The 55895-nt window shown below is 67.9% G+C and carries 56 protein-coding genes (1 of these 56 running past the window's edge); 21 read left to right on the top strand and 35 right to left on the bottom strand.

Annotated elements, in window-relative coordinates:
• The 4 genes from ACZ5IK_RS38915 to ACZ5IK_RS38900 form a co-directional block, all read right to left on the bottom strand.
• Nucleotides 1-445, bottom strand: partial view of a HAMP domain-containing protein gene (locus tag ACZ5IK_RS38915; protein WP_465492249.1) — the 5' portion only. The gene continues 4055 nt to the left of window position 1, outside the view; 445 of the gene's 4500 nt are visible here — the first part of the coding sequence; the start codon lies at nt 443-445; the stop codon falls past the left edge of the window.
• Nucleotides 446-491: 46 nt separating this feature from the next.
• Nucleotides 492-1571, bottom strand: a complete 1080-nt coding sequence (locus ACZ5IK_RS38910; RefSeq protein WP_465492248.1) for a PAS domain-containing sensor histidine kinase — start codon at nt 1569-1571, stop codon at nt 492-494.
• A gap of 32 nt (nt 1572-1603) precedes the next feature.
• A complete protein-coding gene (locus tag ACZ5IK_RS38905; protein ID WP_465492247.1) occupies nt 1604-2284 on the bottom strand; it encodes a response regulator in 681 nt (226 codons plus the stop codon).
• A gap of 80 nt (nt 2285-2364) precedes the next feature.
• Nucleotides 2365-3168, bottom strand: coding sequence for a universal stress protein (locus tag ACZ5IK_RS38900; protein WP_465492246.1), 804 nt, complete (start codon nt 3166-3168; stop codon nt 2365-2367).
• Nucleotides 3169-3481: 313 nt separating this feature from the next.
• On the opposite strand from ACZ5IK_RS38900, the gene ACZ5IK_RS38895 reads away from it, so the two are divergent.
• Nucleotides 3482-3757, top strand: a complete 276-nt coding sequence (locus ACZ5IK_RS38895) for a hypothetical protein (RefSeq protein WP_465492245.1) — start codon at nt 3482-3484, stop codon at nt 3755-3757.
• Nucleotides 3758-3776: 19 nt separating this feature from the next.
• Here ACZ5IK_RS38895 and pspAB read toward each other — a convergent pair whose 3' ends face one another.
• The 7 genes from pspAB to ACZ5IK_RS38860 form a co-directional block, all read right to left on the bottom strand.
• Nucleotides 3777-4334 (bottom strand): PspA-associated protein PspAB, encoded by a 558-nt coding sequence (gene pspAB, locus ACZ5IK_RS38890; protein ID WP_101607419.1) that lies wholly within the window; start codon nt 4332-4334, stop codon nt 3777-3779.
• 148 nt (nt 4335-4482) lie between these two features.
• Entirely contained in the window at nt 4483-5280 is a 798-nt protein-coding gene (locus ACZ5IK_RS38885; protein ID WP_465492244.1) for a GAF and ANTAR domain-containing protein, read from the bottom strand.
• A gap of 42 nt (nt 5281-5322) precedes the next feature.
• Nucleotides 5323-6183 carry a spermidine synthase gene (locus tag ACZ5IK_RS38880; protein WP_465492243.1) on the bottom strand — a complete coding sequence of 287 codons (861 nt, stop codon included), beginning with the start codon at nt 6181-6183 and terminating at the stop codon, nt 5323-5325.
• Complete coding sequence (gene speD / locus ACZ5IK_RS38875) at nt 6183-6554, bottom strand: adenosylmethionine decarboxylase (RefSeq protein WP_465492242.1); 372 nt, start codon at nt 6552-6554, stop codon at nt 6183-6185. Before speD ends, ACZ5IK_RS38880 begins: the two co-directional genes overlap by 1 nt.
• Complete coding sequence (locus ACZ5IK_RS38870; RefSeq protein ID WP_465492241.1) at nt 6544-7686, bottom strand: type III PLP-dependent enzyme; 1143 nt, start codon at nt 7684-7686, stop codon at nt 6544-6546. Before ACZ5IK_RS38870 ends, speD begins: the two co-directional genes overlap by 11 nt.
• 45 nt (nt 7687-7731) lie before the next feature.
• Nucleotides 7732-7920 (bottom strand): hypothetical protein, encoded by a 189-nt coding sequence (locus ACZ5IK_RS38865; protein WP_101607415.1) that lies wholly within the window; start codon nt 7918-7920, stop codon nt 7732-7734.
• 139 nt (nt 7921-8059) lie between these two features.
• Nucleotides 8060-9244 (bottom strand): MFS transporter, encoded by a 1185-nt coding sequence (locus tag ACZ5IK_RS38860; protein ID WP_465492240.1) that lies wholly within the window; start codon nt 9242-9244, stop codon nt 8060-8062.
• Nucleotides 9245-9337: 93 nt separating this feature from the next.
• Between ACZ5IK_RS38860 and ACZ5IK_RS38855 the strand changes: the two genes are divergently transcribed.
• Both ACZ5IK_RS38855 and ACZ5IK_RS38850 read left to right on the top strand, forming a co-directional pair.
• Nucleotides 9338-9841, top strand: coding sequence for an Lrp/AsnC family transcriptional regulator (locus ACZ5IK_RS38855; RefSeq protein ID WP_184891655.1), 504 nt, complete (start codon nt 9338-9340; stop codon nt 9839-9841).
• 151 nt (nt 9842-9992) lie between these two features.
• Nucleotides 9993-12377 (top strand): ATP-binding cassette domain-containing protein, encoded by a 2385-nt coding sequence (locus ACZ5IK_RS38850; protein WP_465492239.1) that lies wholly within the window; start codon nt 9993-9995, stop codon nt 12375-12377.
• A gap of 724 nt (nt 12378-13101) precedes the next feature.
• On the opposite strand, the gene ACZ5IK_RS38845 is transcribed toward ACZ5IK_RS38850, so the two are convergent.
• The gene (locus tag ACZ5IK_RS38845) at nt 13102-13770 is read right to left on the bottom strand and encodes a hypothetical protein (RefSeq protein ID WP_465492238.1); all 669 of its coding nucleotides are present in this window, start codon (nt 13768-13770) and stop codon (nt 13102-13104) included.
• Nucleotides 13771-13896: 126 nt separating this feature from the next.
• The gene (gene ligD / locus ACZ5IK_RS38840) at nt 13897-14832 is read right to left on the bottom strand and encodes a non-homologous end-joining DNA ligase (RefSeq protein WP_465492237.1); all 936 of its coding nucleotides are present in this window, start codon (nt 14830-14832) and stop codon (nt 13897-13899) included.
• A gap of 36 nt (nt 14833-14868) precedes the next feature.
• Here ligD and ACZ5IK_RS38835 point away from each other — a divergent pair, with 36 nt between their 5' ends.
• Entirely contained in the window at nt 14869-15531 is a 663-nt protein-coding gene (locus ACZ5IK_RS38835; RefSeq protein ID WP_465492236.1) for a TetR/AcrR family transcriptional regulator, read from the top strand.
• Between the two features lie 3 nt (nt 15532-15534).
• Here ACZ5IK_RS38835 and ACZ5IK_RS38830 read toward each other — a convergent pair whose 3' ends face one another.
• Both ACZ5IK_RS38830 and ACZ5IK_RS38825 read right to left on the bottom strand, forming a co-directional pair.
• The gene (locus ACZ5IK_RS38830) at nt 15535-15852 is read right to left on the bottom strand and encodes a sporulation protein (protein ID WP_465492235.1); all 318 of its coding nucleotides are present in this window, start codon (nt 15850-15852) and stop codon (nt 15535-15537) included.
• Nucleotides 15853-16419 (bottom strand): TetR/AcrR family transcriptional regulator, encoded by a 567-nt coding sequence (locus tag ACZ5IK_RS38825; RefSeq protein ID WP_465492234.1) that lies wholly within the window; start codon nt 16417-16419, stop codon nt 15853-15855.
• Between the two features lie 86 nt (nt 16420-16505).
• Between ACZ5IK_RS38825 and ACZ5IK_RS38820 the strand changes: the two genes are divergently transcribed.
• On the top strand, nt 16506-17666 hold the full coding sequence (locus ACZ5IK_RS38820) for an agmatine deiminase family protein (RefSeq protein WP_465492233.1): 1161 nt from the start codon (nt 16506-16508) through the stop codon (nt 17664-17666).
• Here ACZ5IK_RS38820 and ACZ5IK_RS38815 read toward each other — a convergent pair.
• Nucleotides 17654-18313 (bottom strand): GntR family transcriptional regulator, encoded by a 660-nt coding sequence (locus ACZ5IK_RS38815; RefSeq protein ID WP_410600892.1) that lies wholly within the window; start codon nt 18311-18313, stop codon nt 17654-17656. The two genes, ACZ5IK_RS38820 and ACZ5IK_RS38815, sit on opposite strands and share 13 nt — an antisense overlap.
• A 103-nt stretch (nt 18314-18416) precedes the next feature.
• Here ACZ5IK_RS38815 and ACZ5IK_RS38810 point away from each other — a divergent pair, with 103 nt between their 5' ends.
• Nucleotides 18417-19217, top strand: a complete 801-nt coding sequence (locus tag ACZ5IK_RS38810) for a carbon-nitrogen hydrolase family protein (protein WP_465492232.1) — start codon at nt 18417-18419, stop codon at nt 19215-19217.
• Between the two features lie 108 nt (nt 19218-19325).
• Here the strand turns inward: ACZ5IK_RS38810 and ACZ5IK_RS38805 are convergent, their stop codons facing one another.
• From ACZ5IK_RS38805 to ACZ5IK_RS38795, 3 genes are all read right to left on the bottom strand, one after another.
• On the bottom strand, nt 19326-20660 hold the full coding sequence (locus ACZ5IK_RS38805) for an alpha/beta hydrolase family protein (RefSeq protein WP_465492231.1): 1335 nt from the start codon (nt 20658-20660) through the stop codon (nt 19326-19328).
• Nucleotides 20657-22978 carry a penicillin acylase family protein gene (locus ACZ5IK_RS38800; protein ID WP_465492230.1) on the bottom strand — a complete coding sequence of 774 codons (2322 nt, stop codon included), beginning with the start codon at nt 22976-22978 and terminating at the stop codon, nt 20657-20659. The genes ACZ5IK_RS38805 and ACZ5IK_RS38800 overlap by 4 nt, the downstream gene beginning before the upstream one ends.
• Before the next feature lie 112 nt (nt 22979-23090).
• On the bottom strand, nt 23091-23654 hold the full coding sequence (locus ACZ5IK_RS38795) for an ArsR/SmtB family transcription factor (protein WP_465492229.1): 564 nt from the start codon (nt 23652-23654) through the stop codon (nt 23091-23093).
• 251 nt (nt 23655-23905) lie between these two features.
• On the opposite strand from ACZ5IK_RS38795, the gene ACZ5IK_RS38790 reads away from it, so the two are divergent.
• Together ACZ5IK_RS38790 and ACZ5IK_RS38785 are read left to right on the top strand one after the other, a co-directional pair.
• Nucleotides 23906-25099: a lytic transglycosylase domain-containing protein gene (locus tag ACZ5IK_RS38790; protein ID WP_465492228.1), complete on the top strand. Its 1194-nt coding sequence runs from the start codon at nt 23906-23908 to the stop codon at nt 25097-25099.
• Between the two features lie 129 nt (nt 25100-25228).
• Nucleotides 25229-25657, top strand: a complete 429-nt coding sequence (locus tag ACZ5IK_RS38785; protein WP_465492227.1) for a pyridoxamine 5'-phosphate oxidase family protein — start codon at nt 25229-25231, stop codon at nt 25655-25657.
• 50 nt (nt 25658-25707) lie between these two features.
• Here the strand turns inward: ACZ5IK_RS38785 and gcl are convergent, their stop codons facing one another.
• The 4 genes from gcl to ACZ5IK_RS38765 all read right to left on the bottom strand — a co-directional run bounded on the left by gcl (nt 25708) and on the right by ACZ5IK_RS38765 (nt 30918).
• Nucleotides 25708-27402, bottom strand: coding sequence for a glyoxylate carboligase (gene gcl, locus ACZ5IK_RS38780; protein ID WP_465492226.1), 1695 nt, complete (start codon nt 27400-27402; stop codon nt 25708-25710).
• Nucleotides 27403-27405: 3 nt separating this feature from the next.
• The gene (locus ACZ5IK_RS38775) at nt 27406-28293 is read right to left on the bottom strand and encodes an NAD(P)-dependent oxidoreductase (RefSeq protein ID WP_465492225.1); all 888 of its coding nucleotides are present in this window, start codon (nt 28291-28293) and stop codon (nt 27406-27408) included.
• Nucleotides 28290-29117, bottom strand: a complete 828-nt coding sequence (locus tag ACZ5IK_RS38770; protein WP_465492224.1) for a hydroxypyruvate isomerase family protein — start codon at nt 29115-29117, stop codon at nt 28290-28292. Before ACZ5IK_RS38770 ends, ACZ5IK_RS38775 begins: the two co-directional genes overlap by 4 nt.
• A gap of 1189 nt (nt 29118-30306) precedes the next feature.
• Nucleotides 30307-30918: a GNAT family N-acetyltransferase gene (locus tag ACZ5IK_RS38765; protein WP_465492223.1), complete on the bottom strand. Its 612-nt coding sequence runs from the start codon at nt 30916-30918 to the stop codon at nt 30307-30309.
• A 107-nt stretch (nt 30919-31025) separates the two neighbouring features.
• Here ACZ5IK_RS38765 and ACZ5IK_RS38760 point away from each other — a divergent pair, with 107 nt between their 5' ends.
• Together ACZ5IK_RS38760 and ACZ5IK_RS38755 are read left to right on the top strand one after the other, a co-directional pair.
• A complete protein-coding gene (locus ACZ5IK_RS38760; protein WP_465492222.1) occupies nt 31026-32180 on the top strand; it encodes an epoxide hydrolase family protein in 1155 nt (384 codons plus the stop codon).
• A gap of 45 nt (nt 32181-32225) precedes the next feature.
• Nucleotides 32226-33041, top strand: coding sequence for a MerR family transcriptional regulator (locus tag ACZ5IK_RS38755; protein WP_465492221.1), 816 nt, complete (start codon nt 32226-32228; stop codon nt 33039-33041).
• Between the two features lie 88 nt (nt 33042-33129).
• Here the strand turns inward: ACZ5IK_RS38755 and ACZ5IK_RS38750 are convergent, their stop codons facing one another.
• Entirely contained in the window at nt 33130-33927 is a 798-nt protein-coding gene (locus ACZ5IK_RS38750) for an alpha/beta fold hydrolase (protein ID WP_465492220.1), read from the bottom strand.
• Nucleotides 33928-33978: 51 nt separating this feature from the next.
• Between ACZ5IK_RS38750 and ACZ5IK_RS38745 the strand changes: the two genes are divergently transcribed.
• Both ACZ5IK_RS38745 and ACZ5IK_RS38740 read left to right on the top strand, forming a co-directional pair.
• The gene (locus ACZ5IK_RS38745; protein WP_465492219.1) at nt 33979-34545 is read left to right on the top strand and encodes a GNAT family N-acetyltransferase; all 567 of its coding nucleotides are present in this window, start codon (nt 33979-33981) and stop codon (nt 34543-34545) included.
• Complete coding sequence (locus ACZ5IK_RS38740; protein ID WP_465492218.1) at nt 34542-35168, top strand: LysE family translocator; 627 nt, start codon at nt 34542-34544, stop codon at nt 35166-35168. Before ACZ5IK_RS38745 ends, ACZ5IK_RS38740 begins: the two co-directional genes overlap by 4 nt.
• Nucleotides 35169-35191: 23 nt before the next feature.
• On the opposite strand, the gene ACZ5IK_RS38735 is transcribed toward ACZ5IK_RS38740, so the two are convergent.
• Nucleotides 35192-36253, bottom strand: coding sequence for a cobalamin-independent methionine synthase II family protein (locus ACZ5IK_RS38735; protein ID WP_465492217.1), 1062 nt, complete (start codon nt 36251-36253; stop codon nt 35192-35194).
• A gap of 258 nt (nt 36254-36511) precedes the next feature.
• Here ACZ5IK_RS38735 and ACZ5IK_RS38730 point away from each other — a divergent pair, with 258 nt between their 5' ends.
• The 5 genes from ACZ5IK_RS38730 to ACZ5IK_RS38710 all read left to right on the top strand — a co-directional run bounded on the left by ACZ5IK_RS38730 (nt 36512) and on the right by ACZ5IK_RS38710 (nt 40711).
• Entirely contained in the window at nt 36512-36778 is a 267-nt protein-coding gene (locus ACZ5IK_RS38730) for a DUF3040 domain-containing protein (protein ID WP_465492216.1), read from the top strand.
• A gap of 60 nt (nt 36779-36838) precedes the next feature.
• On the top strand, nt 36839-37264 hold the full coding sequence (locus tag ACZ5IK_RS38725; protein ID WP_465492215.1) for a YciI family protein: 426 nt from the start codon (nt 36839-36841) through the stop codon (nt 37262-37264).
• A 9-nt stretch (nt 37265-37273) separates the two neighbouring features.
• Nucleotides 37274-38326 carry a DNA polymerase IV gene (locus ACZ5IK_RS38720; RefSeq protein ID WP_465492214.1) on the top strand — a complete coding sequence of 351 codons (1053 nt, stop codon included), beginning with the start codon at nt 37274-37276 and terminating at the stop codon, nt 38324-38326.
• A gap of 252 nt (nt 38327-38578) precedes the next feature.
• Nucleotides 38579-40054 (top strand): adenosylhomocysteinase, encoded by a 1476-nt coding sequence (ahcY, locus tag ACZ5IK_RS38715; RefSeq protein ID WP_465492213.1) that lies wholly within the window; start codon nt 38579-38581, stop codon nt 40052-40054.
• Between the two features lie 501 nt (nt 40055-40555).
• Nucleotides 40556-40711, top strand: a complete 156-nt coding sequence (locus ACZ5IK_RS38710) for a DUF6131 family protein (RefSeq protein ID WP_167480014.1) — start codon at nt 40556-40558, stop codon at nt 40709-40711.
• Nucleotides 40712-40995: 284 nt separating this feature from the next.
• On the opposite strand, the gene ACZ5IK_RS38705 is transcribed toward ACZ5IK_RS38710, so the two are convergent.
• The 7 genes from ACZ5IK_RS38705 to ACZ5IK_RS38675 all read right to left on the bottom strand — a co-directional run bounded on the left by ACZ5IK_RS38705 (nt 40996) and on the right by ACZ5IK_RS38675 (nt 46236).
• Nucleotides 40996-41208 (bottom strand): hypothetical protein, encoded by a 213-nt coding sequence (locus tag ACZ5IK_RS38705; protein WP_465492212.1) that lies wholly within the window; start codon nt 41206-41208, stop codon nt 40996-40998.
• A gap of 150 nt (nt 41209-41358) precedes the next feature.
• Nucleotides 41359-42213: a non-homologous end joining protein Ku gene (ku, locus tag ACZ5IK_RS38700; RefSeq protein WP_101607387.1), complete on the bottom strand. Its 855-nt coding sequence runs from the start codon at nt 42211-42213 to the stop codon at nt 41359-41361.
• A gap of 118 nt (nt 42214-42331) precedes the next feature.
• Nucleotides 42332-43558, bottom strand: coding sequence for a styrene monooxygenase/indole monooxygenase family protein (locus ACZ5IK_RS38695; protein WP_465492211.1), 1227 nt, complete (start codon nt 43556-43558; stop codon nt 42332-42334).
• 25 nt (nt 43559-43583) lie between these two features.
• A complete protein-coding gene (locus ACZ5IK_RS38690) occupies nt 43584-44198 on the bottom strand; it encodes a GTP-binding protein (RefSeq protein ID WP_101607386.1) in 615 nt (204 codons plus the stop codon).
• The gene (locus tag ACZ5IK_RS38685; RefSeq protein ID WP_101607385.1) at nt 44173-44556 is read right to left on the bottom strand and encodes a DUF742 domain-containing protein; all 384 of its coding nucleotides are present in this window, start codon (nt 44554-44556) and stop codon (nt 44173-44175) included. Before ACZ5IK_RS38685 ends, ACZ5IK_RS38690 begins: the two co-directional genes overlap by 26 nt.
• A gap of 19 nt (nt 44557-44575) precedes the next feature.
• On the bottom strand, nt 44576-45010 hold the full coding sequence (locus ACZ5IK_RS38680) for a roadblock/LC7 domain-containing protein (protein WP_005159022.1): 435 nt from the start codon (nt 45008-45010) through the stop codon (nt 44576-44578).
• A complete protein-coding gene (locus tag ACZ5IK_RS38675; RefSeq protein WP_465492210.1) occupies nt 45007-46236 on the bottom strand; it encodes a sensor histidine kinase in 1230 nt (409 codons plus the stop codon). The genes ACZ5IK_RS38680 and ACZ5IK_RS38675 overlap by 4 nt, the downstream gene beginning before the upstream one ends.
• Nucleotides 46237-46509: 273 nt before the next feature.
• On the opposite strand from ACZ5IK_RS38675, the gene ACZ5IK_RS38670 reads away from it, so the two are divergent.
• The 4 genes from ACZ5IK_RS38670 (at nt 46510) to ACZ5IK_RS38655 (ending at nt 52521) form a co-directional block, all read left to right on the top strand.
• On the top strand, nt 46510-47157 hold the full coding sequence (locus ACZ5IK_RS38670) for a TetR/AcrR family transcriptional regulator (RefSeq protein ID WP_465492209.1): 648 nt from the start codon (nt 46510-46512) through the stop codon (nt 47155-47157).
• 30 nt (nt 47158-47187) lie between these two features.
• Complete coding sequence (locus ACZ5IK_RS38665) at nt 47188-48921, top strand: ABC transporter ATP-binding protein (RefSeq protein ID WP_465492208.1); 1734 nt, start codon at nt 47188-47190, stop codon at nt 48919-48921.
• Nucleotides 48921-50942 (top strand): ABC transporter ATP-binding protein, encoded by a 2022-nt coding sequence (locus ACZ5IK_RS38660; RefSeq protein ID WP_465492207.1) that lies wholly within the window; start codon nt 48921-48923, stop codon nt 50940-50942. Before ACZ5IK_RS38665 ends, ACZ5IK_RS38660 begins: the two co-directional genes overlap by 1 nt.
• 112 nt (nt 50943-51054) lie before the next feature.
• A complete protein-coding gene (locus tag ACZ5IK_RS38655; RefSeq protein WP_465492289.1) occupies nt 51055-52521 on the top strand; it encodes a DNA polymerase ligase N-terminal domain-containing protein in 1467 nt (488 codons plus the stop codon).
• Here ACZ5IK_RS38655 and ACZ5IK_RS38650 read toward each other — a convergent pair.
• From ACZ5IK_RS38650 to ACZ5IK_RS38640, 3 genes are all read right to left on the bottom strand, one after another.
• Nucleotides 52518-52826 (bottom strand): STAS domain-containing protein, encoded by a 309-nt coding sequence (locus ACZ5IK_RS38650; protein WP_465492206.1) that lies wholly within the window; start codon nt 52824-52826, stop codon nt 52518-52520. The two genes, ACZ5IK_RS38655 and ACZ5IK_RS38650, sit on opposite strands and share 4 nt — an antisense overlap.
• Before the next feature lie 119 nt (nt 52827-52945).
• On the bottom strand, nt 52946-54454 hold the full coding sequence (locus ACZ5IK_RS38645) for a CYTH and CHAD domain-containing protein (protein WP_465492205.1): 1509 nt from the start codon (nt 54452-54454) through the stop codon (nt 52946-52948).
• Nucleotides 54455-54524: 70 nt separating this feature from the next.
• Nucleotides 54525-55538, bottom strand: a complete 1014-nt coding sequence (locus ACZ5IK_RS38640) for a helix-turn-helix domain-containing protein (protein WP_465492204.1) — start codon at nt 55536-55538, stop codon at nt 54525-54527.
• Between the last annotated feature and the right edge of the window lie 357 nt (nt 55539-55895).

The following is a 55895-nucleotide window of genomic DNA, read 5'->3' as shown; positions in this document are numbered from 1 at the left end:
TCTTCAACTCCAGCATCTCGCCCTTGACGTCGACGGTGATCTTCTGCGAGAGATCACCCTTCGCCACCGCGGTCGCGACCTCGGCGATGTCACGGACCTGGCCGGTGAGATTGCCCGCCATCGCGTTCACCGAATCGGTGAGGTCCTTCCAGGTCCCCGAAACCGAGGGCACCGCCGCCTGGCCGCCGAGCTTGCCGTCGGTCCCCACCTCGCGGGCGACCCGGGTGACCTCGGAGGTGAACAACGCCAGCTGGTCGACCATCCCGTTGAAGACGACGGCCATCTCGTCCATCAGGACGTCGTCCTCTTGGGGCAGCCGCGTGCTGAAGTCGCCGTCACGAACGGCTTTCAACCCCTCCAGCAACCGTTGCAGGCCTTCGTCGTTGAGCGCCCCGCCCACGCGGACCGCGTCTCTCGATCCACGCTTGTTCCCCGGCTCCGGCATGGAGGTGCCTCCTTCTTTCGGGTTCCCCAGGTCCAGGGGGATACCGTCAGCTCCGCGCGGGCCCGGGAAGGGCCAGCGGAATCCAGCAGGCCACGGACGTACCTTCACCCGGCCTGCTGGAAACCCGGAACCATCCTTGCGCCGCTTCCGCGCGTTCACGCATCGATGCCATACCGATGTGCTCGCCTGACATCGCTTCGTGAGAACTCTCGCCGTCCCGCTTCATCCCGTCACCGTTGTCGGTGACCTTCGCCAGCAGACCGCCGTCCTTCCCCGTCAGTGACACCAGGACCGTGGTGGCGTTCGCGTGTTTCCGCACGTTCACCAGCGCTTCCTGGAGGATCCGGAAGGCGGTGACGACGAGGTCGGGCGGCGGTTTGGCGGTGAAGTCGTGCCGCAGCGTGCAGTCCAGCCCCCAGCCGGCGACGACCTCGTCGAGGTAGTCACGGACGGAGGCGACCAGGTCCTCGTCGTTCAGCGCGGGCGGCCGCAATTGGGCGACCAGGATCCGCAGCCGCCGGATCGCCCCTTGAATCGCGTCGTCGAGTTGCATCAAAGCGGAATCCCGCCGTTGCGCGGCGAGCATCTGCAGCCGCATGCTCACCGCGATCATCGACTGAATGGAATCGTCGTGAACATCCCACGCGATACGACGGCGTTCGGTTTCCTGTGCCCGTACCAAATGCGCGAACGCCTGCCTCCGGTCTGTCCTTTCTTCCTGTGATTTCCGGCGTTCGGTGAGGTCGCGGGTGACTTTGCCGAAACCGACGAGATCGCCATGGCCGTCCCTCAACGCGGTCAGCACGGTGTTGGCCCAGAACCGTTCACCGCCGCGGCGGACGCGCCAGCCCTCGTCCTCATGGCTGCCCACCTCGGCGGCGATCAGCAGCTCTGCGGCGGGTTTCCCGTCGGCGATGTCGTCCTCGGTGTAGAAAACGGAGTAATGACTGCCGAGGATCTCCTCCTCGGAATACCCCTTGATCCGTTCCGCCCCCGGATTCCAGCTGATCACCCGGCCGTCGACGTCCAGCATGTAAATGGCGTAGTCGACGACGCTGTGCACGAACAACTCGAAGAGCACAGCACTGCGATGATCGGGTGCCTGTTCCGATGGCAGCATGGCCATAGTGCAGCTTGGCACTCGGATACGCCCCGCCGCTACGGCCGTTCGAGGAGGCCATTCTTTCGCGCGTGCGCCACGGCTTCGAGTTTCGAATGGGTCCCGGTCTTGACCAGGATGCGTTGCACGTGATTCCGCACGGTATTGCGCGCGAGCCGCAACTCTTCGGCGATCCGGTCGGTTCCCGCCCCTTCGGCGATCAGGCCGAGCACCTGCCGCTCCCGCAGCGTCAGCACCGGGCCGAGCCTGCCGGAGCTGCCGGCCAGCATGGCCAGGGCGCCGCCGAGCAGTTCGGGGTCGATGATCACGTCACCCGCCGCGACGGTGCGGATCGCCGTGACCAGCTCGTCGAGGAGACCTGATTTCAGCAGAAGCCCGGCTCCGCCGACCTCGAGGATCCTGGCGGCGATGGCGCTGTTCGCGTCGCCGGTCAGCACGAGCACCCTGATCAACGGCGAAATCGCGCGGAACCTCGTGATCGCCTCGATCCCGTCGCCGTCCGGCAACCGCCGGTCGAGCAGGACGATGTCGGGCAGGTGCTCCTCCGCCGCGATCATGCCGTGCGCGAGGGAGTCCACCGAGGCCACCAGGTGGATCTCCGGGAATTCCTCGAAGGCCGCGCCGAGTGCTTCGGCCACCATTTTGTGGTCCTCGACGAGCAGCACCCTGATCGGGGCCGCGGCCGGGGGCATGGGCTGCGGGGAGGTCGGGTTAACCATTCACCTTCTCCGTCGATCGTGGTGTCGCCGGGACCATTGTCCGGCAGATTCACGGAAGTCAATCCTGCGCGCGGCCGCATTCACCCTCGTGCCGGTTCGCCGATCAGGGCGACCGGGCATCGCGCACGGCTCAGCAGCGCCTGTGCCGTGCTCCCGAGCCCGCCGCCGGACGATCCGATCACGATCAGCCCCGCGTGCGGGACGGCCCGGATGAGCGCGCGGGCCACGTTGCGGTCACGGACGACCGCGAGCCGGAGGCCGACGCCCGGGTACTTGTCGCGCCAGGCCGCCATCCGGTCCTCCAGCGCGCGTCCCTCCGCCGCTTCGACACTCGCCAGGTCGGCGCCCGCCTCGAGAACGCCGTCGTGCCAGGCGTGGACGACGACCAGATCGGTGTTCCGCGCCGAAGCGCTGTCGAGCGCGAAAGCGAGGGCGCGTTCGCTGTCGCCGGAAGGATCGACTCCGACGACCACTTCGCCCCGGCGGGGAGCGGTCAGCCCGCGGACGACGACCACCGGGCATCCCGCGTGCCCGGCCACCTCCGCGGCGACCGTGCCGATCGGCGACCCGCGCAACGCGCCGAAACCATGTGTTCCCAGCACCAGCAGCGACGCCGACCGTGACGCCGCGACCAGTTCGCCCGTGATCTCGCCGAGTTTCACCTCGTGTTCGGTGGGCACCGCCGGTTCGGCTTCTTTCGCGACACTCGCGGCGGTGAGGTTGTCCGCCACGCCGCAATCCCAGCGACCGCTGTCGATGTGGAGGAGCTTCAGCGCGCTGTCCCGTCTCGCCGCTTCCCCCGCGGCCCAGCGCACCGCCGCCCGTGACGACTGCGAGGAGTCCACGCCGACGACCACGGCGGCACGCCGCTGGATCCCGGCCATCACCGGCCTCCCGTCTCGCCGCCGTCACCGGCGGACGTCCGCCGACAGCCTGCCCTCCGGCGTGACACCGGCACAGAGCATGAAGTCCTTTTCCCAGACGGGGAGACGGGATCCGCCGGACATTGTCCCACCGTCCCCGGCAAGCCCGTCCTTTCGACGCCAACCCGTGACACGCCGTACCCGATCGGCGACTTAGTGGGGTCTTTGTGCCCTCGATGCCACTACCTTCGGCGGTGACCGGAGTGGCCCGCGATGCCGCATCGTCGAAGGTGACAAACCGCCGGATCGGCGTTCGGGAAAGGGTGACCGGGACGTGACAACGAGGATCTGCGAGACCCAACGCCGTCCCGGCGCCCATGCCGGTGCCCTCCGGGCGCTGGTCTCCGCCGAACTCGAGAGGCTGCCGCGGCTCGCGGCGAAACCCGAGAAACCGGCTCCCCTGCTCGACGACGTCCTGGCCGCCTTCCGGCAGCTCGACGCCGCCGCTCCGGCCACGCGGCCGCGGCGCCGGTACCACTTCCCGCGCTGGAATCCTCGGGACCGGCGTGTCCAGCGGTTGCGCGGCTGGCTCAGCGGCGCAACCGGCTGAGACCCGGGTGGGGCGCCCGTCAGACCGGGTGCCACCGGCCGATGTCGGCCTCCATCGGCACGATCCGGGTCAGCGACGAGCGGATCCTCAGTTCCGTCGCCCGGTCGCGGCCGCGGGTCCCACGGGGCACGTAGGGGTAGAAGGCCCCACGCTCCCGGCGGTAGACCATCGTCAGCCTCGGATGACGCATGTCCCGCAGCTCGGCGAAGTCGACCGTGGTGTGCAGCAACCAGGACACGAAACCGGCCTGTGCGAGCCTGTCGTTGACGTCGACGAGGTCGTCGAGGAGCCAGCCGAGATCGCCGTTGTCCCGCCAGCAGCGCACGATCGTCCGCCCGTGCGCGTCGTGGGTGACCACGTTGCGGCGGACGGAGTCACCGGCGAGACCGGCGATGATCTCCGCCTCCGTGCCGTCCCCCGGACGCTCGCCTGCGACGAAGCAGACCGTGCCCGATCCCGTCGGTGCGAGCCCATAACCGGTCCGCAGCGTCAAGGCCGCCGACCTCAAGTCCAGCAACGGAAGCAGGCTCGGCCGTACCGAGCGGCTCCTCCCCAGAAGGCTTCCCAGTAGTGCCATGACTTCACGCATCCTCTCATCTGCGTGAAGCCTTTCCGATCGCGCTCTCGCGCCCTAGGGCCGCACGGTCGCGCGTTCACCAGGACAAGTCCCCTGTTCAGGTGACCAACGGCCCTACCGGCACCTGCCGCCCGATTTTCGGCGGTCGTCACCGGTTTCGCGGCCGAAGAAGTTTTTCGCTGTCGACCGTGCCGTTCACGACCCCGTGCGCGACCTCCGACAGCTTCCGGTTCGAGCTGCGGGCGAAGGAACGCAACCGCTGAAACGCCGTGCTGACACCGATCCCGGCACGCTCGGCGAGCACACCCTTCGCCTGTTCGATGATGACCCGGCTGTCGAGCGCCCTCTGCAACTGCCCCGAAAGCGTCCGATAGTGACGCACTTCCCGTTGTTGGCGAAGGCAGAGGGTCGCGACATCGGCCAGCGCCTGTCCCAACCGGCGGTCTTCAGCGCTCAAGACCTCGGTTTCGGCACTGAGGAGGGTGACCGCACCGACGGTTTCCTCCATCATGCGCATCGGAAGCGCGGAAACCGCGGCGTAGCCCAATCCCACCATCCTCGCGACATAGGTGGGCCAGCGCGAAACCTCGGCGGACAAATCCTTCACGGCGACGTCGCTGCCGGTTTCGAACGACTCGAGCGCGGGGCCTTCCTCCGCCACCGCGGGATATCGCTCCAGTTTCAGCCCGGGGAGGAAGACTTCCATCGAATCGATCGGCAGCAGCCGCACACATTCGCCGGCCAACGTGTCCACGACCCGATCCGGTCCGAGATCTTCCGCCACACTCGCCGTCAGGCTCGCGAATGCCGCGCAGACCGCGGACTCCCTGTCCACCCCTGCGACGATGCCCTCGCGCCAGATATTCACTGTAGCGATTCTGGCCCCGCACCACGGCACCCGGCAACGACCAGATGGACGATCCTGCACGAGGTCGTCACGGGCCAAGGCGATCGGATGATCTCAACGAGATAACAATCGTTGCGGTTCTTATTTCCGTCGCAGGGAAAACGGCGGGACGGTGTTCGCCCGCAGCGCTTCTTCGTCCATAGTGGACTCCCCGATTCCCGCCTTGCCGATCTTCTCCGCGACGAAAGCGCCGGGATCGCCGAGGACGTCGGCCCTGCCGCTCAAGAACGCCCACTCGTGCTCGTCCGAACCGTAGTAGAGAACGGTCCCGAACGACTCGGTGAACCGGCGCCACGACGTGATCAGCGTCTGGTTGCGCCACAGCGTCGGACAGCCCCCTTGGCAGCCGACCACCCCGCCCTCGGTGAGCAAGACCGCACACCGGTTCAGGAAATCGGTGCCGTACAAGCGGTTGTGCTGCGCCGCCGGATCGTCGTTCTCGTCCGGCAGGTCGATCACGACCACGTCGTAGATGTCCCCGCGTTCCCGCGCTTCGGCGAGGAACTCCCAGCCGTCACGGTAGTGGACGCGGATCTTCCCTTCCCCGCGTTCGGCACGGGCCAGCTCCTCGAGCGTGTAGCCGTAGGGAAGGTGCTCGGCGCAGACCCGGACCGCTTCGGCGTCGATGTCGACGTGGTCGACCACCTCGGCCCCCGCGGCGACCGCGAGCTGGGAGGCGACTCCTTCGCTGGAACCGATGATCAGCACCCGCTCGACGCGATCCGCGAGCAGCAACGACGGGATTATCAGCGCTTCGTGGTACACGAGCTGACTCAGCTCGGTGCTCTGCCGTTCGTCGTCGCAGAACAGGGAGATCCCCTGCGCGGTCCGTCCGATGAGGACGTCCTGGAACGCGGTGCGGCCCTCGAACAGGACCTCTTCGACGTCCCAGTTCCGGGTGAGCCCCGCGCCCATCGGCTCGACGATCACTCGTTGCGCCATCAGCCTTCTCCTCGTTCCACAGTGGACATCCGGACGGTACCGGCGCCCAGCATCTTCGCCAGCAGTGCCACGGCCCGCTCCGGATCCGCCCGGTCCCCGCAGGTGAACACGTCCACGAACACCGAACCTATCTCCGGATAGGTGTGCACGGACGCGTGCGACTCGGCCAGCAGCGCGAGCACGGTGACCCCTTGCGGGGCGAAAGCATGCGACACGACCTCGCAGACCGTCGCCCCCGCCTCGGTGACCGCGTCGGCCAGGGTCTTCTTCAGGAGCTCGGCGTCGTCGAGCAGCGACGGCTCGATCCCCTCGAACTCCGCGAGGACATGGCGGCCGGCGAACCGGCCGACGAGTGGTTCTTCACCCGGCATCGGCGAACCTCCCCACACAATAGGTGCGCAACGGCTCGATTCCGTTGAAGGCGACGGACGAATAGCTGGCGGTGTAGGCCCCGGTGCCCGGGATGTCCAGCCGGTCGCCCGCCTTCAACGACTTCGGCAGCGCGCACGGCGTCCGCTGGTAAAGCACGTCGTCACCATCGCAGGTCGGCCCGGCGAGGACCACCGGCCCTTCCGGACCCTTGACGCCGACGGCCTCCAGCCGATACGCGACGGCTTCGTTCTCGCACTCCGCCATTCCGTTGTACCTGCCGACGTCGAGGTACACCCAGCGGCGTTCGTCGGCGGCGGCGCGCGTGGTCACCAGGACCACTTCGGTCCTGATGAGCCCCGCGTCGGCGACGATCACGCGGCCGGGCTCGAGCATCAGTTCCGGCCCCGGCAGGTGTTCCCGGAGGGCGGCGTGGATCACCGCCGCGTAATCGGGCAAGGACGGTACGGATTCCCGGTGCTCGGTGGCGAACCCGCCGCCGATGTTGAGCCGCTCCAGGCCGACACCGGCGTCGGCGGCGACCTTGGCCGCTGTCGCGATCCCGATCTCCCAGGCCGCCGGATCCGGTTGCTGCGAGCCGACGTGGAACGCGATTCCCGGCCGCAGGCCCGCTTCCACCGCCCGGCGGAGCAGCGTGGCGGCCACCGCGGGCTCACAGCCGAACTTGTGCCCGAACGGCGTGACCGAGTCCGGTCCGCCGGTCAGCAGCCGGACCGAGACCAGCGAGCCGGGCGCGTGCTCGGCCAGGTTCTCCAGATCACCGGCGGAATCCGTGGTGAACTCACGGACTCCGCGCTGATACGCGAACGCGATGTCCGCCGGTTTCTTGATCGTGTTGCCGTAGGCCAGTTCCGCCGCTCGCGCCCCACGGGACAGACACAGCGCGATTTCCGCCGTCCCCGCCACGTCGAACCCCGCCCCCGTCGACAGCACCGCGTCGAGCACCTCGGGAGCGGGATTGGCCTTGACCGCGTACCGGATCAGCGCGCCCGGGAACGCTCCGGAGATCGCGGCCGCACGCTCCGCGACCAGGTCGGTGTCCACGACCAGGCAGGGTGTCGGCGGCTCACGATCCGCCAGGAAGGCGCGGACGCGGTTCAGGCTTTCGGTCACACGCCCCAGGGTGTCAAAGGCCGATCACCGGGGCGGAACCCGGGGTCACGCCCGGGCGTCGTCCGTGGCCTGCGAGGGCAGTTCCACCCCGTGTTCGGCGGCCAGTCGCTCCAGGTTGGCCAGATCGGCGCCGACGGCCGAGGCACGGTCCTCGTCCGAGTCCCGCCTGGCGATCCGGACGTCTTCCCTGGCCTGTCGTACCCGGTCCCGCAGATTCACCGCGAACTCGCTCATCGTGCACCCCCGATCTCCCGCACCTTGTCTGCTTTCACCCTAGGACACTGGCGAATCGGTCACCGACGTGATCTGTGTCATCACGGGTTCGTTCGTGTCGGAGTGAAGCAGTATGACGGCAAGGCCCCGGTTTCGCAGATCAACGACGCGCGACTTTTTCAACGGGCTCCGGAACGGCGGCCCGGCGGCCGAGCACCGCGAGCGGGGCGAGGGCGCACAGGCCGCCCACGACGGCCACCAGAACGTATCCACCCAGGCCGAACAGCTGCCCGGCGAGAAGGCTCGCCACCGCGGAGGTCCCCCAGACGAAGGCGTCGACCGTGCCCTGCGCCCTCGCCCGCTGAGCGGGCGGGAGGTCACGGCTGAGCATGCCGCTGCCCCCGACGAACACCAGGTTCCAGCCGTAGCCCAGCAGGAACATCGCGACCGGGATTCCCACGTGATGCGAATCGGGGGCGCCGATCGCGGTGACCGCCGCGACGGCGAGCGTGCCGATCCCGCCGAAGATGGCCGCGCGGCCACCCCAGCGGTCGGTGATCCAGCCGGACAGCGGCGCCAGCGCGAACATCCCGATCAGATGCGCGCTCAGCACCCAGCCGACGACGTCGAGTCCCTGGCCGTGCTGGTGCAACTGGACCGGGGTCATCGTCATCACCGCCACCATGGCCACCTGGGCGCCGACCATCGCCACGAGCGGCCCGAGGATCACCGGGTTCCGCACGGACATCCGTTCCCGCCGCGGCGCTCCCTCCACCGGGGCGGCGAGACCGCGGGGCAGGGTTGCCACGGCGGCCACCGCGATGGCCACGACAACCGCACCCGCCACGATCGGACCGGACAGGGCCGGCAGTTCGGCGGCCTCCGCCCGCGCCGCGGCGGGCGCGATCAGCGCGGGCCCGGCGACCGCGCCGACGGTCCCCGCCCAGACCATTGTGGACAGTGCGAAACCCTTGCGGTGCTCGGGAGACAGGTCGGCGGCCGTGTACCGCGAGAACTGCGCACCGCTGTTGCCGAAGCCGATCAAGGGCATCCCCGCCACCAGCGCGAGCACGGACCCGCCGAGCACCCCCGCGAACGAGATCAGCGCACCCGCGACGGCGGCGCCGTACATCAGCACCAGGACGAGCCGCCTGCCGTAGCGGGCGGCCAGTGCGCCCGACGACAACGAACCCGCCGCGGAACCGAGGACCAGCACGGCGTTCGGCAGCCCGCTCCACGCGGCGCCGGCGTGCTCCACCACGATCAACGCCGCCGTGGTCGACAGGCCGACGACCGCGGTACTGAGACAGGCGACGCCCACGAAGAGCGCGATCATCGGTTTCATGATTCAAACCTAGGGATTCCGGAGGCCCCGGCGAATAGGCTGACGAAGGCTTCGCGGGGGTGCGAGGCACATCATGAAAGGAATCCGGGCGCGATGACCTTACGATCGGAAAGGGCGCTGGACGACCTCGACTGGCGGCTCGTCGAGACCCTCCAGAGCGACGGGCGGCTCTCGTTCAAGGAACTGGGCCGTCGCGTCAACCTCTCCGCGCCCGCGGTCGCCGAACGGGTCCGGCGGCTGGAGGAGGCCGGTGTCATCACCGGGTACCGCGCCCAGGTCGACGCGCGGCGCGCCGGGTACGACCTGCAGGCGTTCGTCGAGATGCGCTGCTCGCTCGGCAGTTGCCTGCTGCGCACCAGCAAGTCGGAGGACTACCCCGAGGTGGTCGAACTGCACCGGCTCAGCGGTGACCGCTGCACCATGCTGAAGGTGCGTGCGGTGTCGCTCGAACATCTCGAAGGGCTCTTCGAACGGCTGGGCAAACACGGCGAGATCAGATCGTCGGTGGTGCTGTCGACGCAGTACGAGGGCAGGCCGGTCGGTCCGCCGGTCGAGGACTTCCTCAAGGCGACCAGGAGCGAGGGCTGGAGCGTCTGACCACCGGTCAGGAATCGAGAAGCGAGCGCCTGCGCACTCACCTAGCGTGATCACCGAACGTTCGAAGAGGACGAACGGCTCGAAACTGGTTAGATCGAGCCCGGTGAGGCTGACGGACCGTACACGCGGCCCACATGAGGATGGAGACACGATGAGCAAGACCACCAGGCCGCAGCCGCCCGAGGAGCACCCCGCCGACAGCCACGACCTCATCCGCGTGCTGGGCGCCCGCGAGAACAACCTCAAGGACGTCGCGGTCGAGCTGCCGAAACGGCGGCTGACGGTGTTCACCGGTGTCTCCGGCTCGGGCAAGAGCTCGCTGGTCTTCGACACGATCGCGGCCGAGTCGCAGCGGATGATCAACGAGACCTACAGCACCTTCGTGCAGGGCTTCATGCCGACGCTGGCCAGGCCGGACGTCGACGTGCTCGACGGCCTCACCACCGCGATCATCGTCGACCAACAGCGGATGGGCTCCGACCCGCGCTCGACGGTCGGCACCGCCACCGACGCCAGCGCGATGCTGCGCATCCTCTTCAGCCGGATCGGGAAGCCGCACATCGGCTCGCCGCAGGCCTTCTCCTTCAACGTCGCCTCGATCTCCGGCGCGGGCGCCGTCACCGTCGAGAAGGGCGGGCGGACCACGAAGGAACGCCGCGAATTCAGCATCACCGGCGGGATGTGCGCGCGCTGCGAAGGCCGGGGCAAGGTCAACGACATCGACCTCACCGCACTGTACGACGAAACCAAATCCCTCAACGAGAACGCGCTGACGATCCCCGGCTTCTCCATGGACGGCTGGTACGGCCGCATCCTCCGCGGCTGCGGTTTCTTCGACCCCGACAAGCCGATCAAGAAGTACACCAAGAGGCAGCTGGACGACCTGCTCTACAAGGAGCCGGTCAAGCTCAAGATCGAGGGCATCAACCTGACCTACTCGGGGCTGATCCCCACCATCCAGAAGTCGTTCCTGTCCAAGGACCGGGAAGCGATGCAGCCGCACATCCGCACCTTCGTGGACCGGGCCGTCACCTTCACCGTCTGCCCCGAATGCGACGGCACCCGGCTCAGCGAGCTCGCGCGGTCTTCGAAGATCAAACGGATCAACATCGCCGACGCGTGCGCGATGCAGATCAGCGACCTCGCCGCCTGGGTCCGCGGGCTCAAGGAGCCGTCGGTGGCGCCCCTGCTGGAGAAGCTGCAGCACACGCTCGACTCCTTCGTGGACATCGGCCTCGGCTACCTGTCCCTCGACCGGCCGTCCGGCACGCTTTCGGGCGGTGAGGCGCAGCGCACGAAGATGATCCGGCACCTCGGCTCCTCGCTCACCGACGTCACGTACGTCTTCGACGAGCCCACCATCGGCCTGCACCCGCACGACATCCAGCGGATGAACAACCTGCTGCAGCAGCTGCGCGACAAGGGCAACACGGTGCTGGTCGTCGAGCACAAGCCGGAGACCATCGCCATCGCCGACCACGTCGTCGATCTCGGCCCCGGCGCGGGCACGGCGGGCGGGACGATCTGTTTCCAGGGCACCGTCGAAGGCCTGCGCGCCAGCGACACCAGCACCGGCAGGCACCTCGACGACCGGGCTTCGCTCAAGGACGGCGTCCGCAAGCCCACCGGCAAACTGGAGATCCGCGGCGCGGACCGCCACAACCTCCGGAAGGTGAACGTCGACGTCCCGCTCGGCGTCCTCTGCGTCGTCACCGGTGTCGCGGGCTCCGGCAAGAGTTCGCTGATCCACGGCTCGATCCCCGCCGCCGAGGGTGTGGTTTCGGTCGACCAGACCCCCATCCGCGGCTCGCGGCGGAGCAACCCGGCCACCTACACCGGCCTGCTCGAACCGATCCGCAAGGCCTTCGCCAAGGCCAACGGCGTGAAGCCCGCGCTGTTCAGCGCAAACTCGGAGGGCGCCTGCCCGAACTGCAACGGCGCGGGTGTCATCTACACCGACCTCGGCATGATGGCGGGCACCGCGACCACCTGTGAGGAGTGCGAGGGCAGGCGTTTCCAGGCGTCGGTACTGGAGTACACCTTCGGCGGCAAGAACATCAGCGAGGCACTCGCGATGCCGGTGTCCGAAGCCGAGAAGTTCTTCGGCGAGGGCGAGGGGCGCATCCCGGCCGCGCACACCATCCTCGGCAGGCTCAACGACGTCGGGCTCGGCTACCTCAGCCTCGGCCAGCCGCTCACCACGCTCTCCGGCGGTGAACGGCAGCGGCTGAAGCTCGCGACGCACATGGGCGACAAGGGCGGCGTCTACGTCCTCGACGAGCCCACCACCGGTCTGCACCTGGCCGACGTCGAGAACCTGCTCGGCCTGCTGGACCGGCTCGTCGACGCGGGCAAGTCCGTGATCGTGATCGAGCACCACCAGGCGGTCATGGCGCACGCCGACTGGATCATCGACCTCGGCCCCGGCGCCGGCCACGACGGCGGCAAGATCGTCTTCGAGGGCACGCCGTCGGACCTCGTCGCGGCCGCTTCGACGCTCACCGGGGAACACCTGAAGGCCTACATCGGCAAGTGACCGCGGCCGTCAGCCGCGAAGCGGATGCCTCAAGTTGGCCATCCGCGATCCTCGACTGTCCTTAAGGGACACTCTGTACGATACAGATGTCCGAGTTGGGCGCTTTGCGCGCTTTGCGACGCGGGTCGTGAGTGGCAGAGAGGGTGGCGCGGATTGGTATTTGCCTACCTACGCGTGACCAGGGCGAAGCTGGGGTGTGGTAGTCGAGGAGCCCGCTCCGGTCTCGGAACTCGATGACACCAGGATCTCACCGCGACAGGGTTCGAGCGTGGAGGATTCGGGACGTTCACCGTCCCCAATCCTCCCCACTCACCCAGGATCCAGCGGGTAAGCAAATACGGGCCCACCAAAACCCGCATTGCCACTCACGACCGCCAGCACAAAGCGCGCATACAGGTATCAAACGGACATCCAATCGCTTGGAAGCGTCCCAGGTGGACAGTCAGGGTGCGGTTGGCTCTCGTCGGCCAGTCCAGATCCGCCCCTTGGCACGACCCGACCGCGAATGTGACGCGTTCGCTCTTCTCGTCAATAAGCCTCGTCGTCCTGGTCTGGCAGGTCCAGAGGCCTGCGAAACCGGGTCGAGGGGTAGTCACCGCCTGGTCGTGTCGGCCGGTCGGCTGCCGGGGTAGACGACTTCCCGCGTCGCCGAAGACCTTGTTTCCCGCTGGTCTCCGGTGAGGCAGCTTGTCGCCACTGGCTTGGCGAGACCGCTAAGCAAGCGTCAGTACGCCCATTCCCATCCGGAAGCGTTCGAGAAGCCTCGGGCGAGCAGTAGCGCGCCGGTTTTGTCCTCGACTTCGATTTCGATCTGTCCCGTGTACTTCGAGTTGGGCGAGTAGGTCATGGGCAGGTGCTTTGACGAGACCACACATATGCTCATCGAGCCCGAGTGTGTCGTGCCGGCGGCGTCACGGGTCTGAAACCTGAGCGGGTTGATGGTCGCGGCGATTTCAAAGCTTGACGAGTCATCGGGGAAGTCGAGCGTCTGCACGGCGACATCGACGAGGAGCGTGTGCTTTCCGGCCTCCCGCTTCATGTACGGCGAGCACTTCGGATCAACGGCGATCTTGGTCAAGGTGAACTTGACGAATGGATCACGGCCGCCGTTCGGACCCCACGACGCTTCCTCCCCGACCTTGAGCGGCCGGAAACCCGCTTCGGTGCGCTGTTCCTCGGGCTCCGCCGAGGATTCCACCGGTGCCGCGGCGTTCACGCTGCCCGAGTTCGAGACGCCGGTGCGCGCAGTGGGGCTGACGGCGACCGCGAGGACCAAAACGGCCACGATCCCGAGAAATAGCACACCACCGCCGACGAGAAACCACGGCCAGATCGGACGCTTCTTCGGCGGCATAGGCGGTTGGGGGTACGGGGTGCCGTAGGGGTTCGTCATCAGGGTGCCTCTCGCAACAAGATCGTTCCTACCTGGACGTGTTGATCAAGGCGGGTGTTACAACCTCGTGGCGAGCCACCATGCCCGAGCTCGCGAAGCAATTAGTCCTCTAGTTGCGAATCGGCGCTAGCCGTCGGTGTCGAGGCCGTCGCGGTCGGCCCACTCGAGCAAGGTGTCCAGGGAGTACGCCGTGTCGTCGATGCCCGCGTGCAGGTCGCCGAGTTCGGCGAAGCGCGCGGGCACGGTGGCGATGGTGCACTCCCGCGGCTCGACGTCGTCGATCTCGTCCCAGGTGATCGGGGTCGAGACGACGGCTTCGGGCACGCCGCGGACCGAGTAGGCGCTCGCGATCGTGTGGTCCCGGGCGTTCTGGTTGTAGTCCACGAACAGTTTCGCGGGATCGCGGTCCTTGCGCCACCAGGTGGTGGTGACCTCGTCGGACATCCGGCGCTCGACCTCGCGCGCGAAGGCGAGCGCCGCCCGGCGTACCTCCTGGAAACCCCAGCTGGGTTCGATCCGGACATAGACGTGCAGGCCGGCGCCGCCGGACGTCTTCGGCCAGCCGACGATGCCGAGTTCGTCCAGGATCTCGCGGACGGTGTGAGCGACCTTCCGCACGGTGGAGAACGGGCAGTCGGGCATCGGGTCGAGATCGATCCGCCACTCGTCGGGGCGTTCGGTGTCGGCGCGGCGGGAGTTCCAGGGGTGGAACTCGACGGTCGACATCTGCACCGCCCAGATCACGTCGGCGGGATGCGTGACGCACAGTTCGTAGGCGTGCCTGCCGGAGGGGAAGTCGACGCGGACGGTCTGCAGCCAGTCCGGGGCACCGTTCGGGACGCGCTTCTGGTGGACCTTCTCCCCCGAGACGCCGGACGGGAACCGGTGCAGCATGCACGGCCGCTCCCGCAGCGCCCGCACGATCCCGTCGCCGACAGCGAGGTAGTACCGGACGAGGTCCAGCTTGGTCTCACCCCGCGCCGGGAAGTAGACGCGATCCGGGTTCGAGACGCGCACCGTCCGGTCGCCGACCTCGATCTCCACCGCCGAGCTTTTCGCCATACGAGGAAACTAACCCGAACCTGCCAGGATGGCGGGATGGCACCACGGACCCGCGCGGACGCACTGTCCCGCGAGCGCATCGTCGAGGCGGCCGTCGCGCTGCTCGACGCGGACGGCGAAAGCGGGCTGACCTTCAAGACGCTGACCGAACGCCTCGCCACCGGCGCCGGGGCGATCTACTGGCATGTGCCGAACAAGGACGAGCTGCTCAACGCCGCCACCGCGTCGGTCATCGCGGGTGCGCTGGCCACGGAGCCCGCGGGCTCGCCCCAGGACGAGATCCGCGCCATCGCGCTCGGCCTGTTCGACGCGATCGTCGGGCACCCGTGGCTTTCCCCGCAGCTCGCCGTACAGTTTTCCCGCAGCCCTTGGGGTTCGGTGACACCGCGGATCTTCGAAACGCTCGGACAACGGGTCAGCGCGCTCGGCGTACCCGAAGCCACCTGGTTCACGGCGACCTCGGCGCTGATGCACTACATCTTCGGCGCCGCCGGGCAGAACGCCGCGAACGCCCGCGTCCTGGTGGAAGTGGACCGGGCCGAATTCCTCCACGCCGCGGCGAGCGCGTGGGAGAACCTCGATTCCGACCGGTTCCCGTTCATGAAGTCCATCGCCGATCAGGTGCGCGAGCACGACGACCGCGAGCAGTTCCTCACCGGGATCGACCTCATCCTCACCGGTATCACCGCCGGGGCTTAAGCGTCAGACCTTCCGTCGCCTGGCCTTGTGGATCGTCGCGACCATGACGGCGAAGACCATGCCGAGGAAGGTCAGGTCCACCGCGGGCACCCAGCGGACGTCGCCGCCCTTGAGCACGTACGCGCCGACAGGGCGCGCGGCCAACATGAAACCGCCGCCCTCTCCCTCTTTGCCCTGCTCGGTGCCGTGCCCGCCGCCTCCGCCGCCGATGATGCTCGCCGCCGGGATCACCACGACGCCGTCCTTCTCGACCGGCTCGCCGTAGACACGCCGGACGGTGAGGTTGTCACGCATGGTGCCGACGACCTTCTCGAGTCCCATTCAGGCCCCCACCCTGTCCAGTTCCAGTGTGATCGCACCACGCAGGAGCTCCCGCGCCCTGTCCAGGTCCATCGAACCAGAAAGCCACCGCTCGCTGAGTCCTTCGACCAGGCTGGTAAGCCGTTCGGCGGCGTTCTCGGCCTCGCCCCCGGCGTCGTGGACGCGCCGGATCACCTCGGCGACCTCGGCCACCCAGATCCGGGTCGACTCCGCCAGTGGTTCGCGTAGCTCGGGAGTGAAGACGGCGCTGGCGCGTAGTTCGCCCCAGGCGGTGCTGTTCTCCCGCACCGCCTGCGTGTCCTGGAGTTCCCCGAACAGCATGAGTTCCAGCTCTGTACGGGAATCGACGGCCCCGGCCGCGGCCTCCTCCGTGTACCCCGCGGCGCGGTCGCTGACGAACTCCAGGGTCTTCCGGAGCAGCCCCGCACGATTGGTGAAGTGGTAGTAGATCAACGACGTCGAGATCCCGGCCTCGGCCGCGATCTTCTCCACCCGCAGGCCCCGCACACCGCTGCGCGCGATCACCCGTACGGCCGCTTCCAAGATCTTCTGCTGACGTTCGAACACGGGGGTTCACCCTAGCGGTTTCGTCCTGACTGAATTTTCAGTCAGGATGCTATCGTGTCGTCACCGGTTCAGCCAAGGAGTGCCCAGTGTTCGATTCGTCCCTGCCCCGCCGCACGGTCCTGCGTGCCCTGACAGCGATCGGCGCCGTCTCGGTCGGGAGCTCGGCGTGCTCGTCGAGTCCCTCGGCGCCCGCGCCCGCTCCGACAACCGGGTCTCCGGAGCCCGCCCCCGCGGCGGCCCGCAAATTGGGTGCCGAATGGGAAAGCCACGCGCGCACCTTCATGTCCTGGCCCGCGTCGAAGTCCATTTGGGCGGAAGACCTGCCCGCCGTCCGCGAGGAGATCGCCGGCCTGGCCAAGGCGATCGCCGGCTACGAACCGGTGGTGCTCCTCGCCCGGCCCGAGCACGCGGACGCCGCTCAGCAGGCGTGCGGCGACACGGTCGAAGTCGTCCCGATCCCGGTCGACGACCTGTGGGCGCGCGACACCGTCCCCGTGTTCGTGGAAGAGGCCGGCAAGGTCGCGGGCGTCGACTTCAACTTCAACGGCTGGGGCGACAAGCAGAAGCCGCACGACAAGGACAACGCTGTCGCACGGTCGGTGCTGGGCAAGTACGGACTGGCCCGCACCGAAACCTGGATCACCGCGGAGGGAGGTTCGTTCGAGACCGACGGCGCCGGGACGCTGATGGTCACCGAAAGCTCACTGGTCAACGACAACCGCAACAAGGGCAAGAGCCGTCAGGAGATCGAAGACGAGCTGAAGAAGGTGCTCGGCGTCCGGAAGGTCATCTGGTTCGCGGGCGTCCGCGGCGAGGACATCACCGACGCCCACGTCGACTGCCTGGCCCGGTTCACCGCGCCCGGCGTCGTGCTGCTCGACAAAGCCGCGCCCGGCACCCCGCCGGACTCGTGGTCCCGCGCCGCCGATCAGGCGAGGTCGGTACTGGCGGGCGCCACCGGCGCCGACGGCAAACCCTTCAAGGTGATCGACCTCGTCCAGCCGGATCCGGACAAGGTCGAAGGCTACGGCGAGGACAGCGTGATCTCATACGCCAACTTCTACGTCGCGAACAAGTCGGTCTTCGTGCCGAAGTTCGGCGACGCCGCGGCCGACGAGCGCGCACAGGAGATCCTGCGCGAGCAGTTCCCCGGCCGCGAGATCGTGCCGGTGAAGATCTCGACCATCGCCTCGGGCGGCGGCGGGATCCACTGCTCGACGCACGACCAGCCGGGTCAGCCTTCCTGAGGCAGCACCGACATCACTTCGGACACCGGGCGCAAATGCTGCTCCAGCAACCGTGACGCCTCTTTCGCGTCATGGTCGTTCAAGGCGGCGACCAGTTCCCGGTGTTCGGAGTTGATCACCGTCAGCCGCTCCGGGCGGGCCTCCAGCGCACGGACCGTGACCCGTTGCTGGCGTGAACGGAGCGTGTCGTACAGCTCGGTCAGGACGGTGTTGCCCGCGGCGTTCACGATGGCGCGATGGAACCGGCGGTCGAACCCCGAAACGGCGAACCAGTCGCGTTCGGCACCCGAGCGCACCATCCCCTCGATGAGTTCCGGCAATTCGGCGGGAGCACCGGCCCGGTTCGCGCAGAGCGTCGCGATGGCGTGGCCTTCGATCAACCGCCTGCTCTGGTAGACCTCTTCCAGTTCCCGGGAAGTGACCGTGCGCACCTGGGCGCCCTTGCGCGGCAAGAGACTGATGAACCGTTCGGCGGCCAAGCGGTGGAACGCTTCGCGAACCGGCGTTCTGGACACGCCGACTACGCCGGAAACCCACATTTCGTCGAGGAAGCGGCCGCCTTCCAGCTCGCCCGAGATGATTCCGTCGCGCAGCCATGTGTAGACCCGCTCGCGCGCCGGGCCGCCCCCTTCGGCGGTCACAGTCATCTCGTTCCCCCTCTATGCCGTTACTTTCCGCGACTGAGCCTACACCTGGACCAGCCAAGTATCCATCATGTATACAAGACTTCCACCTATCGGAAAGGGTCCCATGGTGCACGTCGCGGTGGCGCAGTTCGCGCCCGGCAACGACAAGGAAGCCAACCTCGCCCGCGTCGCCTCCCTCGTCGGCGAAGCGGCCGACCGCGGTGCGCGGGTGGTCGTGCTGCCCGAGTACTCGCTGTTCACCGTACCGACGATGAGCCGGGAATTCGTGACCTCGGCCGAAGAACTCGACGGCCCGTTCGTCACCGAACTGCGCGGTCTCGCGAAGGACCGGCAGATCACCGTCGTCGCGGGCGTCAACGAGGCGCTCCCCGGCGGCGAGCGGATCTCGAACACGCTGGTCGCGGCCGGTCCCGACGGGGCGATCGCCGCGCTCTACCGCAAGCTGCACCTGTACGACGCCTTCGGTTTCCGCGAATCGGAACTGGTCCGGCCCGGTGACATCGAAGCGCCGGAGACGTTCGAGGTCGACGGGATCGTCTTCGGTCTCCAGACCTGCTACGACCTGCGGTTCCCGGAAGTCACCCGCCGTCTGGTCGACGCGGGCGCGGACGCGGTCCTGCTGCCCGCCGAGTGGATGCCCGGCCCGCTCAAGGAGGACCACTGGACCACGCTGGTCCGGGCGCGGGCGATCGAGAACACGATCTACTTCGTCGCGGCGGGGCAGGCGGCGCCGACCGGATCGGGGCACAGCATGATCGTCGATCCGATGGGCGTCGTCGTCGCCTCGCTCGGCGAGCGGACGGGGACCGCGACCGGCGAGGTCTCCGCCGAGCGGATCTCCGAGGTGCGCGCCAAGAACCCGGCGCTGCACCTGCGCCGATTCGCCGTCACCCCGAAGTCCTGAGTATCTTCTGACCCGGAGGTCCGTTCGTGAAGACACGCCCTCGGGCGTGGTGACGCGGCTTCCGTTCGCCTGGGTGCCGGGTGGCCGCCCGGCACCCAGGCTCTTCCGTCACGGCACCAGCAGTCCCCAATGGACGGCCCACGGAACGAACAGGACGGCTCCTGCCAGCAGCAGCCCGACGCGGACTCCCCCGCGGTCCTTCCGCCGCCACCACGAAACCGCCGTCACCACACCGGCGATGACGACGCCCACCGCGACCAGTTGCAGCGCGAACCACGGCAGCGTCCGTCCGAAAAGGACAGGACCCGGTGCCATCGCCGCACCCGTCGTCAGGACGATGTAGTAGACGAGGAATCCCGCCGTGGCGAGCAGGCCGGTCGACGCCAGCCAGCGCGCGGGCCGCGCGAGCGGCACTTCCTTGCGGCGGCGGAACAACGCCGTCACCGGGTAGGCCGCGAACGCCAGCAACGCCAACGCCCAGACAGCGATCTGCAGCCACGGCGCCTCGTACCACGAGAGCGGAGCCAGCGCGACGCTCTGACTCGCCTGCTCGGGCGGCGGATCCGAGGACGGCCGGACGGGCCCGTCGTCGAGTCCGTTCACCCACGTCCCGACGAGATCGAGATAGCCGGGGGCGAAACCGTCGAGCTTGTCGAAGCCGTCGGTGGTCCGCCGGAGCCCGTGCTGGGCCTGGGGAAACACCTTCAGCGTGTACTGCGGGTTCCCGGCCCGTTCCAGCGTTTCCCGGAAGATCCGGACGGCCTCGCCGGGTGGGGTGAGCCGGTCCAGCTCACCCCACAGCCCCAGCACCGGCTGCCGCAGCTTCTCCAGCACCGGCACCGGGTCGTACCCGGCCTCGGGGAACACACCGGCGCCCGCGAGGGTCCGCATGTTCGTCGACGCCACCATGTCCACCATCGACCCCTCGACCCCGCCGTGCCGCAGGTAGGTCTCGAGGGCCCACGACTGCTGACGGTCGGGTGAGACGCCGTTGGCGCCGACGGTGATCGCGAAAGCGACGTCCTTCGACCTCGACGCCGCCAACGGCGCGACCCAGCCCCCTTCGCTCAAGCCCCAGACCCCGACGCGGGCCGGATCCACGCCCGGGCGCGAGCGCAGCGCCTGGACCGCGGCGAGCGCGTCGTCGGCCAGTACCGAGTAGTCCCGCTCGAACAGCGAATAGCCTTCGGTCCGCTTGTCGTAGATCAGCGTCGCGATCCCCGCCTTGGCGAAGGCTTCGGCCTCGGCCCGGTAGTCGTCCCGGTCGTGTTCGCCCGAGCCGTGCACCATGACGATGCCCGGCGCCGGGCCGCCCCCTTCCGGCGCGACCACCGTTCCGTGCAAGGTCACGCCGTGGCTGGTGAACGACACGTCGCCGGCCGGAGCGGCGGCGGGCGCGGGCGACGACACCGCCATGACGGCCGCGAGCAGTGCGGCGATCATCGCCTGCTCACCCGGACCACCTGGAGCGACGGCGACGCGAGGATGTCCTTCTCGCAGTACCGTTCGGTGACCCAGTGCTTGCGCGCGTACAGCTCCGTCTGGTCGCTGTGGTGCGCGGATTTCGGGTTCGCGGACTGTGAGTAGGTCAGCAACGTTGTCGTGTCCGGGCAGCCGGTGCCGTTGAACGCCACGACGTGCAGATACGTCCCGCCGTGCACGATCTCGGTGTAGCCGCGAGCCGGATCCCAAGGCCCGCCCAGGGAGTTGTAGACCCCGCGCCCGGCCGTCCCGCCGCCGAGCGGGATCTTCTTTCCGTTGCGCTCGACATAGTGATGGTCACCGTAGGGCGCGTCGAGCGGGATCTTCGCCGCCGTCAGCTCGGCGACGGCGTCGGTGAGCGCCTTGCGGATCGCCGCGTTCCCGGTGTCGAGAGTGTTCGGGGTGTGGACGGGATCCTTGACGTCGAACGGCACCTTCCAGATGGCAGGCCCCATCCGGTCCACCAGGGACCAGAACCGGTCGAACAGCAGCGCGCCCCGGCTCCCGGCGTCGGAACGCCCGTCCCAGCCCGCCAGCGCGGCACAGGCGGCGTCCATTCCCGGCATCGCGGCGCACATCGCGACGACGTCGGCCCGCACGAGTTCGGCCGCGTGGTCACGGTGCGAGAACATCAGGTCCCGCATCGCCTGCCCGGTGAAGCCGCCCTTTTTCAGCTGATCGGCGATCTCGATGAAGCCGCCCCGGGTCCGCAAGTTCTGTTCGGTGCGGACCGGTCCCACGATCCGGGGGAAGCCGGTCTTGGGCGCGGCGGGGTTGAACATCCAGTAGCTGTCGTTCGAGTTCGCCAGGTAGTCGTCCCGGCTCATGCCCGGCAGGCTGGACGGGCCGAAGACGCCGGGCCTCAGTGCGTCCCCATCGCGGCCCCAAGCGCAGGCCGTCCTGGATCCGTCGAGCACCGCGATCCCGTCGGCGTCGAAGAGTTCCTTGCCCAGCGGAGTGTTGCAGCGCGCCGCCTTCTCGTCGGTGACGTGCGGAACCCCGTGGATCTGGCTGTACTCCACCCCGCCGCGATCGTCGGTGGCGAGGATGTTCATCCACGGCAGCCCTTGCGTCTCACGGACCGCGTCGATCATCTCCCCCGCCGTCCGGCCCCGGGCGATCTCGAACATCGAGTTCGTCATCCCGAGGTTCCCGGCGTTGGCGTCCGCGATCGCGAAGGCGCCCGATGCCGTCCACGGCAGTTCCCGTTGCCCGAGACGGGTGGTCACCGGACCGTACCTGGTCGTCCACTGTGGACGCACGACGCGCTCCAACGTGCCGTCCGCCTTGCGCGACAGGACACTCACGTCGTTGCGCCGCATCCGCTCGGGCTTCCCGTCGACCAGGTACGTCGTCGGCGAGCCGGGCACGAGCTTCAGCTCGAACAAGGTGTACGTGCGGGTCGTGTCGGTGGCCGTGCCACTCCAGGCCGCGGTTTCGTTGTGCCCCAGCCACATCAGCGGGATACCGGGGATACCGGCGCCGCTGACGTCGAGCTTGCCCGGCAGGCTCAGCTGCGACTGCCACAGTCTTGTCCCGCTCGACTGCCACGGCAGATGCGGGTTGGCCAGCGAGACACCGCGTCCGTTCGCCGAAGCGGCCGAACCGATCGCGATGGCGTTGCTGCCGATGCCGGTCTCCCCGGTCATCCGCTCACGGCCCGTGCCCGCGGGCGGTGCACCCGGCAGCGACGCGGTGATCGAATCCGCGACCCCGCCCTGCCCGAAGATCATCCCGATCGCGTGACTGTGCCGGTAGACGTCGAGTTCGGTGATCGGCTTCAGCCAGCCGGCGCCCCGGCAGGCCGGGTCGGTGATCTCCCCGGCGCGCAGGTACTTGTTGACACCCTCGACGTAACCGCGGATCAGTTCGCGGACCTCGCGGTACGGCCCGCGCGGCGCGGGCTCGCCCAGCATCCGCTCGACGGCGCCGCTTTCGTTGAGACCTTGGAAATACAGATCACTGGCGAGGTTCGTGCTCGCCTGGCTCACCCCGCTCGTCGGCGGCGCGTCCGGGCCCAGCCAGCGGGATCGCTCGGCCCGCGTCGTGACCGCGACGTCCGCGATCGCGCAGATGTTGTCCTCGGCTGCGGCGTACCCCTGCCCGAAGCCCAGGTTCACGTAGTCGTTCGCGACGATGTGCGGGATGCCGTATTCGGTGTAGCGGATGGTGGCGTCCGCCCGGGATACCCCGTCCGGCGGTTGCGCGGCCGTCGCGGTCCCCGCCGCGAGCAGGCTCATCGCGGCGCCTGCGGCCGCGATCCGTTTCCAGAGCAGCATGCTGCTCCCCCTTTGTGTGTGGAGTCGTTCGTGAAGACACGCCGTCCGGCGTGGTGACGCGATACCGGTGGTCGAGTGGCCGCTCTCCCACCGGTGTTTCAGCTCCCCTCCCTCACTCCTCGTCCGGGTCCGGGAACGCCGTCCAGCGCACGTACACCTTCCGCGCGTCCGGGCCGGGTTCCGGCCGCCAGTAGCGGCGCAACAGGTCCAGGTACTCCTCCCAGAACTGCTTCAACTCCTCGATGTTCACGTGGACCGCGCCCCGGGAGAAGACCAGCGCGTCACCCCATTCGCCCAGCTCACCGCGGCGTTCGATGAACCGCGCCATCTGCTCGAGGTCCTCGGTGAACGCGGCACGCTGCGCCTCGTCGAACACCGCGCGCATCTCTTCGCTCTGCTCGCTGTGCCGGGGCCAGCGGATGTCGCGCTGCCGGGCGCGCCACCAGCGCTCCTTGCCGTGCGCGAGCTCAGGCGCCTCGTCGATGAAGTCGTACTTCGCCAGTTCTCGCAGGTGATAGCTGGTCGCGCCCGAACTCTCCCCCAGTTCCTTGGCCAGCTTCGTCGCCGTCGCGGGCTCACGGCCCAGCGCCTCCATGATCCGCCTGCGCAACGGGTGCATCACCGCCCTCAGCACGGCGGCGTCGGTGATCTCTTCGGGCGGCGGCGGACCGGTCATGGCACCAAGGTACCGCGTGCAAAGGAGATTGTGCAAAGACTTCTTTGCACGCGGTACAGACCACGTTCTTGAAGTGCCCGAGGATTCTGCTGACGTTTCGGTGAACTCAGCGTGAAATTGACAACTTCACTACGAAGGTCTTGTGCCGGGCGGACGAAAACCCGACAGGTTCACAGGTTTTTCGTTGCGTCCTCCCCGAAATTCGGTTGTATCGGATAGTTTTGCCCGGAGTCGACCTAGCGGGAGAAAACATGCCGAAGCACCGCCCTCGACAGACGGACAGGCTGTCCGCCCGGCACCGGACGGCCTTCGCGCTCGCCGGTGGCGCGCTCGCCGTCCTGCCCGCGGTCACCGCGTCGGCGGGTCCCGACACGCCGATCGCCGCACCGAAACCGGCCGCGCCGCAGAACCAGGCCGCGGCCTGGCAGCCGCCGGTGGGCACGGTCCCGGAGATCGCCGTCGACGGAAGCCTCCCCGAGCCCCCCAATCCCGATCCGCTGATCGTCCCCGGCGGCACCGGAAACGTCGGCGGCTCGTTCGCGCCGTCGGGCGCGCTGGGCATCCCGGCGAGCATGATGAAGGCCTACAAGAACGCGGCCGACATCCTCGCGAAGGAACTGCCCGGCTGTCACATCGACTGGGCGCTGATCGCGAGTATCGGCCGGATCGAGTCCAACCACGCGCGCGGCGGCTACGTCGACGCCAAGGGCAACACCCTCGAACCGATCCTCGGCCCGCAGCTCAACGGCGCCGGCCCGTTCGCGGCCATCCCGGACACCGACGGCGGCAAATACGACGGCGACACCGCCTGGGACCGCGCCGTCGGCCCGACGCAGTTCATCCCCTCCACCTGGAAGGGCTACGCCTCCGACGGCAACGGCGACGGCGAGTCGAACCCGAACAACATCTACGACGCGACGCTCGGCTCGGGCCGCTACCTCTGCTCGGGCGGCGTCGACCTGACGTCGGAGCAGACCCAGCGCGTGGCCGTGTACCGCTACAACCACTCGCTGTCCTATGTGGACACCGTGATCCGGTGGGCGGTCTCCTATCGCGGCGGCGTCGCGACGTTCCCCGACAGCCAGGTCCCCGTCGGCGCCCCGGACTCCTCGGACGTCGCCGCGGGCACGCCCGGCGGCCAGGTCCCGGTGCCCACCCTGCCCGGCACTCCCCCGCCCGGCACGACCACGCCGCCGCCGAACCCGCTGCCCGGCTCGTCGTTCCCGCCGAGCAGCAGCACACCGCCGCCGAGCAGCTCCTCGCCGACGAAGCCGACAAGCACGCCGCCTTCGTCGACACCGCCCTCGTCGACACCTCCTTCGAGCACGCCTCCGTCTTCGACGCCTCCGCCGTCCAGCACCACGACGACCCCGCCGCCGTCTTCGACTCCGGCCGGGAACACCGGTGAGGCGACGCCGACCAGCTCCGCCTCCCCGACCCCGTAACGACTCGTGAGTGGTACGGACGGTTAGAACCGTCCGTACCACTCACGAGGTTCGCACGCCCGGAATGTCCTGATGCCGCCCCGCGTTACCGCTTCTCGTAGCTCATCAATCGAGAGAAGCGAGACACGGATGTCGTCTTTCGTCATGACCGCCGAAGAACGGGAAACCTTCCTGAGCGAGGTTCACATCGGGGTCTTGGCCGTCGAGCGGGAAGGACGGGCCCCGCTGGCCGTACCGGTCTGGTACGACTACGAGCCCGGCGGCGAACTCCTGATCTGGATGGACGGCGGTTCGGTCAAGGACAAGGCGATCAAGAAGGCGGGCAGGCTCAGCCTGGTCGCGCAGACCGAGACCTTCCCGTACAAGTACGTGACGGCCGAGGGTCCGGTCATCGCCAACGACGTGCCGCCGACCCGTGAGCAGGCGTTGAAGATCGCGCACCGCTACCTGCCGGAGGCCGAGGGGACGGCTTACGTCGACGGCTCGCTCAGCGACAACTCCGTGCTGGTGCGGATCCGTCCGGAGAAGTGGCTGAGCAACGACCAGTCCAAGGCCTGAGGACGTGAAAGGGTCCCGGCCGCCACTGGGGAGACGACCGGGACCCTTCATCAGCCCGCGATGGGCTCGAACTCGACGACGCTGTCGAGCGCCTTGCCCATCGCGGCGTTCCCTTCGCGTTCGATCATGATCTCCACCAGCACCGGCCGCGACGTCCGCTCGGCCTCCTTGCGCGCCCATTCCAGCGACGCCCGGATCTCGCCCGGCTCGGTCACGCGGGTCCCGGCGCAGCCGTAGGCCTCCATGACCTTCACGTTGTCCGTGCCGTTCTTGTCGTAGTGGATGTCGACCTCGAAGTTCATCTCGTAGCCGGTCTCGGCCTGCCGGATGAGCCCCAGGTACTCGTTGTTGAGCATGATCAGCACGAATCCGACGTCGTACTGCGCGGCCACCGCCAGCTCTTCCACCAGGAACTGGAACGAGTAGTCCCCGACGACGCCGACGACTTCGGCCTCCGGCTTCGCCTTCTTGACGCCGATCGCGGCCGGAATCTCCCAGCCGAGCGGGCCCGCCTGGCCGCACACCTGGTAATGGCGCGGCTTGTGCGCGCGCTGGAACTGCCCGGACCAGATCTGGTAGAGCCCGATCGCGGTGACGAAGTACGCGTCCTCGCCGTAGAACTCGTTGATCTCCTTGAACACCCGCGGTGCCTTGATCGGCGTGTCCTCGAAGTCCTCCCGCCGGGGCAGGCTCTCCTTCAGCTCACCGATCCGCCTCGGCCAGGCGCGATCCCGCGCCGGAGAACGCTTCGACGCCGCCTCGATCAGCGCGTCCAGGAAGGCGCCCGTGTCCGACACGATCCCGAGGTCGGGCCCGAACACCTTGCCCAGCTGCGTCGGCTCGATGTCGACGTGGATGAACTTCCGGCTGCCGCGGTAGACGTCGAGGTCACCGGTGTGCCGGTCGCCGAACCGCGCGCCGAGCGCCAGCACCAGATCCGCTTCGAGGAAGGCCGCGTTCGCCCACCGCTGCGATGTCTGGATGCCCGCCATCCCGGCGAACAGTTCGTGGTCCTCGGGGAAGGTCCCCTTACCCATCAGTGTCACGCCGACCGGGACGCCGAGCAGTTCGGCCGCGGTCCGCAGCCGGTCGCTCGCGCCGCCGAGCACCACGCCGCCGCCCGCGAGGATCAGCGGCCGTTCGGCGGCCAGCAGCAGGTCGAGCGCCCGCTCGACCCGGGCGGGTGACGGCGTCGCGACGATGACCGGCAGCGGCGAGTCGATGCTGGAGTCCCATTCGATCTCCTGCCGCTGGACGTCGATCGGCAGGTCGATGAGCACCGGGCCCGGGCGGCCGGACCGCGCGATCCGGAACGCCTCCCGGAACACCCAGGGCAGCTGCGCCGCTTCCTTGACCTGCACCGCCCATTTCGTCACCGGCTTGGCGATCTCGACGATGTCGACGGCCTGGAACGCCTCGGTGTGCAGCTTCCGTGAGTCGGCCTGGCCGGTGATGCAGATGATCGGGATCGAATCGGCCTGCGCGGTGTAGAGCCCGGTGATCATGTTCGTCCCGGCGGGCCCGGAGGTGCCGATCGCGACGCCGACGTTGCCGGTGGTCCTGGCCCACCCGTCGGCCATATGGGTCGCGCCCTCTTCGTGGCGCACGATCAAGTGCTCGATGCCGCTGCCCTGCATCGCGTGGTAGAGCGGGAGGATCGCGGCGCCGGGACAGCCGAAAGCGGTGTCGACGCCTTCACTGAGCAGGACGTCGACGACGGCCTGCATGGCGGGGATTCTGGGCATTCCTCACTCCTTGCTTTCCGCGCCGGACAGCGCTTCGACGACCTTCAGCAGGGCGGAGTGATCGAGCGAGCCGTGTCCCATCGCCCGTCCGGCGGCGACGAGCTGGGCGACCAGCCCGGTGATCGGCAGCGCGACGTCGGCCTGCCTGGCGGCGGCGAGCGCGATGCCCATGTCCTTGTGGTGCAGGTCGATCCGGAAACCCGGCGCGAATTCCCGCGCCACCATGGACTTCCGCTTGAGTTCGAGGATCCGGCTGCCGGCCAGGCCGCCCGCGAGGACGTCCAGCCCGACACCTGCGTCCACACCGGAAGCTTCGAGCAGCACGATCGCCTCGGCGATCAGTCCGTAGGTCCCGCCGACCACCAGCTGGTTCGCGGCCTTGACGACCTGACCCGCGCCGTGCGGCCCGACGTGGACGATCGTCTTGCCGACGGCCTCCAGGATCGGGAGCGCGGCGGCGAAATCGTCGTCGTCACCACCGGCCATAATGGACAGTGAGGCCTGTTCGGCGCCGGCCTGGCCACCCGAAACAGGCGCGTCCAGCACGCGGATCTCCCGTTCACCGGCCCGCTCGGCCACCTCGATGGAGGTCTCCGGCCGGATCGTGCTCATGTCGATCAGCAGCGTCCCCGGTTTCGCCGATTCCAGCACCCCGCCCGCCGCCAGCACGACGGCCTCGACCTGCGGATGGTTGGGCAGCATGGTGATCACGACCTCCGCGCCCGCGACGGCGTCCGTGACCCCGTTCGCCGCCCGGCCGCCCGCGGCTTCCAGCCTCGCGAGCGCGTCCGCGTTCGTGTCGAAACCGCTCACCTCGTGGCCCGCGGCGACGAGATGTCCAGCCATCGGCCCGCCCATGATCCCCAGGCCGATGAATCCCAGCTTGGTCATGCCAGTCCCCTTCGTTCGAAAGGCAGCCACGACAGCGACTCCGCGCTCGGCCCGTCGGGTTTGTACTCCACGCCGACCTGCCCGCGGTAGCCCGCCGTCTGCAGCTTTTCCAGGTATCCCTCGATGTCCAGCGTTCCGGTCCCCGGCTGGTGGCGCCCTGGGGCATCGGCGATCTGCACATGGCCGATCCGTCCGGTGTGGACGGTCGTGACCGCGTCGAGGTCGTCACCGTTGACCGCCAGGTGGTACAGGTCGGCCAGCAGCTTCACGTTGTCCCGCCCGAGTTCGTCGAGCACCTTGAGCACGTCGTCCGCGGTCTTGAGCGGATACTTCTCCGCCCCCGACAACGGTTCCAGGACGATCTCCGCGTCGATCCGCGCGGCCGCGTCCGACGCGAGCGCCAGATTCGACAACCCCAGCTTGTCCTGCTCCGCCGGGTCCGCGCCATCGATCCGGTTGCCGTAGAGCGCGTTGAACCGGCGGCAGCCGAGCCGCTCGCCGAGCTCGATCGCGGAGGCGATACCGGCGGCGAACTCGTCCTCGCGCCCGGGCCAGGTGACCAGACCGCGATCACCGCCGGCCATGTCGCCGGGGAAGAAGTTCAGCCCGGTCACCGCGACACCGGCCCGCTCGACCGACGCCACGAACGCGTCGGCCTCGGCGGCGTCCGGCACGGGCGTCTCGAACGGCCACCAGTACTCGACGGCGGTGAAGCCCGCCGCCCGCGCCGCCTCCGCACGGTCGAGCAGCGGCAACTCGGTGAAGACCAGCGACAGGTTCAGCACATAGGGCAAGGCATGACGCGAACCGGCAAGATCAACCATCGAAACCTCGGTTATTTCGCTCTGCGGAAACTTTCTTTCGTATATCGAGAATAGCCCGCTGACCTGCCATCGGTCAACGGGCGGTATACCGGCGAAGAAGGAGGGCAGGCGCGGCGCGAGCGCCGAGGGGGCGGGGCCGTGAGGGGGCGGGGCGGTGAGAGATCGGTCCGGTTGGTCGTGAGTGGCGTTTCGGGTTCCATGGAGGGGTCGGGCAAACGTGGCGTGTTCACGGGCGGGTCGTGCCGGACTGAAGGCTCCCTTCGCCGCGTCCGATGCCGAGCGGCCGTGTCGCGAAAGCCACTTTCGGGACATCAGATGTCCCGAAAGTGGCTTTCGCGCCCCCTCCGGTCCTAGCTGTCCACATAGGACACCTTCAGGCGGACAATGTCTGATTAATGCCCATGTGCGCGCTTTGCGCCGGGGGTCGTGAGTGGCAATGCTGGTTCTGGTGGACCTGTATTTGCCTACCCACTGGATTCGATGTCATCTGGCGGGCTTGTAGGGCTTGTTCTGGATGGCGATGTGGTCGAGTGGGGAGGATTTGGGACGTTGACCGTCTCAAATCTTCCCCGCTCGGCTGCCGCCGCGGGGTTGTGGGGGTGGCATGGTCTTGATCGACGGAGGATCGGGGATGTTGAGTGTCTCCGATCCTCCGTTGATCAAGCTCCGAGACCGCGTCGACATCCGGGCGCACGCGTGAGCCGCAATCCGGTAGTGGTCAGGTGGCCGCGTGAACCGAGTGTGGAGGATTAGGACGTTGAACGTCCCGAATCCTCCACACTCGAACGTGTCGTCGCGGACACTCCACATTCGCCCTGGTCACGCGTAGGCAGGCAAATACCGGTCCGTTCCAACCCTCTTTGCCACTCACGACCCCTGTCGCGAAGCACACAAAGCACGCAAGCCGGGCAACTAAACCGTGAAATGTGTCCCTTAAGGACGGTCAAGGCACCTCAGGTCTCCCCGGGGAGCTTGCCCCCGCCACCGAGCCCGCCACATTTGACTTACCCCTCAATAACCCGAATCGCGACTCACGCCCCCTTCGACCCAGCACGGAACCGCTGGGCGACAGCGTCACGAAAGCGCGCCTCGCACCCGGCGATCAGGTTGCAGCCGAGCCGTAGTCTCCACAGTGGACACACGCGCTATCCGGCAGAAGTCCGCGAACCCCGCCAAGATCCGCGCGTGGTCAGACGAGACCGAGCGCGGGAAGACACTCCTGGACTCCGGCCAGTTCGATGTCGTCGCGCCGGGCTCGTTCCCAGACGTCCCGGGTCAGCCGCCAGCACCGGATCTGCGCGACCTCGCCGCGACGGGTGTCCCAGCTCGTACCGTTCGGTTCGTAACCCAGCGCTCGCGACACCCCGTTGGAGGCGTTGTTGTCGGTGAACGCGTCGCTCGTCGCTTCCCGTGTGCCCAGCCCCGCGAAGGCCAGATGCAGAACTGCCGCTCGCATCTCCGCCCCGATTCCGCGCCCGCGCCGTCCCGGCGCCAGCCACGAGAAGATCGAGACCGTCCCGAACTTGGCGAGGTCGGACCCGATCAGGTCCTGCATTCCGATCGGCTCGCCGTCTTGCAGCACCACGAAGTACAGCCGCCAGAAGCTCTGGTCGACCCGAGCACGTCCGGCCCAGATACCGCGCAGCCACCGCCATTCGCGGTCGGGGCTGTCCGCGTACAGCGATGTCGGATCGTCGAACGGCCACGGCGCGACATCGGCGACGCCGGCGCGGACGACCGGGACCAGCCACTCCAGCAACTCGTCCGTCGCCCCGGCCAAGGTCAGCCGCGGCGTCCGCACCTCGAGGTTCAGCGGGGGGTACGTGTGAGTCGCTCTCGCGACGGTAGGCGGACCGGGCGGCCGGGCGCACGCGCTTTTCGTCGGACCCCCTCGCTACCGTCGGCCGCATGGACATCACGCCCTTCCGGACCCGGGTCCCGGAGTCCGCCCTCGAAGACCTCCGAGACCGGCTCCGCCGCACCCGCTGGCCCGAAGACGAGACCGTCGGCGACTGGTCGCAAGGCGTTCCCGCCGGCTACTTGCGCGAACTGTGCTCGTACTGGGCGGAGACCTACGACTGGCGGGCCGCCGAGTCCCGGCTCAACGCGATCCCCCAATTCAAGACCGAGATCGACGGGCTCGGCATCCACTACCTGCACGCGCGTTCCCCGCATCCCGGCGCGCTGCCGCTGATCCTCAGCCATGGCTGGCCGGGTTCGGTCTTCGAATTCCTCGAGGTGATCGGCCCCCTCACCGATCCGGTCGCCCACGGCGGCAACGAGGCGGACGCGTTCCACGTCGTCGTCCCGTCCCTGCCCGGCCATGGCTTCAGTGACAAACCCGCGCGAGCGGGCTGGTCGATCCAGCGCATCGCCGACGCGTGGATCCACCTCATGGATGGCCTCGGCTACGAGCGCTACGGCGCCCAGGGCGGCGATTGGGGCACCAGCATCACCACGCTCATGGGGCGGACGGCACCCGAGCGCCTGGCCGGAATCCATCTCAACCCACCGCTGGCGGCACCGGACCCGGCGACGTTCGACGATCTCACCGCGTCCGAACGCAAGTCGCTCGACGACCTCGAACGCGCCAAGGCGGACGGTTCGGGCTACGCGATCCAGCAGGCGACGAGGCCGCAGACGATCGGCTACGCGCTGGCCGACTCACCGGTGGCGCTGTGCGCGTGGATCGTCGAGAAGTTCCAGGCGTGGACGGATTGCGACGGCCATCCGGAGAACGCCCTGAGCCGGGACGCGATGCTCGACGACATCACGCTCTACTGGCTGACCGGCACCGGTGCCTCGTCCGCCCGGCTGTACTGGGAGAGCTTCGCCGAGGTGTCGAGCTGGTTCTCCGATTCCACTGTGGACACGATCGCCGTGCCCGCCGGCTGTTCGATCTTCCCGCGCGAGACCCCGCGCCCGTCCCGCCGCTGGGCCGAGCGCCGGTTCACCGACATCCGGTACTGGAACGAACTGGAGCGAGGCGGCCATTTCGCGGCCTTCGAGCAGCCGGGCGTGTTCACCGAGGAGGTGCGGTCGTTCTTCCGTCTCGTGCGGTGACCGCTTGACTGTGACACCGTGTCAGGCTGTCCGCTGGGAGCCGCCATGTTCAGTATCGGAGATTTCGCCAAGCACGGCCGGGTGTCGGTCCGGATGCTGCGTCACTACGACGCCATCGGGCTGCTGCGGCCCGCCCATGTCGACCCGTTCAGCGGCTACCGGTCCTACTCCGGCGACCAGCTGGCCCGACTCAACCGGGTGATCGCGCTCAAGGATCTCGGCTTCACCCTCACCCAGGTGCAGGAGATCCTCGACGCCGAGATCGGCGCGGACGAGCTGCGCGGGATGCTGCGGCTGCGGCGGGCCGAACTCGAAGCGGCCATCGCCGCCGACGAGACACGCCTCAAAGCCGTCGAAGCGAGACTCCGTTCGATCGAAAACGAGGGAACCATGCCTTCCGAGGACGTCGTCGTCAAAAGCCTGCCCGCGGTCCGGGTCGCCGAACTGACCGGGACGGCGAGCGGTTACGTGAACGAAGAGATCGGACCGGTCGTGCAGGGGCTGTACAAGGACTTGTTCGGGGCGCTCGGCCCGATCACGCCGTCGGGACCGCTCATCGCCTATTACGAGGACGACGCCGACGGCGAACGGGTCCTGATCCACGCCGCCGTCCCGATCTCGGCCGAAACCGACGGCACCGAAGGGTTCTCGACGGTGAGCCTCGCCGAAGTGCCGTCCGCCGCGACGATCCTGCACCGGGGCTCGATGGAGACCGTGCTCTCCAGCTACCAGTCACTGGCGAAGTGGGTCGACGCGCACGGGTATCGCGCGAGCGGCCCGGCCCGGGAGTACTACGTCGAGTGCCCGGCCGACGGGGACAAGTGGGTCACCGAACTGCAGCAGCCGATCGTCACGGCCTGACGCCAGCGAACGAACTCCGGTTGTCATGAAAGGGGCTTTCAGGACGAAAAACGTCTTGAAAGCCCCTTTCATGACACTCCAGAAGCGGCTAGCCCAGAAAGTCGGTCAAGGCGGCGCGGAACTCCTCGGGCGCCTCCAGCCACGGCACGTGGCCGACACCCGGCAACCGCACCCGGGTCACCGACGGTAGAGCGTGCTCCAGCGAGTCGACAGCCCACCGGGGCCGGGTGTCCGCCATCCCGTCGATGATCAGCGTCGGCACCCGCAGAGACCGGCAAGCCGAGATCAGCTCCTCCTCCGGCACCGTCCGCATTTCCTCACTCAACGCGGCGTTCGCCTCGTAGTTGACCGGGAACCACGGTGTCGCCATCGCCTCGGCGTGACGCTCGCCGTCCGCCACGAAGTCGGCCGTCCATTGCAGCACCGCGAGTTCGCGGCTTTCATCGTGGTCCGCCGCGCGAAGCTCGGCCCACCGGGCGTGCCTCTCCCCCAGCGCGCGCTCGAAGTTCCGCTTGAACTCGGCATGCCAGTCGTGGCCGAGGCCGACACCCGACACGTAGACGAGCGCGCTCACCCGCTCCGGACGCGCGAGGGCGTAGAGCAGGCCGAGATGCGCGCCCCACGAATGCCCGAGCACCGCGACCCGGCCGAGCCCGTGCCACTCGCGGACGGCGTCGACGTCGGCCACCATCCGGTCGAGGGTGTACGGGCCACGGGGGTCGGAGCGCCCGGCGCCGCGCTGGTCCCACCGGATCAGCCGGAACCGCGGGCCGGGATCGAGCGTGCCGAACATGTCCCACAGGCCCGGGCCGCCGTGGCAGCACAGGATCGGTTCGCCCCGGCCGGTCGCCGAAGTCCACAGTTCACGGCCGTCGTCGGTGATCACCACGCGATTATCCGGTAGGCGTGATCGCCGTCATTGGCTATCTTCCGCGACATGACGACGTACACGCCACCGCAGCGGACGGCCACGCTCGCGGACGCGCCTGCCATCGCGGCGCTGATGCGGGCCTCGGTGCTGGAGTTGTTCCCCCGGTTCTACGACGAGCGGCAGACCGCGAGCGCGGCGGAGCACATCGCGCACCTCGACTTGCGGTTGATCGAGGACGGCACCTACTTCGTGCACGAGGCGGACGGCGAGATCGTCGCCTGCGGGGGCTGGAGCAGGCGCAACAAGATGCACGCCGGCTCCGGTGACGCTTCGGACGACGAACGCCCGCTCGACCCGGCCACCGAACCCGCGCGGGTGCGCGCCATGTTCGTCCGCGGCGACTGGACCCGGCGCGGGCTCGGACGCGCGATCCTCGAGTCGTGCCGCCTCGCGGCGAAAGCCGAAGGATTCACGTCGCTGACGCTGACCGCGACCATGCCCGGTGTCCCGCTGTATCTGTCGTTCGGCTTCGAGGAAGTCGAACGGGTGACGGTGACGACGCCCGACGGCGTCGACGTCCCTGGCGCCGTCATGGCCAGGGACATCGACCGGCCGGATATCATCGCAGGATGATTTCCGGGGCTACCGCACTCTCGTTCGTCTTGGTCTGCCTGCTCGGCGCGATGGCACCGGGCCCGGATTTCCTGGTGGTGACCCGGAGCGCGATCCTCGGCGGCCGCAAGGCCGGGATCGCCGCCGGACTCGGCATCGCGCTCGGCGTCTTCGTCTGGGTGGTCGCGATCGCCCTCGGCGTCGCGGCGATCCTCACCGCGTCGGCGATCGCCTTCACCGTGGTGAAGCTGATCGGCGCCGGGTACCTGATCTTCCTCGGCGTCAAGGCGTGGCTGGCGGTGCGCCGCGGCGACTACAGCGAGCTCAAGGACAAGGTGGCACCCGTGGTCGCGCCCAAGGAGGCGTTCCGGCACGGACTGCTCACCAACCTGCTCAACCCGAAGGTCGCGGTCTTCTTCCTCGCGCTGCTGCCCCAGTTCCTCCCGCATTCGGCCACGACCGCGGAGACCCTGCAACTGGCGGCGCTGGCCACCACGGTCGCCGTCGTGTGGACCTTCGTCCTGGCGACGCTGGTCGGTTCCCTGCGGAAGTTCTTCGCCTCCGGCCGGGTGCGGCGCGGGATGGACGCGGTGATGGGCACCTTGCTCGTCGGGCTCGGCATCCGGGTCGCCGTCCAGAACTGAGCGAAGGTGCCCATCACGCCACGTCAGAGCAGCGAATCGGCGGCGAGGCGGGTGCCTTCGACGCGGGCGGCGATCTTGGCGAACGCGGTCTCCCGCGACGTCGAGGTGTCGTCGGCGAACGGCGAGAACCCGCAGTCGTCACAGGTGCCCAGCCGGTCCGGCGAGATGAACCGCGCCGCCTGTAGCACCCGATCCCTGACCTCCTCGGGGGTTTCGACGCGTGGGTCGATCGGGTCGATCACGCCGACGAAGATCCGCTGGTCCGGCCGCGAGTGGTCGGCGATGACCTGCAGCGCCCGCTCCGGATCCGGTTCACTGGCCAACTGCACGTAGACGTTGCCCACCTTCAGCTGGAACAACGTCGGCAGCAACTCGGCGTAGTCGACGTCGAGGCTGTGCACCGAGTCCTGGTCGCCACCGGGACAGGTGTGCACGCCGATCTTCTTCCGCTCCTCGTCGGAGAATCGTTCCAGCACGGCGTTGTTCAGATCCACAAAGGACTTCAACAGCCCGCCGGAAGGGTCGAGCTTCAGCGACAACCTGCCTTCGGTGAAGTCGATCTGAACGCTGTCCGCACCCGCGTCGAGGCTACGGCGGATATCGGCTTCCGCTTCGTTCACCAAGTCGGCTATGAACTGTTCTTTCGCATATCCCGCCAATTCCTCACCGGGATAGACGAGCCCGATCGCCGAAGCGGCGATCACCGCCTGCTTCACCGGTTTGGTGGCGTGTTTCTTGGCCTCGCGCAGATAGGAGTCGGCGTAGGTCTGATAGCGGAACGGTCCGGCGGTGAGCCTCGGAAGCTGCCGGGTGTGCCCGTCCGCGAAGGGGATGACAACCCCGTCCGGCGCCAGCGAAGTGAGGCCGGCCAAGGGATACGTGGCGAAGCTCGGCTTGCCCTGTTCGCCGTCGGTGATGACCGGCGAGCCCGTCTCCTCCAGCCGCCTGATGGTGTCCACGAGGGCTTTTTCCTGCAACTCGCCGAGACCGTCGGCGTCGAGCCGCCCGGCCGCGTGCTCGCCGAGCGCTTCGACGAGATAGCCCGGACGGGGAATGCTGCCGATCGGTTCGGTGGGTATGGTCATCGCTCGCGTCCTCCCAGGTGAAGCGGCCACGGTCGCCTTGGCCGCAATCGCAGAAACTACCGATCTCTCCTCTCCTTGACGATCTTTCCGCGTGCGGTGGCCACGAATGGCGCAACCATTCGGTCTACAAAGGATGTTCCGTTCGCCGATACGTATAGGTCGTTATACAAAAGTCGGTGAAATTCGATGCTTATCCGGTCCCGGTCCTGGGTATTCCGTGGTAGTCGACCGGCCGGGGCGCGCCGAAGGAGAACCGAGATGCTGAGCCATCACGATCGGCAAGAGCTGGAGAAGATCGAGCGTTGGTTCGAGCTGACCGAGCCGGCGCTGGCCGCCCGGCTCCGCTCCGGCAGGCCCGCACGGCCGCCTCTGCTCCGGCTGACGGTCCTCCTGACTCTCGACATCACCGCGGGCCTGTTGATGTTTCTGGGCATGGTGGTGAACAGCCCGGCCGTGCTGCTGCTCGGGATGATCACCGTGACCACGGCGGTGATCGTGCACCTGTCCCGGTTCGGGCGCGGCTGATCTTCTTCCCGCACGCCGGTAGAGTCCGGGCGATACGTCCGGTTCACTGGGAGGAAGTCCATGCGGTTCATGATCATCATCAAGGCGGACGAGGATTCCGAAGCCGGGAAGATGCCGCCGATGGAGGCCTTGACCGCCATGGCGAAGTTCAACCAGGACATGCTCGACGCCGGGGTGCTGGTGGGCGGCGAGGGGCTGCAGGAGAGTTCGAAGGGCGCGAGGGTCACGGTCAACGCCGCCGGATCCACGGTCACCGACGGCCCGTTCACCGAAGCCAAGGAACTCGTCGGCGGCTTCTGGATCGTCGACGTCCCGTCGCGCGCCGACGCGATCGAGTGGGCGAAGCGCTGTCCCACTCCCCCGCACGGCGACACCATCCTCGAGGTCCGCAAGATCCTCGAAGCCGAGGACTTCGGCGAGAACTTCACGCCGGAGCTGCAGGAGAACGAGCAGCGGATGCGCGACGAGGTCGCCGAACGGGCTTAAGGTCGTCTTATGGCCGTCCGGGAGTGGGTGCTCCACGTCGACCTCGACCAGTTCATCGCGGCGGTCGAGGTCGCCCGGCGGCCTGAGCTGCGTGGCAAGCCCGTGGTCGTCGGCGGCACGGGCGATCCGGCCGAACGGGCCGTGGTGGCCACGGCGTCGTACGAAGCGCGGGAATTCGGCATCCGGTCCGGGATGCCGTTGCGGACCGCCGCGAAACGCTGCCCCGACGCGGTGTTCCTGGCCACGGACGCGCCCGCGTACCAAGAAGTCTCCGATCGGGTGATGGCGACGCTGCGGGAACTCCCGGTGGTCGTCGAGGTACTCGGCTGGGACGAGGCGTTCCTCGGCGTCGCTACCGACGACCCCGAAACGCTCGCCGCCGACATCCGGCGAGTGGTGACCGAGGAGACCGGGCTGTCGTGCTCGGTCGGCATCGGGGACAACAAGCTGCGCGCCAAACTCGCCACCGGATTCGCCAAACCGGCCGGGATCTTCCGGCTCGTCCAGGAGAACTGGTGGGACGTCATGGCCGAGAAGCCGACGGACGCGCTGTGGGGCATCGGCGCCAAGACCACGAAGAAGCTCGCCGAGGCCGGCTATCACACCGTGCTGGAACTGGCGGGCGCCGACCCGGCGGGGCTCGCCGCGCGGTTCGGCCCGAAACTCGGCCCGTGGTACCGGATCCTCGCCGGGGGAATCGGCGACGCCGAGGTCACCGCGACGCCCTACGTGGCACGATCCCGCAGCCGCGAGACGACGTTCCAGCAGAACCTGACCGATCCCGGGGCCATGGCCGCCGAGGTCGTCGCGCTGGCGAAACGCGTTTCCCAGGACGTCGCCGAGGAAGGCAGGCCCGCCGCGCGGGTCGCGGTCAAGGTCCGGTTCGCGCCGTTCCTGACCCACACCCACAGCGTGACCCTGCCCGCCCCGACCGCGGACCCCGCCGAGATCGAGAAGGCGGCGCTGGCCGTGCTCGACCTGTTCGACCTCGGCAGACCGGTCCGCCTGCTGGGCGTCCGGGCCGAATTCCCCTCGACGGTGGCGCGATCCGCGTCGCCTTGACAGCGCTCGCGGCGCTTTGCCATTCTGGTTTCGGGCCGAGAGGCGCTGCGACGGAATTCTTCCGCCACGCTCGGCCCGCTGCGACAGACGTAAGGGCGCCTCCCACTGCGGAGGTGCCTTTCTTGCGTCGAAACCCTTTTCCGGCCGTCGTCGTCGAGGCCGCGCGCTGAACAACCCCCGCATTGACCCCGTTCTTCCCGCCACCGGCGAGAAGAACCGCTTCACCTTGCCTTCCTGATGAATGGAGAACCAGTGAGCCCCACCCTGTCCAAGGTCAACGGGATCGAATTCGCCGTCGCCGACCTCTCCCTCGCCGAGGCCGGCCGCAAGCAGCTGCGCCTCGCCGAGGTCGAGATGCCCGGCTTGATGGCGCTGCGCCGTGAATACGCCGACTCGCAGCCCCTCAAGGGCGCGCGAGTCGCGGGCTCGCTGCACATGACCGTTCAGACCGCCGTGCTGATCGAGACGCTCGTCGCACTGGGCGCCGAAGTGCGCTGGGTGTCCTGCAACATCTTCTCCACGCAGGACGAGGCGGCCGCGGCCGTCGTCGTCGGCCAGAACGGAACCGTCGACGCGCCTTCGGGCTCCGCGGTGTTCGCGTGGAAGGGCGAGACCCTGGCCGAGTACTGGTGGTGCACCGACCAGCTCTTCGACTTCGGCGACGGCCGTCTCCCGAACATGATCCTCGACGACGGTGGCGACGCGACCCTGCTGATCCACAAGGGTGTCGAGTTCGAGGCCGCCGGCGCCGTCCCGCAGGCGACCGAGGAAGACCCCGAGGAGTACACCCTCGTCCTGCGCACGCTGACCGACAGCATCGCGCGTGACGCGGGCCGGTTCACCCGTATCGCCAACGAGGTCCGCGGCGTCACCGAGGAGACCACCAACGGCGTCAAGCGGCTCTACAAGCTCGCCAAGGACGGCGAGCTGCTGTTCCCGGCGATGAACGTCAACGACTCGGTGACGAAGTCGAAGTTCGACAACAAGTACGGCATCCGTCACTCGCTCATCGACGGTCTCAACCGCGGCACCGACGTGATGATCGCGGGCAAGGTCGCCGTCATCTGCGGCTACGGCGACGTCGGCAAGGGCGCGGTGGAATCGCTGCGGGGTCAGGGCGCCCGCGTGGTCGTCACCGAGATCGACCCGATCTGCGCGCTGCAGGCGGCGATGGAGGGTCTCGACGTCGTGGAGCTCGACGACGTCGTCGAGCGCGGCGACATCTTCATCACCACCACCGGCAACTTCGACATCATCATGGCCGACCAGATGGCCAAGATGAAGCACAACGCGATCGTCGCGAACGTCGGCCACTTCGACAACGAGATCGACATGGCCGGGCTCGCGAAGATCCCGGGCATCGAGAAGATCGAGATCAAGCCGCAGGTGCACGAGTGGGTCTTCCCCGCGACGGCCGACCGCGAGCAGCACTCCATCCTCGTGCTGTCCGAAGGCAGGCTGATGAACCTCGGGAACGCCACCGGTCACCCGAGCTTCGTGATGTCGAACTCCTTCACCAACCAGACGATCGCGCAGATCGAGCTGTTCACGAAGCAGGGCCAGTACGCCACCGACGTCCACGTGCTGCCGAAGCACCTCGACGAGAAGGTGGCCCGCCTGCACCTCGACGCGCTGGGCGTCCGGCTGACGAAGCTGACCAAGCGCCAGGCCGAGTACATCGGCGTGGACGTCGAAGGTCCGTACAAGCTGGACCACTACCGCTACTGAGGTCAGGTGCGGGCTACGCGCGACCAGGGCTCGGATCTCACGAACACCTGGCCTGCACGAGGGTGACGGCTCAGCGAGTACCGGGTGTCGACGATGAAGGAATCGGGACGTTGAGTGTCCCCGATCTTCCGTTGAGCAAGACCCGTGCCACCCCACAGCCTCACGACCGGCAGCCGAGCGGGAAGATTTGGGACGTTCAACGTCCCAAATCTTCCCCGCTCGCCCCACATCGACATCCAGAACAAGCTCTACAAGATGACATCAGGGTCCACCAGAACCCGAGCCGTCGTTACCACTCACGAGGCCCGGCACCGATCGCGAACCGCCGTCCGCCGTCAACCCCTTCTGTGACACCTGACGCACCGCCCCGGAGCACTAGGCCGAATGCGTGAAAACTACGGCCGGATGGACCTGTTTCCCGCGGTGTGAACCGGGAATCCCTTATGTAGCCACACCCCGGCATCACCTTGGCCGGGCGACTACGAAGGAGAAGGTGCCCCCGTGATCATTCTCGGCGTCATCCTGATTGTCATCGGTGTCATCGCCAGCATCCCCGTTCTGTACTCGATCGGGATCGCGCTCGCGGTCATCGGCATCATCCTGGCCGTTCTCGGGAACACCGGGAAGGCCATCGGCGGTCGCGCCCACTGGTTCTGAGCACCGGACCACAGCTGATACCGAGCCCCCGGTACCAGCGTTGAGACAGACCGGGCACCCGGCGTTCCCCTCACGCCGGGTGCCCGGTCTGTTTTCGTTCTCGGCCCATGAGGGCGAAGCACCACGACATGAAGGGGCCCTCCGGCTCCGAGGGGGAGGGAGAGCCGGAGGACCCCGTCATAGTTAACACATTTCCGGCCACGATGTACACGAATGCATACACCTTCGAGTGGCAATCGGTCCCGATCTTCCGAATCGGGCCGGACTGGTGTATTGACCGCCGGTCAAGAAGCCCGCAGCAGCTGCCGGGCCTCCACCACGGCGCAGGTGCAGGCCCCGTCGACGTCGAAACAGTCGATCGTCAGCGTGTGCCGGACGAAGTCGAGGTCGACGCAGCCGTCCTCGCTGCATTCGGTGAAACCACCGTCCAGGTGGACCACGAGGGTTCCGTGACAGTGGTCGAGCCCGCCGGCGCAGAACGCGCACTCCATGCTCATGCCGCCTCCCGCGATCAGATCGAAGATCGCTTCGGAAAAGTTCTCCTCGGTTGCCTTACTACCACCGAGGGACGACAAATCCTGGCATGAGGGCGGCGTGTCGCCGGACCCGGCCGGGTGACACCGGGCACAACAGTCCACAAAGGAGAGTCAGGCGCTCTTCGGGGTTCGCTTGCCGGAGGCGGGTTTCTTGGCCGCGGTGGCCTTCTTGGCCGCCGTCGGCTTCCGGCTCTTCTTCGCCTCGCTCACGCTGGCCTGCAGGGCCTCCATGAGGTCGACGACGTCGGCCTTCGCCCCGACGGCCTTCGGTTTGGTCGTCTCGTTCCCGGCGGCCTTGGCCTCGATCATGGCCTCCAGCGCCTCGCGGTAGGAGTCGTTGTACTTCTCGTGCTCGAACACCGGCTCCGAGAGCGAGTCGATCAGGGAACCCGCCATCGTCAGTTCCTGGGGCCTCACCTGCGGAGGATCGTCGTGCAAGAAGCCGAAGTCCGGGACACGGACCTCGTCGGGCCACAGCATCGTCGTCATCATCAGGACGTCGCTGTGCACCCGCAGGATCGCGAGCGTCTCCCGCTGCCGGATGGCGACCTTCGCGATCGCCACGTGGCTCGCCTTCTCCAGCGCGTCACGCAGGACCACGTACGGCTTGACGGCGTTCTTCTGCGGTTCGAGGTAGTAGGTCTTGTCGAAGTGGATCGGGTCGATGGACTCCAGCGGCACGAACTCGAGCACGTCGATCGCCCGCGACGACGCCAGCGGCAGCTCCGACATGTCCTCGTCGGTGAGCACGACCATCTCGCCGTCGGGCAGTTCGTAGCCCTTGGCGATCTCGGCGTAGGGCACTTCCTCGCCGTCGATCGTGCAGAACCGCTTGTACTGGATGCGGCCGCCGTCGGCCTCGTGCACCTGGCGCAGTGAGACGTTCTTGTTCTCGGTGGCCGCATAGAGCTGGATCGGGATGCTCACCAGCCCGAAGGACACCGAGCCCTTCCACATCGAACGCATCGCGCCGCACCTCCACCGCCGTCACCGACCGTACTCACGCTCGGTAACAACGGTAGCCCGAAACGGCGCACCGCGACAGTCCCGCCAACCCGATCGCGGGACTACCGCGGTCCCCGAATCACGCTTCGGCCAGGTACTTCTCCGCCTTCGCCGGATCGAAGAACCAGTGCTGGAAGTCGGTCGGATCGGAGAACCCGTCCGCGAATCGCTTCGCCACGGCGGGGTTCTCCCCCGCCGCGCCGATGATCTGGAGCACGTGCGGGGGCGGCGGCTGCAGCATCGCGTTGGTCCAGGTCGTCACGTGCTGGGCGTACTCCCAGTACTTCTCGAACGACGCGTTCATCCACTCCTCGTCGAAGGGCTTGTCCCCGCGATCGAGGATCGAGTCCAGATAGGACGCCGCGCAGTGGCTCGCGTTGTTCGAGCCCTGACCGGTGATCGGGTCGTTGGCCACCACGACGTCGGCCATGCCGAGCACCACGGTGCCCGAGGGCAGCTTGCCGACCGCGTTCCGCACGACCGGGGTGTATCCGCCCGCCAGCGTCGACTTCTCGTCGGTCAGCACGGCGTTGCGCGAGCGCTCGTACTCCCACGGGAGGAACTGCTTCATCAGCGAAAGGATCCGGTCGAGATGCTGCTGTGGCGACGGCCGGTCGCCCCAGCAGTCGAGCGGGCCGCCGGGGACGCCCTCGAAGAACAGGATGTCGCAGTTCCCGCTCAGCGTGTACGCGGGGATCATGAACAGCTCGCCGACGCCCGGGATGATGTTGAAGCGCACCGCCGCCTTGTCCGGATGCTCCGGCCGGGGCTCCAGACCGTGCACGTAGGCCAGCGAAAGAGCGCGCTGGGGCTCCGTGTACGGCGACCGCTCCGGGATCCGGTCGAACAGCTGGACCAGCTCACCCTTGCCCGCCGCGATGACCACGAGGTCGTACAGCTTCGCCAGCGGCGCCAGGTCCGAGGTGGTGACGCCGTGGATGACGACCTTGCCGCCGCGGTCCTCCACCAGCTCCAGCCAGGCGGCCATCTTCACCCGCTGGTCCACCGACTGCGCGTAGTGCTCCAACGGGGCGAACCAGTCCAGCACCCGGCTGGAATCGGGTCCGGCGATGGACACGCCGAGTCCTTCGACCCGGACGGTCTCGTCCTCCCACAGGTTCAGCTTGTGGTCCCGCTCGTGCTGCAGGGCGGAGTGGAACATGCACTGGGTCGACATCACCTTGCCGGACCGGATCTCGTCCGGCGTCCGCGCCGACATCACCGTGACGTCGTAGTCGTGGTCCAGCAGGCTCAAGGCGAGTTGCAACCCCGACTGCCCGGCACCGACGATCAGAACCTTGCGCATCCTCGACATTCCTCCCAGAGAACCGTCAGCTGAGGGCGAACTCGCGGCCCGGCCCGGAGACCACCGCGAGGGACAACGTGTGCGTCACGAGTTCCTGCAGGGTCGCGACCGTGGACTTCGGATCGCGGGCGTCGCAGGTGACCAGCGGGATGTCCGGGGACAGCGCGAGGGCGTCGCGGACCTCTTCGAGGTCGTGCACCGGCATCCCCTCGAACTGGTTGACCGCGACGATGAACGGCAGGTCGGAGTCGTTCTCGAAGTAGTTGATCGCCGCGAACGACTGGTCGATCCGGCTGGTGTCGACCAGCACGACGGCGCCGAGCGCGCCGCGCGAGAGGTCGTCCCAGAGGAACCAGAACCGGGCCTGGCCGGGCGTGCCGAACAGGTACAGGAGCAGGTCTTCGCGGAGGGTGATCCGGCCGAAGTCCATCGCGACCGTGGTGGTGGACTTGGTTCCGGGCGGCACGAGCTCGTCGACCCCGGCGCCCGCCTCGGTCATCCAAGCCTCGTTGCTCAGGGGCGGGACCTCGGAGACGGCGCCGACGAACGTCGTCTTGCCCACGCCGAATCCACCGGCGACGACGATCTTGGCGGAGATCGCCAGCAGATCGGCGTCAGACCGGGAGGCGCTTGAGTCCATCGAGGATCCTCTCGAGCACGTTCGTATCGTGGTTGTAGGCGTGGGCCGTCGGGTGCACGAAGACGGCGCCCTGGGTGGCGAGGTCGCCGATGAGCACGCGGACCACGCCCAGCGGCAGGTCCAGTCCCACCGAAAGCTCGGCGATCGACGAGCGTTCGCGGGCGCGCTCGTACAGCGAACGCGATTCGGGCATCAGCGCTTCGGACAGCGCCGGGTCGTAGCGCGGGACCGAGATCAGGGTCTCCACCAGCAGCAGGTGGCTGCTCTTGGTGCGGCCGCCGGTCAGCGCGTACGGCCGGATTCTGCGGCTGCGCATCTTGACCGGCCGGTCCGGAGCTTGGTCGCTGGACACGGTCATCCCTTCCTTCTCCGGATTCTCAGGCCTGCGGCCGTCGGGCGGTCAGGACCTGCCGGAGTCCCGCTCGCACCTCGGGAGTGAGGGCGTGGCCGGCGTTGGTGATGAACTGGGTCATCTCGTAGGCGACGACCTTCATGTCGCAGTCGGGTTCGGTGAGCACGGCGAGCCCCGCCTCGGCGCCGATCCCCATGAACAGGAAGTACCCGCGGGTGAGCCGGATGATGATCTGCTCGCAGTTGCCCTTGCCGAACAGCGCGGCGCTGTTGCCCGCGAGGCTGAGCAAGCCGCTCGCGATGGCGGCGAGCTGCTCGGCGTCGTCACTGGACACCGATTCCGAAGCGGTCAAAGGGAAACCGTCGACGGACATGATCAGCGCGTGACTCGCGCCATGCACCTTGCGCACGAAGTCGTCGAGCAGCCACGTGAAATCCGTGGTCGCGTCCTGGGCGGTCACTGGGTGTTTCCTCCGGTCTCACGCTCGTGCCGGTCGTCGAGGGCGGCGCGCTCGCCGTCGGAGAAGGCATCGAGGTCGGCCAACAGCGCCTCGTGCCCGTCCGCCGCGTCGGCGGGCGGGGTGGTCGGCGGGGCCGGTTCGTCGGGCAATGTCCTGATACTGCGGGAAACCCGGCGCGGCAGGCCGCTCGCCGTGGTCCCGCCGTCGGCGGGCGGGACGGCCGTGCGCGGACGCGGGCTGGGCTTGCGTTCCGGTTCCGATGTCGTCGGCGCGGCCGGGCGCCGCCTCGGCAGCGTGGACGTCGTCGCGGTGGCGGTTCCCACGTGTGTTCCGTTGGTGATCCTCGTCTGCGGCAGTACCACCGTCTGCGAACCGGACCACTGCTTCTCGGCCAGTTCCGAGACCACCGGCACCGGCAGCAGCACGGTGGCGACCGTGCCGTGCGGGGTACGGCGGTCGAGTTTGACGGTGATCTCGTGCCGGTCGGCGAGCCTGCCGACGACCGCGAGTCCCATGTGCCGCACCGAATCGTCGTCGAGCACGGGACCGGCGGCCAGGCGTTCGTTCAGCACCGCGAGGCGTTCCGGCGGCATGCCGATGCCTTCGTCCTCGATGCGGATCAGCACGCTCCCCTGTTCGGTGAGGTGCGCGCTGACGCTGACCGGCGAACTCGGCGACGACTGGTTCGCCGCGTTGTCGAACAGTTCCGCGAGGATCCGGCTGACGTCCTCGGCGGCGAATCCGACGACGCCGAGCGAAACGACGCGGCCGATGGTGATCCGCGAGTAGTGGTCGATCGACGACATCGCGGCCCGCATCACGTCGAGCACGGACGAGATCCCGGCCGCCGTGTCGTCGGCGTCCCGCCCGGCGAGCACGCGCAGGTTCTCGGCGTTGCGCCGCAAGCGGGTCGCCAGATGGTCGAGCCGGTAGAGCTCGGCGAGACGGTCGGCGTTCTCCTCCCCCGCCTCCATCGTCTCCAGCTGCGCGAGCAACTGGTCGAGCAGATTGAGGTCGCGCAACGCGACATTGGAGCAGACGCCGGCGAGCGCGCCGGCGTCCGGCGCTTCCACGGCCGGCCGCTGCTCCACCACCGGTTCGACGGCGGGCGCCCCGGAGGAGGGGGCGTGCCGGGGCGGCGCGGCGAGGAACTGAGCCGCGGCGACCCGGGAGCGGTCCAGAAGAACCCGTGAGCGGTCAAGCAAGCCTCGAGCCCGCGTCACCATGTGCTTCCACTTCTTTCTCTTCGCGTACCCGGACTCGTCTGCAACTCCCCAGTGACAACGTCCGACATGCAAGCAGACGGAACAACCGGTGTCCACAACCGGTTTCCGTTCAACCGCTGGCAGTGACGTGGTAACGAAAGCGTTGCGGCTGGTGAGCGGTGCACACTAGGCCATTCGGCTCAATTTCCCGATCGCTCACCCACCTTGGTGTCCGAAAAGTGCGGAGTGCGCATAAATTTGCGCGCCCCGCAACTTTTGCCTACCCTTACCGTCGTGACCACCGACTCGGCCGCCCCTCTCGGACTGCGCGAACGCAAGAAGCGCGCGGCTCGTCGCGCCATGAGCGAGGCAGCGCTCAAGCTCGCCATGGAGAAGGGCGTCGAGCAGGTCCGCGTCGAGGACATCGCCGGCGCCGTGGGGGTGTCGCCGCGCACGTTCAACAACTACTTCTCCAGCAAGGAAGAGGCGATCTGCTCGTTCATCGTCGAACGGCAGGAACTCCTGCGGGAGGCGCTGCGCGAGCGGCCCTCGGGAGAATCCTTGTGGGAAGCGGTCGGCGCCGCGACGCTGGAGGCCTACAGCAAGCTGGGAGAACCGGATCGCGGTTCGGTGGAGCTGGCCCGGTCACTGCTCCTGCACCCGTCGATGCAGGGCGAGTTCCTCAAGGCGCACGCCAAGGTCGAACAGGTGCTGGCCGACGCCATCCTGGAACGTGCGGGCGCGAGCGCGGAAAACGCGTTGAACTCGCGGCTCATGGCGGCGATCGTGGAGTCCGCGGTGAAGACCGCGTTCTTCAGCTGGCTGGTCAACGAGGGGTCCGGACCGTTCCTGGAAACGCTCGGCGTCCTTTTGCGCGAGGCGGCCGCGGGTGTCCCGTCACTCACCGGACCCGAACCGGTGAAGAAACCGAAGAAGCAGTAACACCCTACCCACCACTGGGGAGAAACCGTTGTGCTGACGAAGTTGTTGCGCACTCACCTGCGCCCGTACCGGCGAGACCTGTGGCTGATCGTGCTGCTGCAGTTCGTCCAGACCCTCGCCGGGCTCTACCTGCCCACGCTGAACGCCGACATCATCGACGACGGCGTGGTCAAGGGCGACATCGACTACATCCTCGGCGTCGGCGGCGTGATGCTGCTGGTGTCGCTGGTGCAGATCGCCTGCTCGATCGGCGCCGTCTACTACGGCGCCCGCACCGCCATGGCCGTCGGCCGCGACGTCCGCGGCGCGATCTTCCACCGGGTCCAGGACTTCTCCGCCCGCGAGGTCGGCCAGTTCGGGACGCCGTCGCTGATCACCCGCACCACCAACGACGTCCAGCAGGTGCAGATGCTGACGTTGATGGCGTTCACGCTGATGGTGTCCGCGCCGATCATGTGCTTCGGCGGCATCATCATGGCGCTCAACCAGGACGTCACGCTCTCGTGGCTGCTGGTGGTCGTCGTGCCGATCCTCGGCGTCTCGGTCGGGATCATCATCGCGAAGATGCGGCCCGCGTTCCGGCTGATGCAGGAGCGGATCGACAAGATCAACCAGATCCTGCGCGAGCAGATCATGGGCATCCGCGTGATCCGGGCCTTCGTCAAGGACACCCATGAGCGGCGGCGGTTCACCAAGGCGAACACCGAACTGCTCGACGTCTCCCTGATCGTCGGCAGGCTCATGGCGCTGATGTTCCCCATCGTCATGCTCGTGATGAACGCCTCCAGCGTCGCCGTGCTGTGGTTCGGCGGGTTGCGCATCGACGACGGCAGCATGCAGATCGGCGCGCTGACCGCGTTCCTGTCCTACCTCATGCAGATCCTGATGGCGGTCATGATGGCCACCTTCATGTTCATGATGGTGCCGCGCGCCGAAGTCAGCGCCGAGCGCATCACCGAGGTGCTCGACACCCACACCAGCGTCGTCCTGCCGACGAACCCGATCAGCCCCGGTGAGGTGCACGGGCGACTGGAACTGTCCGATGTGGAGTTCCGCTACCCCGGCGCGGAAAAGCCGGTGCTGCAGGAGATCTCACTGCTGGCCATGCCCGGTGAGACGACCGCGATCATCGGCAGCACGGGCAGCGGCAAGACCACGCTGCTCAACCTGATCCCCCGGCTGATGGACGCCACCGACGGCTCCGTGCTCGTCGACGGCGTCGACGTCCGAGAACTGGATCCGACCGTGCTGTCCGACGCCGTCGGGCTGGTGCCGCAGAAGCCGTACCTGTTCGCCGGGACGGTCGCGAGCAACCTCCGGTACGGCAAGTCCGACGCCACCGACGAGGAACTGTGGCATGCGCTGAAAGTGGCGCAGGGCAAGGACTTCGTCGAGCGGATGCCCGAGGGACTGGACTCCCCCATCGCCCAGGGCGGGACCAACGTCTCGGGCGGCCAGCGGCAGCGGCTCGCGATCGCGCGGATGCTGGTGCGGCGTCCCGAGATCTACCTCTTCGACGACTCCTTCTCCGCGCTCGACTACGCGACCGACGCCGCGCTGCGGCGGGCGCTGGTGGCCGAGACCGCCGAGGCCACCGTGGTCATCGTCGCGCAGCGGGTCAGCACGATCCGCCACGCCGACCGCATCGTCGTCATCGACGAAGGCCGCGTCGTCGGCAACGGCACCCATACCGAACTCATGGAGAGCAACGAAACCTACCGGGAGATCGTGCTGTCCCAGCTGACCGAGCAGGAGGCCGCCTGATGAGCGCGCCCGAATCCACCACAGAATCGAGTACCCCGGCGAAACCCGCGGGCGAGCGCGCGAGCGCGGCACGAGGGCCAGGGCCCGGCGGAGGCGGCTTCGGCCGCGGTCCCGCCGCCTTCATGGGCGGGCCGTCCGTCGAGAAGGCACTGGACTTCAAGGGATCCCTGAAACGGCTGTTGCGGCTGCTGCAGCCGCAACGCGCCGTGTTGTACGGCATTTTGGCGTTCGGCGTCGCCAGCGTCGCGCTGAGCGTCATCGGCCCGAAGATTCTCGGCATGGCGACGGACCTCATCTTCGCGGGGGTCGTCGCGAAGGACATGCCCGCGGGGGTGAGCAAGGAAGAGGTCATCGCCGGCCTGCGGGCGAAGGGCGACAACACGCTCGCCGACATGTTCTCGGCGATCGACTTCGTGCCTGGCCAGCGTATCGACATCGACGCCGTCGGCCAGGTCCTGATGTGGGTGCTGCTGCTCTACATCGTGGCGTCGTTCTTCGCCCTGCTGCAGGCGAGGCTGACCACGAACCTGGTCCAGCGCGCGGTGTTCGAGCTGCGGGAGAAGATCGAGGAGAAGTTCGCCAAGCTCCCGCTGAGTTACTTCGACCGCCAGCCGCGCGGTGAGGTGCTGAGCCGGGCCACCAACGACATCGACAACCTCGCGCAATCGCTGCAGCAGACGCTCGCGCAGATCGTGTCTTCGCTGCTGATGGTGGTCGGCGTGCTCGCGATGATGTTCGTCATCTCGCCGCTGCTGGCGCTGGTCGCGCTGCTCTCGGTGCCCGCTTCGGTGATCGTCGCGGCGAAGATCGGCAAGAAGGCGCAGCCGCAGTTCATCAAGCAGTGGTCCACCACCGGACGGCTCAACGCGCATATCGAGGAGATGTACACCGGGCACTCGCTGGTCAAGGTGTTCGGCCGCCGCGAGGAGGCCGAGAAGGTCTTCCGCGAGCACAACGACACGCTCTACGGCGCGAGCTTCCGGGCGCAGTTCATCTCGGGCACCATCCAGCCCGCGATGATGTTCATCGGCAACCTGAGCTACGTGCTGGTGGCCGTGATCGGCGCGCTGCGGGTGGCTTCCGGGACGTTGTCGCTCGGCGACGTCCAGGCGTTCATCCAGTATTCACGGCAGTTCAGCCAGCCGGTCACGCAGATCGCCAGCATGGCGAACCTGCTGCAGTCCGGGATCGCGTCCGCGGAGCGGGTCTTCGCGCTGCTCGACGCGGACGAGCAGGAACCCGAGCCCGCCGAACCCGCGCGGGTGGGCGACGTGCGCGGCCAGGTCGAGTTCGAGCACGTGTCGTTCCGGTACACCCCGGACACCCCGCTCATCGAGGACCTGTCGCTCACCGTCGAGCCGGGGCACACCGTCGCCATCGTCGGCCCGACCGGCGCGGGGAAGACCACCCTGGTCAACCTGCTCATGCGGTTCTACGAACTCGACGGCGGCCGGATCACCCTCGACGGTGTCGACATCGCCGAGATGGACCGCGAGGACCTGCGGTCCAAAACCGGCATGGTGCTGCAGGACGCGTGGCTGTTCGGCGGGACGATCGCGGAGAACATCGCCTATGGTTCCGCGGACGCGACGCAGGAGGAGATCGTCGCGGCGGCCAAGGCGACCCACGTCGACCGGTTCGTCCGTACCCTCCCGGAGGGCTACGAAACGGTGATCGACGACGAGGGCGGCACGGTCAGCGCGGGTGAGAAACAGCTGATCACCGTCGCGCGGGCGTTCCTGGCGAAACCCGCGATCCTCATCCTCGACGAGGCCACCAGTTCGGTCGACACCCGGACCGAGGTGCTGATCCAGCGGGCGATGAATTCGCTGCGCGAGGGGCGGACGAGTTTCGTCATCGCGCACCGGCTCTCCACCATCCGCGACGCGGACGTCATCCTCGTGATGGAGGACGGCTCGATCGTCGAGCAGGGCGATCACGAAACGCTGCTGCTCACCGGTGGTGCGTACTCGCGGCTCTACGCGGCCCAGTTCGCGGAGGCGCTCGCCGAGACCGACTGAACCGCGGTGAATCGAAGGCCCCTTTTCCTGCTTTCATCGGAGGAAAAGGGGCCTTCGTCCCCCGTCCGGACCGTGAACGGCGCTAGGCTTGCGTGAACGGATCCGGAGAGGGGTGCGCTGGCCGACCATGGCGGAGAAACTCGGCGAATACCGCCGTAAGCGCAAACCGGGACGGACACCCGAACCCATTCCGGAACGCGACGGGGACGGCGGAACCCCGGCGGGGGCGGACGATCTCTTCGTCATCCAGGAACACCACGCGAGCAGCCTGCACTGGGACGTCCGGCTGGAGCGGGACGGGGTGCTGGTCTCCTGGGCGGTGCCGAAAGGCCTGCCGATGTCACCGGATCTCGAACGCCTCGCCGTGCACACCGAAGACCACCCGATGGACTATCTCACCTTCGAAGGCGAGATTCCGGCCGGTGAATACGGCGGCGGCACCATGACGATCTGGGACACCGGCCGGTACGAAACGCTGCACTTCAACGACCACAAGGTCGAGATCGTCTTCCACGGGAAACGGGCGCGCGGGAAATACCTGTTCCTGAACGTGAAGAAGGACGGGAACGACCGCGGCTGGCTGCTCAAACGACTCGATCCGGCCGATCCCGGCCGCACGGAACTGCCCCCGTTCCTCGCCCCGATGCTGACCAAACCGGGGCGCCTTCCCTCGACCGGCGAAGACACGGAATGGGCCTACGAATTCGACTGGTCGGGGCGCCGCACCCTGATCCGGGTGTCCGGCGGCCGGATCACCGCCTACGACGATTCGGGCGACGACGTCACCGGGCTGTACCCCGAATTCCGCGGACTGGGCGAGCAACTCGGTGCCGCCGATGCTTTTCTCGACGGGGAAATCGTCGTCTTCGACGGCGGGAAGCCGAGTCCGGACGGGCTCGGGCACCGTGCGCGGGCCACGAAGAGTTCCGCGAAACGGCTCGTCCCCCGGTTTCCGGCGTTCTATCTGGTGAACGATCTCCTGCATCTGGACGGCCGGTCCTGTGTCGAGTCGCCCTATGTCGAGCGTCGAGAACTCCTCGAAGGCCTCGGTCTCGCCGGACCGCATTGGCAGGTCCCCCGGTACTACCGCGGCGACGGTGGCGCGGTCGCGCGGGCGGCCCGCGAACACGGGCTCGCCGGCGTCATCGCGAAACGCGCCGACTCCGCGTACCACCAGGGAAGGCGTACCGGGGAATGGCTTTCCATCATCGGCGCGAGGGTCCAGCAGGTGGTGCTGGGCGGCTGGCGGCCGGGTGGCGGCAGCCGGGCGGACACGTTCAGTTCGCTGCTGCTCGGCGTCCCGCACGAGGATGGCCTGCGGTACATCGGGAACGTCGGCGTCGGCTTCGCGGGCGACGAGCTGGAGGAGCTGTCACAGCGGCTGTTCCGCTTGGAGCGCAAGACATCCCCGTTTCGCTCCGTACCGGAAAAACAGGCGCGGGACGCGCATTGGTCGCGGCCGACCATCGTCGGCGAGGTCGTCTTCGGCGGCTGGACCGACGGGGGCTGCCTGCGCAATCCGCGCTGGCGTGGCCTGCTGCCGGACGTCGCCGCCGACGAGGTCGAACTCGACGGCTAGATATGGACGTCCTCGACGTCCCAACGGACGTCGAGATCGGCTCCGACCCCGCTGATGTCCAGAATCCGCGACACCAAGGCGGTCTTCACGATCACCGAGAGCCGCCGCGACGCGGCATTGGCCTCCTCCAGCGCGTGCAATCCGGCGCAACTGAGGAAACCAACGCCGGAAAGGTCGAGGATCACGTGCTTTTCCGTGACACACGCACCGCTGAGTTCGACGCGGAACCGGCCGACGGTGGCCGCGTCGATCTCCCCCACCGCGGTGAGGATGACGATGCCGTCCTTGCGGCGGGTGGTGGTCACGGCCAGGGGCTGCGATTCGCCGGGTACGCGCTGGCCAGGCAACATGGGGGCGCCTCTCTCCAGACCACCAAGTTCCCACTGACGGTACTCAGCGGCGGCGAGAGGTCAACCCTGGTACCTCATCGAAGCCAATTCGGGCGGGAACCTTTACGCACCGTTTGCCATTCTCCGGCGAAACGCCGGTGCGCGGCCTCGGCCGTCGCGACCGAACGACCGTGCAGGAGGCCATAAGTGAAAGCGTTTTCGCTCTCGGCGTAGGCGCGGAGGCCGAGAAGCCGCAAGACCTCCCGGGTGACCACTACGTCGTGATGGATACCGAGAGTGGTTTGCACCGCCTTGACGTTCTTCCGCCATTTTCGAAGCTTCTTGCCAGTCACCGGCTGGACCGTCTCCGCGGCGTACCGGGCGCGTTTGGCCTTCTTACGCACCTCGTGCAACGCGGCGTCCTGCTCCAGACCGGGCCGCAAGGCCGCCGCGACCGCGACCGCGTCCCGCAGCTTCCGGTCCGAACGAGCGACCGCCTTGCGCAGCTCCTTCTTGCCGTCCTTGATCTTCTTGGGCTTGCCGACGAGCTTTTCCAGTGCCCGCAACAGATCCGTGTACCGCTTGCTGTCGAGCGCCCGGATGGCCCGGGCCTTGGCCTCTTCGGCCTCGCGCGAGAAGTGCCGCGTCATCAGCTGCCCGACGTTGCCGAGCACCAGCTCGGCCGGAAGCGCCTTGACCTCCTCGTGCAGCCGCTCCGCCATCACCTCGTTGTCCCTCGCCGGCCCGAGTTCGCCACCGAGCCACCGCAGCTCGGTGGCGAGCCCGTTCGCGACGTCGGCGTCGAGTGAACGCCGGAACGTCTTCAGTGCACTCCGCAGCCGCCTGGCGGCGACCCGCATCTGGTGCACCGAGTCCTCGACGTCCCGGCGAACCCCGATGTCGTTGCGGCGCAGCGCGTCCAGCTGCTCGGCGAAGTAGTCCGCCAGTACCGAACCGGACGCACCCGCGGCCGACGGGACGAGCTCGTCCGTCAACCGCCGGAGCTTCGACGGCCACCTCGACCGCTTCGCGCCCGCGTTCACGACGGCCCGGTCCAGACTGTCGAGCACGTCGGGATCGGTCCCGGGCGAAAGTTCGATCTCGATCTCCCGCCAGCGGTCGAGGTGCGCCTTCTCCCCGCCCGCCTCGCCGGTGACGACGTCGTCGGTCAGCGTCGCGACCTCACGGCCTTCCGCGTCGAGGAGGGCGTACGAAGTCCGCTCGGTGCGCAGGTGTGCGGCCTGGACGAGTTTGGCGCCGAGAGTGCGCGCACGGACCAGTCTCGCCAGCGCGCCGGGCACCTTGTCCGGCTTGCCCGACAGCGGGAGGCGGAGTTCCTCGCGCCTGTCCTCGCTGACCGGGAGCTTGAGATGCCAGCCCTCGTCGCTCCCGCCAAGCCTCCGCCGCAGCGTGATACCCGCCTGCGCGAGCCGGAAGTCGGGAGTGTCGAAGTACGTGGCGTCGAGAACGTCGACCCTCGGATCGGCCTGGTTCGTCACGGGACCGGCCGGGACCAGCGGCGGGATGGGCCTGTCGGCCGCCAAGTCGTACTTCCGCTCGATCTCCGCCTCGGCGACCGGGGCACCGTCCTGCGTCTTCGTCACCACGAACTCCTCCTCTTCGGCTACCAGGAAGGACTACCCCGCAAAGAGGCGGCGGGAAACCCCGATCGGGTCATTCGTCCATCCGGTCGTACCGGTCCGCCCACTCGGCGAGCATTTGACGCGACCTCTCCGCTGTCAGGGTATCGCTTTCCAGACGCGCGACGAGCGAATAGTACGCCTCGACCGCCACCCGGTCGTCGATGAACACTCCGGCCGCGTAGGAATCCGTGTACACCACCGCCGGATGTTCCGTGAATTCCATGATGGCGAAGGAACTCTCGATTGTTCTGCTCACTTCGTTGCTTTCGGGGACGATTCGAATGGAGCAATAGGGCAGGTTCGCCGACAGGACGAGGTGGAGCAGTTGCTCGTGCATGATCCGCGGTCCGCCGATGACCGACCGCAGCGCGCGCTCGTGGACGTAGAACCGGCACTGGGGCGGACGATCCCGCCGCAGCAGCTTCTGCCGCTCCATCCGGGCGTTCACGGCCTGGTCCAACTGGGCCTGACCGCGGTTGCCGATCAGTTCGTAGGTGGTGCGGGCGTACTGTTCGGTCTGCAGCAGTCCGGGGAGCGTCAACGACTCGTAGCGCACCACCGTATGCGCGAGATTCTCTTGGATAGCCAGGGATTTCATCGGATCGACGAGTTCGTCGAAGTACGGTCGCACCCAGTACAGGTCGCTGCCCGGCTGCGTCAGTTCCAGCAGCAGGTCACGCTCGGGCTCCGCCTCGCCGCAGGTCGCGAGATACAGCGCCGCGTCCACCACGGACAGCTCGCGCAGCCCCTGTTCCCACCTCGTGACCTTGCTCTGCAACCAGCCGTTACGGCGGCTGACGTCGGCTCCGCTGAAGTGCCCGCGCTGCCGGAACGCCTTCATGCGGTGGCCCAGTTCCCGGGTCCGCGCCGTCGAATCCTTCTCAACCATGCGGGCCAAACTAGGGCCGAACTCCGGCCGCGCAGTGATTGCCACGCGGTAATTCACCTCAACTGCTGATAACTTGCGCTCGCGCATTCCTGCGAAGCGCTGCTTCGCGAGCGAAGCAGCTTCGCTCGCGAAGGGTTCTTTAAGTTTATAGCGCAAGAAAGGAATGGGGTCGAGCTATTCGGAAGTGGAAATGTTGCGGAGCCGGACGAGGGCACCGCTCCGATCGACTGTCCGTGACGCTCGCCGCGGCTCCGGTTGCCCGGCACCAGAAGCGCGGCGCGTGAAGAACCCCTTCACTGCGTCTAGCGCAAGGAAGGGGTCCTTCACGTACTTCCAGCAAGCACCACATGCCACCCGGCACGAGCTTCGAAGAACGCTGACTCACGGCCGGAGCCTCGTGAGTGGTAAGGACGGTTAGAACCGTCTGTCCTGTTTCAGGGCCTCACGGACAGATGTGTTTCAGCACATGTCGGACAGTTTTGGGTTGGTCAGTGGTTGGTAGCGTACTGATCT

It is taken from the genome of Amycolatopsis sp. NPDC031561 (assembly GCF_055580625.1).
Note: the sequence above shows the minus strand (reverse complement) of the source record. Positions and strands in the feature narration are given on the sequence as shown.

Excerpts from the sequence above, each read along its gene's own strand:
- ACZ5IK_RS38805 (WP_465492231.1), bottom strand. The coding sequence starts at position 20,660 with ATGATCGCCGCACTGCTCGCGGCCGTCATGGCGGTGTCGTCGCCCGCG.
- ACZ5IK_RS38695 (WP_465492211.1), bottom strand. The coding sequence starts at position 43,558 with ATGCGCAAGGTTCTGATCGTCGGTGCCGGGCAGTCGGGGTTGCAACTC.
- speD (WP_465492242.1), bottom strand. The coding sequence starts at position 6,554 with ATGCCGGGTGAAGAACCACTCGTCGGCCGGTTCGCCGGCCGCCATGTC.
- ACZ5IK_RS38910 (WP_465492248.1), bottom strand. The coding sequence starts at position 1,571 with ATGGCCATGCTGCCATCGGAACAGGCACCCGATCATCGCAGTGCTGTG.
- ACZ5IK_RS38800 (WP_465492230.1), bottom strand. The coding sequence starts at position 22,978 with ATGCTGCTCTGGAAACGGATCGCGGCCGCAGGCGCCGCGATGAGCCTG.
- ACZ5IK_RS38770 (WP_465492224.1), bottom strand. The coding sequence starts at position 29,117 with ATGGTTGATCTTGCCGGTTCGCGTCATGCCTTGCCCTATGTGCTGAAC.
- ACZ5IK_RS38730 (WP_465492216.1), top strand. The coding sequence starts at position 36,512 with ATGCTGAGCCATCACGATCGGCAAGAGCTGGAGAAGATCGAGCGTTGG.
- ACZ5IK_RS38850 (WP_465492239.1), top strand. The coding sequence starts at position 9,993 with ATGAGCAAGACCACCAGGCCGCAGCCGCCCGAGGAGCACCCCGCCGAC.
- ACZ5IK_RS38785 (WP_465492227.1), top strand. The coding sequence starts at position 25,229 with ATGTCGTCTTTCGTCATGACCGCCGAAGAACGGGAAACCTTCCTGAGC.
- ACZ5IK_RS38705 (WP_465492212.1), bottom strand. The coding sequence starts at position 41,208 with ATGAGCATGGAGTGCGCGTTCTGCGCCGGCGGGCTCGACCACTGTCAC.
- ACZ5IK_RS38740 (WP_465492218.1), top strand. The coding sequence starts at position 34,542 with ATGATTTCCGGGGCTACCGCACTCTCGTTCGTCTTGGTCTGCCTGCTC.
- ACZ5IK_RS38860 (WP_465492240.1), bottom strand. The coding sequence starts at position 9,244 with ATGAAACCGATGATCGCGCTCTTCGTGGGCGTCGCCTGTCTCAGTACC.
- ACZ5IK_RS38775 (WP_465492225.1), bottom strand. The coding sequence starts at position 28,293 with ATGACCAAGCTGGGATTCATCGGCCTGGGGATCATGGGCGGGCCGATG.
- ACZ5IK_RS38720 (WP_465492214.1), top strand. The coding sequence starts at position 37,274 with ATGGCCGTCCGGGAGTGGGTGCTCCACGTCGACCTCGACCAGTTCATC.
- ACZ5IK_RS38810 (WP_465492232.1), top strand. The coding sequence starts at position 18,417 with ATGGTGCACGTCGCGGTGGCGCAGTTCGCGCCCGGCAACGACAAGGAA.
- ACZ5IK_RS38880 (WP_465492243.1), bottom strand. The coding sequence starts at position 6,183 with ATGGCGCAACGAGTGATCGTCGAGCCGATGGGCGCGGGGCTCACCCGG.
- ACZ5IK_RS38795 (WP_465492229.1), bottom strand. The coding sequence starts at position 23,654 with ATGACCGGTCCGCCGCCGCCCGAAGAGATCACCGACGCCGCCGTGCTG.
- ACZ5IK_RS38865 (WP_101607415.1), bottom strand. The coding sequence starts at position 7,920 with ATGAGCGAGTTCGCGGTGAATCTGCGGGACCGGGTACGACAGGCCAGG.
- ACZ5IK_RS38685 (WP_101607385.1), bottom strand. The coding sequence starts at position 44,556 with ATGACCGTGTCCAGCGACCAAGCTCCGGACCGGCCGGTCAAGATGCGC.
- ACZ5IK_RS38745 (WP_465492219.1), top strand. The coding sequence starts at position 33,979 with ATGACGACGTACACGCCACCGCAGCGGACGGCCACGCTCGCGGACGCG.
- pspAB (WP_101607419.1), bottom strand. The coding sequence starts at position 4,334 with ATGGCACTACTGGGAAGCCTTCTGGGGAGGAGCCGCTCGGTACGGCCG.
- ku (WP_101607387.1), bottom strand. The coding sequence starts at position 42,213 with ATGCGTTCGATGTGGAAGGGCTCGGTGTCCTTCGGGCTGGTGAGCATC.
- ACZ5IK_RS38845 (WP_465492238.1), bottom strand. The coding sequence starts at position 13,770 with ATGACGAACCCCTACGGCACCCCGTACCCCCAACCGCCTATGCCGCCG.
- ACZ5IK_RS38675 (WP_465492210.1), bottom strand. The coding sequence starts at position 46,236 with ATGGTGACGCGGGCTCGAGGCTTGCTTGACCGCTCACGGGTTCTTCTG.
- ACZ5IK_RS38725 (WP_465492215.1), top strand. The coding sequence starts at position 36,839 with ATGCGGTTCATGATCATCATCAAGGCGGACGAGGATTCCGAAGCCGGG.
- ACZ5IK_RS38815 (WP_410600892.1), bottom strand. The coding sequence starts at position 18,313 with ATGACTGTGACCGCCGAAGGGGGCGGCCCGGCGCGCGAGCGGGTCTAC.
- ACZ5IK_RS38835 (WP_465492236.1), top strand. The coding sequence starts at position 14,869 with ATGGCACCACGGACCCGCGCGGACGCACTGTCCCGCGAGCGCATCGTC.
- ACZ5IK_RS38900 (WP_465492246.1), bottom strand. The coding sequence starts at position 3,168 with ATGGCCGGGATCCAGCGGCGTGCCGCCGTGGTCGTCGGCGTGGACTCC.
- ACZ5IK_RS38760 (WP_465492222.1), top strand. The coding sequence starts at position 31,026 with ATGGACATCACGCCCTTCCGGACCCGGGTCCCGGAGTCCGCCCTCGAA.
- ACZ5IK_RS38905 (WP_465492247.1), bottom strand. The coding sequence starts at position 2,284 with ATGGTTAACCCGACCTCCCCGCAGCCCATGCCCCCGGCCGCGGCCCCG.
- ACZ5IK_RS38660 (WP_465492207.1), top strand. The coding sequence starts at position 48,921 with ATGAGCGCGCCCGAATCCACCACAGAATCGAGTACCCCGGCGAAACCC.
- ACZ5IK_RS38790 (WP_465492228.1), top strand. The coding sequence starts at position 23,906 with ATGCCGAAGCACCGCCCTCGACAGACGGACAGGCTGTCCGCCCGGCAC.
- ACZ5IK_RS38735 (WP_465492217.1), bottom strand. The coding sequence starts at position 36,253 with ATGACCATACCCACCGAACCGATCGGCAGCATTCCCCGTCCGGGCTAT.
- ligD (WP_465492237.1), bottom strand. The coding sequence starts at position 14,832 with ATGGCGAAAAGCTCGGCGGTGGAGATCGAGGTCGGCGACCGGACGGTG.
- ACZ5IK_RS38690 (WP_101607386.1), bottom strand. The coding sequence starts at position 44,198 with ATGGACTCAAGCGCCTCCCGGTCTGACGCCGATCTGCTGGCGATCTCC.
- ACZ5IK_RS38855 (WP_184891655.1), top strand. The coding sequence starts at position 9,338 with ATGACCTTACGATCGGAAAGGGCGCTGGACGACCTCGACTGGCGGCTC.
- ACZ5IK_RS38755 (WP_465492221.1), top strand. The coding sequence starts at position 32,226 with ATGTTCAGTATCGGAGATTTCGCCAAGCACGGCCGGGTGTCGGTCCGG.
- ACZ5IK_RS38830 (WP_465492235.1), bottom strand. The coding sequence starts at position 15,852 with ATGGGACTCGAGAAGGTCGTCGGCACCATGCGTGACAACCTCACCGTC.
- gcl (WP_465492226.1), bottom strand. The coding sequence starts at position 27,402 with ATGCCCAGAATCCCCGCCATGCAGGCCGTCGTCGACGTCCTGCTCAGT.